Origin of the sequence: secondary endosymbiont of Heteropsylla cubana, from assembly GCF_000287355.1 — a bacterium.
Classification (GTDB): Bacteria; Pseudomonadota; Gammaproteobacteria; order Enterobacterales; family Enterobacteriaceae.
The window spans coordinates 519,042-576,712 of the sequence record NC_018420.1 but is presented as its reverse complement, the minus strand read 5'-3'; the positions used below and the strand labels follow the sequence as shown (position 1 = coordinate 576,712).

The 57,671-nt window shown below is 31.6% G+C and carries 50 protein-coding genes, 1 tRNA gene and 1 pseudogene (1 of these 52 only partly in view); 33 read left to right on the top strand and 19 right to left on the bottom strand.

Going from position 1 to position 57,671, the window contains the following annotated elements; genetic code table 11:
* Window positions 1-159 precede the first annotated feature (159 nt).
* The 3 genes from lysS to gloB all read left to right on the top strand — a co-directional run bounded on the left by lysS (window position 160) and on the right by gloB (window position 4,047).
* The gene (lysS, locus tag A35E_RS01510) at window positions 160-1,680 is read left to right on the top strand and encodes a lysine--tRNA ligase (RefSeq protein WP_014888917.1); all 1,521 of its coding nucleotides are present in this window, start codon (window positions 160-162) and stop codon (window positions 1,678-1,680) included.
* 766 nt (window positions 1,681-2,446) lie between these two features.
* On the top strand, window positions 2,447-2,800 hold the full coding sequence (gene folB / locus A35E_RS01505; RefSeq protein WP_014888916.1) for a dihydroneopterin aldolase: 354 nt from the start codon (window positions 2,447-2,449) through the stop codon (window positions 2,798-2,800).
* A gap of 491 nt (window positions 2,801-3,291) precedes the next feature.
* Window positions 3,292-4,047: a hydroxyacylglutathione hydrolase gene (gene gloB / locus A35E_RS01500; protein WP_014888915.1), complete on the top strand. Its 756-nt coding sequence runs from the start codon at window positions 3,292-3,294 to the stop codon at window positions 4,045-4,047.
* A gap of 357 nt (window positions 4,048-4,404) precedes the next feature.
* On the opposite strand, the gene mnmE is transcribed toward gloB, so the two are convergent.
* The 8 genes from mnmE to rho form a co-directional block, all read right to left on the bottom strand.
* Window positions 4,405-5,775, bottom strand: a complete 1,371-nt coding sequence (mnmE, locus tag A35E_RS01495; RefSeq protein ID WP_014888914.1) for a tRNA uridine-5-carboxymethylaminomethyl(34) synthesis GTPase MnmE — start codon at window positions 5,773-5,775, stop codon at window positions 4,405-4,407.
* 117 nt (window positions 5,776-5,892) lie between these two features.
* On the bottom strand, window positions 5,893-7,521 hold the full coding sequence (gene yidC, locus A35E_RS01490; RefSeq protein ID WP_014888913.1) for a membrane protein insertase YidC: 1,629 nt from the start codon (window positions 7,519-7,521) through the stop codon (window positions 5,893-5,895).
* A 24-nt stretch (window positions 7,522-7,545) separates the two neighbouring features.
* Window positions 7,546-7,788, bottom strand: a complete 243-nt coding sequence (gene yidD / locus A35E_RS03060; RefSeq protein ID WP_014888912.1) for a membrane protein insertion efficiency factor YidD — start codon at window positions 7,786-7,788, stop codon at window positions 7,546-7,548.
* A complete protein-coding gene (gene rnpA / locus A35E_RS01485) occupies window positions 7,755-8,111 on the bottom strand; it encodes a ribonuclease P protein component (RefSeq protein WP_014888911.1) in 357 nt (118 codons plus the stop codon). Before rnpA ends, yidD begins: the two co-directional genes overlap by 34 nt.
* A gap of 18 nt (window positions 8,112-8,129) precedes the next feature.
* Complete coding sequence (rpmH, locus tag A35E_RS01480; RefSeq protein WP_014888910.1) at window positions 8,130-8,273, bottom strand: 50S ribosomal protein L34; 144 nt, start codon at window positions 8,271-8,273, stop codon at window positions 8,130-8,132.
* A 734-nt stretch (window positions 8,274-9,007) separates the two neighbouring features.
* Window positions 9,008-9,892 carry a 16S rRNA (cytidine(1402)-2'-O)-methyltransferase gene (gene rsmI / locus A35E_RS01475; RefSeq protein WP_014888909.1) on the bottom strand — a complete coding sequence of 295 codons (885 nt, stop codon included), beginning with the start codon at window positions 9,890-9,892 and terminating at the stop codon, window positions 9,008-9,010.
* 1,386 nt (window positions 9,893-11,278) lie between these two features.
* Window positions 11,279-12,400: a dTDP-4-amino-4,6-dideoxygalactose transaminase gene (gene rffA / locus A35E_RS01470; RefSeq protein WP_014888908.1), complete on the bottom strand. Its 1,122-nt coding sequence runs from the start codon at window positions 12,398-12,400 to the stop codon at window positions 11,279-11,281.
* Window positions 12,401-16,177: 3,777 nt separating this feature from the next.
* A complete protein-coding gene (gene rho / locus A35E_RS01465; RefSeq protein ID WP_014888907.1) occupies window positions 16,178-17,437 on the bottom strand; it encodes a transcription termination factor Rho in 1,260 nt (419 codons plus the stop codon).
* Between the two features lie 1,404 nt (window positions 17,438-18,841).
* Here rho and rpsJ point away from each other — a divergent pair.
* From rpsJ to rplQ, 28 genes are all read left to right on the top strand, one after another.
* A complete protein-coding gene (rpsJ, locus tag A35E_RS01460; RefSeq protein WP_014888906.1) occupies window positions 18,842-19,153 on the top strand; it encodes a 30S ribosomal protein S10 in 312 nt (103 codons plus the stop codon).
* Window positions 19,154-19,188: 35 nt separating this feature from the next.
* Window positions 19,189-19,818, top strand: a complete 630-nt coding sequence (rplC, locus tag A35E_RS01455) for a 50S ribosomal protein L3 (protein WP_014888905.1) — start codon at window positions 19,189-19,191, stop codon at window positions 19,816-19,818.
* Window positions 19,819-19,834: 16 nt separating this feature from the next.
* Window positions 19,835-20,440 (top strand): 50S ribosomal protein L4, encoded by a 606-nt coding sequence (gene rplD, locus A35E_RS01450; RefSeq protein WP_014888904.1) that lies wholly within the window; start codon window positions 19,835-19,837, stop codon window positions 20,438-20,440.
* On the top strand, window positions 20,437-20,739 hold the full coding sequence (gene rplW / locus A35E_RS01445; protein ID WP_014888903.1) for a 50S ribosomal protein L23: 303 nt from the start codon (window positions 20,437-20,439) through the stop codon (window positions 20,737-20,739). The genes rplD and rplW overlap by 4 nt, the downstream gene beginning before the upstream one ends.
* A gap of 16 nt (window positions 20,740-20,755) precedes the next feature.
* Entirely contained in the window at window positions 20,756-21,580 is an 825-nt protein-coding gene (rplB, locus tag A35E_RS01440; RefSeq protein WP_014888902.1) for a 50S ribosomal protein L2, read from the top strand.
* Between the two features lie 16 nt (window positions 21,581-21,596).
* The gene (rpsS, locus tag A35E_RS01435) at window positions 21,597-21,875 is read left to right on the top strand and encodes a 30S ribosomal protein S19 (RefSeq protein WP_014888901.1); all 279 of its coding nucleotides are present in this window, start codon (window positions 21,597-21,599) and stop codon (window positions 21,873-21,875) included.
* A gap of 16 nt (window positions 21,876-21,891) precedes the next feature.
* Window positions 21,892-22,224 (top strand): 50S ribosomal protein L22, encoded by a 333-nt coding sequence (gene rplV, locus A35E_RS01430; protein ID WP_014888900.1) that lies wholly within the window; start codon window positions 21,892-21,894, stop codon window positions 22,222-22,224.
* A 17-nt stretch (window positions 22,225-22,241) separates the two neighbouring features.
* Window positions 22,242-22,940 carry a 30S ribosomal protein S3 gene (gene rpsC / locus A35E_RS01425; protein ID WP_014888899.1) on the top strand — a complete coding sequence of 233 codons (699 nt, stop codon included), beginning with the start codon at window positions 22,242-22,244 and terminating at the stop codon, window positions 22,938-22,940.
* Window positions 22,941-22,952: 12 nt separating this feature from the next.
* A complete protein-coding gene (gene rplP / locus A35E_RS01420) occupies window positions 22,953-23,363 on the top strand; it encodes a 50S ribosomal protein L16 (protein WP_014888898.1) in 411 nt (136 codons plus the stop codon).
* Window positions 23,363-23,596, top strand: coding sequence for a 50S ribosomal protein L29 (rpmC, locus tag A35E_RS01415; RefSeq protein WP_014888897.1), 234 nt, complete (start codon window positions 23,363-23,365; stop codon window positions 23,594-23,596). The genes rplP and rpmC overlap by 1 nt, the downstream gene beginning before the upstream one ends.
* Entirely contained in the window at window positions 23,553-23,807 is a 255-nt protein-coding gene (gene rpsQ, locus A35E_RS01410) for a 30S ribosomal protein S17 (RefSeq protein ID WP_014888896.1), read from the top strand. Before rpmC ends, rpsQ begins: the two co-directional genes overlap by 44 nt.
* A gap of 149 nt (window positions 23,808-23,956) precedes the next feature.
* Entirely contained in the window at window positions 23,957-24,325 is a 369-nt protein-coding gene (rplN, locus tag A35E_RS01405) for a 50S ribosomal protein L14 (protein ID WP_014888895.1), read from the top strand.
* A gap of 11 nt (window positions 24,326-24,336) precedes the next feature.
* Window positions 24,337-24,651: a 50S ribosomal protein L24 gene (gene rplX, locus A35E_RS01400; protein WP_014888894.1), complete on the top strand. Its 315-nt coding sequence runs from the start codon at window positions 24,337-24,339 to the stop codon at window positions 24,649-24,651.
* A gap of 14 nt (window positions 24,652-24,665) precedes the next feature.
* The gene (gene rplE / locus A35E_RS01395) at window positions 24,666-25,205 is read left to right on the top strand and encodes a 50S ribosomal protein L5 (RefSeq protein WP_014888893.1); all 540 of its coding nucleotides are present in this window, start codon (window positions 24,666-24,668) and stop codon (window positions 25,203-25,205) included.
* 13 nt (window positions 25,206-25,218) lie between these two features.
* Window positions 25,219-25,524: a 30S ribosomal protein S14 gene (gene rpsN / locus A35E_RS01390; protein ID WP_014888892.1), complete on the top strand. Its 306-nt coding sequence runs from the start codon at window positions 25,219-25,221 to the stop codon at window positions 25,522-25,524.
* A 34-nt stretch (window positions 25,525-25,558) separates the two neighbouring features.
* Window positions 25,559-25,951 carry a 30S ribosomal protein S8 gene (rpsH, locus tag A35E_RS01385; RefSeq protein WP_014888891.1) on the top strand — a complete coding sequence of 131 codons (393 nt, stop codon included), beginning with the start codon at window positions 25,559-25,561 and terminating at the stop codon, window positions 25,949-25,951.
* A 15-nt stretch (window positions 25,952-25,966) separates the two neighbouring features.
* The gene (gene rplF / locus A35E_RS01380) at window positions 25,967-26,500 is read left to right on the top strand and encodes a 50S ribosomal protein L6 (protein WP_014888890.1); all 534 of its coding nucleotides are present in this window, start codon (window positions 25,967-25,969) and stop codon (window positions 26,498-26,500) included.
* 9 nt (window positions 26,501-26,509) lie between these two features.
* Entirely contained in the window at window positions 26,510-26,863 is a 354-nt protein-coding gene (gene rplR / locus A35E_RS01375) for a 50S ribosomal protein L18 (protein ID WP_014888889.1), read from the top strand.
* A gap of 16 nt (window positions 26,864-26,879) precedes the next feature.
* Window positions 26,880-27,377 carry a 30S ribosomal protein S5 gene (rpsE, locus tag A35E_RS01370; protein WP_014888888.1) on the top strand — a complete coding sequence of 166 codons (498 nt, stop codon included), beginning with the start codon at window positions 26,880-26,882 and terminating at the stop codon, window positions 27,375-27,377.
* 7 nt (window positions 27,378-27,384) lie between these two features.
* Window positions 27,385-27,564, top strand: a complete 180-nt coding sequence (gene rpmD / locus A35E_RS01365; protein ID WP_014888887.1) for a 50S ribosomal protein L30 — start codon at window positions 27,385-27,387, stop codon at window positions 27,562-27,564.
* A 3-nt stretch (window positions 27,565-27,567) separates the two neighbouring features.
* Entirely contained in the window at window positions 27,568-28,017 is a 450-nt protein-coding gene (rplO, locus tag A35E_RS01360) for a 50S ribosomal protein L15 (protein WP_014888886.1), read from the top strand.
* Window positions 28,010-29,341, top strand: coding sequence for a preprotein translocase subunit SecY (gene secY / locus A35E_RS01355; RefSeq protein ID WP_014888885.1), 1,332 nt, complete (start codon window positions 28,010-28,012; stop codon window positions 29,339-29,341). The genes rplO and secY overlap by 8 nt, the downstream gene beginning before the upstream one ends.
* A gap of 33 nt (window positions 29,342-29,374) precedes the next feature.
* Window positions 29,375-29,491 carry a 50S ribosomal protein L36 gene (gene rpmJ, locus A35E_RS01350; protein WP_014888884.1) on the top strand — a complete coding sequence of 39 codons (117 nt, stop codon included), beginning with the start codon at window positions 29,375-29,377 and terminating at the stop codon, window positions 29,489-29,491.
* Between the two features lie 146 nt (window positions 29,492-29,637).
* Entirely contained in the window at window positions 29,638-29,994 is a 357-nt protein-coding gene (gene rpsM, locus A35E_RS01345) for a 30S ribosomal protein S13 (protein ID WP_044105108.1), read from the top strand.
* Between the two features lie 21 nt (window positions 29,995-30,015).
* On the top strand, window positions 30,016-30,405 hold the full coding sequence (gene rpsK, locus A35E_RS01340) for a 30S ribosomal protein S11 (protein WP_014888882.1): 390 nt from the start codon (window positions 30,016-30,018) through the stop codon (window positions 30,403-30,405).
* Between the two features lie 29 nt (window positions 30,406-30,434).
* Window positions 30,435-31,055 carry a 30S ribosomal protein S4 gene (gene rpsD / locus A35E_RS01335; protein WP_014888881.1) on the top strand — a complete coding sequence of 207 codons (621 nt, stop codon included), beginning with the start codon at window positions 30,435-30,437 and terminating at the stop codon, window positions 31,053-31,055.
* Between the two features lie 25 nt (window positions 31,056-31,080).
* Window positions 31,081-32,073 (top strand): DNA-directed RNA polymerase subunit alpha, encoded by a 993-nt coding sequence (locus A35E_RS01330; RefSeq protein ID WP_014888880.1) that lies wholly within the window; start codon window positions 31,081-31,083, stop codon window positions 32,071-32,073.
* A 34-nt stretch (window positions 32,074-32,107) separates the two neighbouring features.
* Window positions 32,108-32,485, top strand: a complete 378-nt coding sequence (rplQ, locus tag A35E_RS01325; RefSeq protein WP_014888879.1) for a 50S ribosomal protein L17 — start codon at window positions 32,108-32,110, stop codon at window positions 32,483-32,485.
* A 95-nt stretch (window positions 32,486-32,580) separates the two neighbouring features.
* Here rplQ and gyrA read toward each other — a convergent pair.
* The 7 genes and pseudogenes from gyrA to leuS all read right to left on the bottom strand — a co-directional run.
* Window positions 32,581-35,106: pseudogene (gyrA, locus tag A35E_RS01320) on the bottom strand (DNA topoisomerase (ATP-hydrolyzing) subunit A); the annotation flags it as partial.
* A 1,034-nt stretch (window positions 35,107-36,140) separates the two neighbouring features.
* Window positions 36,141-37,253, bottom strand: coding sequence for a peptidoglycan glycosyltransferase MrdB (gene mrdB, locus A35E_RS01315; protein ID WP_014888877.1), 1,113 nt, complete (start codon window positions 37,251-37,253; stop codon window positions 36,141-36,143).
* A gap of 30 nt (window positions 37,254-37,283) precedes the next feature.
* Window positions 37,284-39,164 carry a peptidoglycan DD-transpeptidase MrdA gene (gene mrdA, locus A35E_RS01310; protein WP_014888876.1) on the bottom strand — a complete coding sequence of 627 codons (1,881 nt, stop codon included), beginning with the start codon at window positions 39,162-39,164 and terminating at the stop codon, window positions 37,284-37,286.
* A 1,720-nt stretch (window positions 39,165-40,884) separates the two neighbouring features.
* Window positions 40,885-41,541 (bottom strand): nicotinate-nucleotide adenylyltransferase, encoded by a 657-nt coding sequence (gene nadD, locus A35E_RS01305; protein WP_014888875.1) that lies wholly within the window; start codon window positions 41,539-41,541, stop codon window positions 40,885-40,887.
* Window positions 41,534-42,568 (bottom strand): DNA polymerase III subunit delta, encoded by a 1,035-nt coding sequence (holA, locus tag A35E_RS01300; RefSeq protein WP_014888874.1) that lies wholly within the window; start codon window positions 42,566-42,568, stop codon window positions 41,534-41,536. The genes nadD and holA overlap by 8 nt, the downstream gene beginning before the upstream one ends.
* A 59-nt stretch (window positions 42,569-42,627) precedes the next feature.
* Window positions 42,628-43,161, bottom strand: coding sequence for an LPS assembly lipoprotein LptE (gene lptE, locus A35E_RS01295; RefSeq protein WP_014888873.1), 534 nt, complete (start codon window positions 43,159-43,161; stop codon window positions 42,628-42,630).
* A 19-nt stretch (window positions 43,162-43,180) separates the two neighbouring features.
* The gene (gene leuS, locus A35E_RS01290; protein WP_014888872.1) at window positions 43,181-45,772 is read right to left on the bottom strand and encodes a leucine--tRNA ligase; all 2,592 of its coding nucleotides are present in this window, start codon (window positions 45,770-45,772) and stop codon (window positions 43,181-43,183) included.
* A 1,624-nt stretch (window positions 45,773-47,396) separates the two neighbouring features.
* On the opposite strand from leuS, the gene pssA reads away from it, so the two are divergent.
* Complete coding sequence (pssA, locus tag A35E_RS01285; RefSeq protein WP_014888871.1) at window positions 47,397-48,752, top strand: CDP-diacylglycerol--serine O-phosphatidyltransferase; 1,356 nt, start codon at window positions 47,397-47,399, stop codon at window positions 48,750-48,752.
* A gap of 725 nt (window positions 48,753-49,477) precedes the next feature.
* Here the strand turns inward: pssA and fbaA are convergent.
* From fbaA to A35E_RS01265, 4 genes are all read right to left on the bottom strand, one after another.
* Window positions 49,478-50,554 carry a class II fructose-bisphosphate aldolase gene (fbaA, locus tag A35E_RS01280; protein ID WP_014888870.1) on the bottom strand — a complete coding sequence of 359 codons (1,077 nt, stop codon included), beginning with the start codon at window positions 50,552-50,554 and terminating at the stop codon, window positions 49,478-49,480.
* Window positions 50,555-50,657: 103 nt separating this feature from the next.
* On the bottom strand, window positions 50,658-51,824 hold the full coding sequence (locus A35E_RS01275; protein WP_014888869.1) for a phosphoglycerate kinase: 1,167 nt from the start codon (window positions 51,822-51,824) through the stop codon (window positions 50,658-50,660).
* A gap of 2,300 nt (window positions 51,825-54,124) precedes the next feature.
* A tRNA-Ile gene (locus A35E_RS01270) sits at window positions 54,125-54,197 on the bottom strand.
* 608 nt (window positions 54,198-54,805) lie between these two features.
* Window positions 54,806-55,072, bottom strand: coding sequence for a 2Fe-2S iron-sulfur cluster-binding protein (locus tag A35E_RS01265; RefSeq protein WP_014888868.1), 267 nt, complete (start codon window positions 55,070-55,072; stop codon window positions 54,806-54,808).
* A gap of 2,252 nt (window positions 55,073-57,324) precedes the next feature.
* Between A35E_RS01265 and A35E_RS01260 the strand changes: the two genes are divergently transcribed.
* Window positions 57,325-57,671: the beginning of an NAD(P)/FAD-dependent oxidoreductase gene (locus tag A35E_RS01260; protein WP_014888867.1), read on the top strand. Its footprint extends 958 nt past the window's final position; only the first 347 of its 1,305 coding nucleotides appear in the window; its start codon is at window positions 57,325-57,327; its stop codon lies beyond the right edge, outside the window.

The window sequence follows — 57,671 nt, the reverse complement described above, 5'->3', positions numbered from 1 at the left end:
TTTACGTATATTACATTATTTATTAACACTTGATTTATAAAAATATTTATAAGTTATTTGATAAAGATAAAATATCTTTAACGTAATTTGAGACAATAATCTTTATTTGAAAAGTCTATAGAAATCAAAACAAATAAGAGTGAATACAGAGAAAAGTATATGTGTAAATTACCCTCATATAACAACGCACTTCATACGGTACATATAAAACACGAATTAAATTCACGAAAAGAAAAGCTTAAACAATGGCGTCAAGAAGGTATTACTTTTCCAAACAAATTTCGACAAAATATAAATTTTGACCAACTCCACACTTACTATGATGAAAAAACTAATGAAGAATTGATGACCTTAAATATTGAAGTAAGTATTGCAGGTCGTATGACTAGTCGACGTATTATGGGAAAAGCTTCTTTCGCTACCCTACAAAACTTTAGTGGTAAAATTCAGATTTATGTTGTTTGCAATAAACTGTTAGAAGGAGAATATAACGAGAAGTTTAAAAAATGGGATCTAGGCGATATTATTGGGGTCTACGGAACATTATTTAAGACCAAAAAAGGTGAACTATCCGTTTATTGCAGTAAAATTTACCTTATAAGTAAAGCGATGCGTCCCATCCCGAGCAAGTTTTACGGACTTACTGATCAGGAACTCCGCTATCGCCAACGCTACCTAGATTTAATCGTAAACAATAAAACCAGACAAACATTTAAAATTCGTTTTAACCTTATCTCTGAAATTCGTCGATTTATGATGGATCATGATTTTATCGAAGTAGAAACACCCATGATGCAAAGCATTCCAGGCGGTGCTACAGCACGCCCATTTATTACCCATCATAATGCTCTACATGTTGATATGTACCTACGTATTTCACCAGAACTATACTTAAAACGCCTAATGGTAGGCGGCTTCGAACGAATTTTTGAAATTAACAGAAATTTTCGCAATGAAGGTTTATCTTCTTACCATAATCCCGAATTTACTATGCTAGAACTATATATGGCCTATGCGGACTACATCGACTTAATGGTATTAGTGGAAAATTTAATGCGCAAACTCACACAACAAGTACTTGGTACTAACATAGTGCAATATGGAGATCAAACTTTTGATTTCAGCAAATCATTTATCACAATGACCATGACCGAAGCTATCTATCATCATCATCCTCACATTAAATCTGAAACGCTTAATGATATCACTGCTGCAACCGCTATTGCTAAATCACTTGGTGTTCTTGTTGACAGTCGATGGGGGTTAGGACGAGTGCTAACTGAAATTTTTGAAGAAACCACTGAATCTCACCTTATTCAGCCAACTTTTATAACCCACTATCCAGTAGAAGTTTCGCCATTAGCACGACGCAATGACACCGATCCATTGTATACCGATCGATTTGAATTATTTATAGGAGGTCGAGAAATTGGAAATGGCTTTTCAGAGCTTAATGATCCAGAAGATCAAGCAAGTCGGTTTATTCAACAAGCTCAAAATAAAAATGTTGCAAAACATGAAACAATGTTTTATGATGAAGATTATGTTACTGCCTTAGAAAATGGTATGCCACCTACTGCTGGGTTAGGTATAGGTATTGATCGTTTAGTTATGCTATTAACCAACAATAAAACTATCCGTGACGTAATTTTATTTCCGATGTTGCGTCCTCATAAATAACTTTGAATCAATTTATTTAAATATCTTAATTTATTTTATTAAATAATCTAAGATTCGTAATATGTTACCCATTAAAATTGATATGTCCATATAAATATATAATTATCTCAGTTAATAAAATCGCTAGTTTTGTTTTTTCCTATATTTTATCATTCATATTTTATTATAATTTATGCATAACTTAATTATTAAATAATTACAAAATAATGGTAAATTATTTCATATAACATAATAACTTAAAGCTAAAAATTTATTTATTTTTTATAATAAACGTTATATTCAAAAAAATATTTAACAAAAAAAATAAACACTCTCTCAATCTAATGTAGCTAATTTATCAACAACATTGAAATCAAAAAAAATATTGATCTAATATCACAGTTTCAATGTAACTATAGCTACTTTACTGTACTAATAGTGCAACTCACATAAAAATATATTGATTTGCTGTTTCAATCTAAATACAGATAAATCTTAAATTGTACTTTAGAAAAAAGTGAAGTACTGCGATAGTAAATATTGTTTACATCAAACATCTATATACTATAATAATTGTAAATTATTTATTATAATAATCTTATTATTAATTTTAAAAATATTTTTTTTAAAAATTAGTATGACAAATCGCATGAAATTTAGGCAATAATGAACATAATTAAATATATCACAAAATAAAAAACTTGACATTAATAAGCGCTTATGTTTTTCTTTATTAAAAGAAAATTTAAAAAAAAAGATTATAATAGGCATATCTGCCGAGTGTAATATGGATATTATATTTATAAAAGAATTAACCATAATGACCTATGTAGGCGTCTACAATTGGGAAAAAAATAGATTACAAAAATTAGTTTTAGATTTAGAAATAAGTTGGAATAATCAACTCGCAGCAATCAGCGACAATGTTGTCAATTGTCTAAACTACGAAATCATTACCGAAGTTGTAATATCACTTGTAACTGGAAAACATTTTTCACTAATAGAAACTGTAGCTGAAAATATTTCCGATCAGCTAATTAGTCAATTTAAAATCCCTTGGATTCTTATTAAAGTAAGTAAACCTTCTGCTATACCCCAAGCATCCAACGTTGGAGTGATAATAGAGCGAGGTAAACGTTAAATATAGCCGTGCTTAATAAAAAATATTTTTTTATTAGTCTATAAGTGACTTATTGATACTGATAACAATTTCATTCTTTTTCAATACTGTTCTTATTCAACTTAAATTAATTACTATCATATATTTCTTAAAAGTTTAGACGTCTGAATATTAGTAAAATAAATAAAATATATTATTTACTATAAGAAGATAAAACAAATTTATCACAATTATTAGATTAATGTAAATCATTTAAATGTAATTATATTCTTAATATTATTATATTAAAGTATTACCTAAAAGCATTATCTTTTATATATATCATAATATGTTTTATAGAAAAACATAAATATCTAACTCTATTTTTCCTGAAATTGAAAATTTCACAGCATCAACACTAAAAAATAGTTTTTATATTACAACAAATCTAGAAAAAAGTTTCTGAAATGAATTTACCATAATAAAATACTACTATTTTATTTTTATTTTACAAACCAAAAAATAGGTAACTAATGAATTCCATTAGCATTCCTGCATTGAAAGATAATTATATTTGGTTTTTAAAACACCATAACAATAACTATTTATTAATCGATCCTGGCGATGCATTACCCATATTACATCTTATAGAAGATTATAAGCTCCTTCCCCCTATTGCTATTTTATTAACCCATCATCACCAAGATCATGTAGGGGGAGTTAGTAAACTTCTAGAATACTATTGCGTTCCAGTTTATGGTCCAAAAGAAACCCATGATAACGGAGCAACAAAAATAGTAAAAGAAGGCGATACCATAAAATTACTAGAACAAACCTTCTATGTTATAGGATTACCGGGACACACACTCGGGCATATTGGATTTTATAGTGCTCCCTGGCTCTTTTGTGGCGATACTGTTTTTTCTGCGGGTTGTGGTCGACTATTGGAAGATACATCGCAACAAATGTACAAATCTTTTCAAAAAATCAATCAACTCCCCTCAAATACTCTGATATATCCTGCACATGAGTACACAGTAAGCAACTTAAACTTTGCTTCTGCTCTATTGCCTCATGATCACCTGATATCTTCTTATCACAAGATAAGTAAAAAATTAGAACAAACAAAACAACCAACTCTTCCAACAACGCTATATTTGGAACGAAAAATTAATCCTTTTTTTCGTTGTCATGACATTTATGTACAAAAAGCGCTTGATGTTTTTCCGCTCCCTGGAGAAGAATGGCGGGTTTTTTCAGCATTGCGCAAAAAAAAAGATTATTTTTAAACACGTTAATTACAGACGTTTAAAAATATCATTATTTGATAAAAATTAACTATTATTAAATATTTTTCATGTTTTATATGCATATGTGTAGTATGCAAACTATTAATTCTATCCAAAAATAGAGATTTGTAAAAAATATACTATACTTAATAAAAGTAAATAGATTTAGATAATCTATGAAAATACTTCAATGAAATGCAGCTACTTATTTAACCATGTAATACATAATATTAAATTTCCAAGACAATCAAAATATTTCTATAAATATAGAATATGCATTAAAAAAATAAAACTACTTTTTTATAAATAATTTTGTAAGAAAATATTAATTAATATTTTAAAAAAAAATAACAAGCATTATTTTCCAATACAAAAATTAGAAAAAATCTTACTAATAAGATCATTCGAACTAACTACACCAGTAATTTCACTTAAAGAATACTGTGCTAATCGCAATTCTTCTGCAAGAATCTCAATATTTTGAATATCTATAAATATAGAATTCCCTTTTTTTAAATGTATAGTAGCGGTCTTTAATGCTTCAATATGACGGCGACGAGCCAAAAAGGTTCCTTCAGTAACACCATCAAAGCCTACACTTTTCTTTAAATGTTCACATAATAATTTCAATCCTATACCAGATTTTGCAGAAATAGTAATAAATTCATAACCGAACAGCTTGTTAAAACCAATATTTTCATTAGTCAAATCGGCTTTATTACGTATTATAGTAATAGGTATCTTATGTGGTAACCGATCGATAAATTGCGGGAAGAGTATACTCGGATCACCCATAGGAACAGAAGTAACATCTACCATAAATAACACATGATCAGCTTTTAGTATTTCACGCCAAGCACGATCGATACCAAGACACTCTATTTCATCATTGGTATCCCGCAAACCAGCCGTATCGATAACATGCAATGGCATTCCATCAATATCAATATATTCGTTCAATAGATCACGCGTCGTACCTGGAATCGGGGTTACAATTGCCGCATCATGACCAGACAAAGCATTGAGTAAACTCGATTTCCCAACATTTGGTTCACCAGCAATCACTACTCTCATCCCTTCTCGCAACAAACTACCTTGACGAGCTTCACTACGTACTTGTTTTATTTTTTCAATAATCTCTTCTAATTTTGTTGTAATGTTGCTATAAGAAAGAAAATCAATTTTTTCATCAGAAAAATCGATAGCTGCTTCTATATGTATGCGCAAATTAGTAATTACCTCTACTAATTCATGAATACGTTGCGAGAAAACACCCTTTAAAGAATTAACTGCTGAACGAGCAGCCTGAATCGAACTAGCGTCAATTAAATCAGCAATAGCTTCTGCTTGAGATAAATCTAATTTTTTATTTAAAAATGCACGTTCTAAAAATTCACCTGGGCGTGCAATACGCACCCCAGATATCCCTACAATATAAGACATTAATAAATCTAATATAAAAGGACTACCATGACCTTGCAATTCTAATACATCTTCCCCAGTAAAAGATTTAGGACCGGGAAAAAATACAGCAATTCCAAAATCTAAAGTTACACCATTTTTATTAAGAAAAGGTGTATATTCGGCTTGACGAGGATGAGGCAACTTTCCTAATACTGCGTAAGCTATTTGAGCTGCTAACGGGCCAGAGATACGTAATATACCAACTCCTCCACGTCCTGGAGGGGTAGCTAACGCAACAATAGTATCTATTATCGTCTGATTCATTTAAAAACTCATATCACACAATACAAAGGCATTGTAAAATAAAAAAAAAGAATTATATTTCTGATATCTAATTTACAACATTTAAAAAACTTAAAATTAAATTAATGTTTATCTTATTTAATGTAAACCTCGTTTTTCTAAACCACGATAAATCAACTTCTGTTGTATAATTGTCACTAAATTACTTATAGTATAGTATAAAACCAAACCTGATTGAAACCAAAGAAAAAAAACGGTAAAAACTATAGGCATCAAAGTCATAATTTTTGCCTGCATAGGATCAGTCACGGCAGTAGGCGACATTTTTTGTATAAAAAACATACTAAATCCCATTAGAACTGGAAGGATATAATAAGGATCTTGTGCCGATAAATCGTAAATCCATAATGCGAACGGAGCATGCCGTAATTCAACTACACTTGATAGCATATAATATAGCGCAAGAAAAATCGGCATCTGGATTAATACAGGTAAACAACCTCCTAATGGGTTAACTTTTTCAGTTTTATAAAGAGCCATTATTTCTTGGTTTTGACGATGCTTATCACTACTAAATCGCTTCCGCAATGTTTCTAGTTTAGGTTGCAACATCCGCATTTTAGCTATAGATACATATTGCGCTTTTGTTAGTGGATACATGATCCCCCGAACAATAAAGGTGATAATGATAATTGAAACTCCCCAGTTACCTATAAAATTATTAATTAACTTTAGTAAATTAAATAGAGGTTGGGAAATAAACCATAGCCAACCATAGTCAACTACCAGATTGAAATGCGGAGCCACTGTTGCCAACTTTTCCTGAATTTTAGGACCAAGCCATAATGTTGCTCTTATCTCACTTTGGTTACCTGGTAAAACTATGATAGGGCTCGACATAAAACCTACTGCTACAAGACCATTGTCTAAGTCTTTTGTATAGAAAGTATTTTTGATTAATCCGCTGGGGATCCAAGCGGTAGCAAAATATTGCTGGAGCATAGCAATCCATCCAGCATCCGTAGTAATATTCAGACGCTGGTTTTTAATATCTTCGAAACTACATTTTTGATATTTTTTATTATCTGTAGAATAAGCCGCACCACGATAAGGTTGAAAAGCAAAAGGAGTGTTACTAGGACTACGCAATTTCGATAATTTAATTGATTGATTTAATTCACCAAAAAAAATTAACTCAATTGATTCCCTACTAACACTAGTATTATTAATATGATACTTAACATCTACAGAAAAATCCCCAGCTTTTAAAATAAAAATTTTACTATATACTACTCCATTAGGAGCGGTATAAGTTAATGGTACGCACAATTTATTCTCATTTTTTGGTAAAAAATATGATTTTTTACTAGCAGAAAATATTGGACGCTCACCAGTGGTGATATTATCAATACCGTTTTTTCCTATTAGACCACTTTGTGCGTGATAAATAAAATCGGGAGACGTCTCTAATAAGTGGAAAGGTTTTTCTGATCCAAGTGCATCTAAGTAAGAAAGAAGGAAAGCCTCTTCAATATCACCTCCACGAGTATTAATTTTTAATGAAAGGACATCTGTTGTAATCGTAATAAATTGATCTTCTTTGTTATCACGTGTATCCGTATGTTTTTTATCTATTGTAGTGTTGTTAAGATCTTCTTTCTTGTATTTGCTAGTCAGCATAAAAGTAGAATCCGTATGCCAAGCCTGCCAGATCATTAACGATAAAAAAAGCAAAGCGATGATAAGAAGGTTGCGTTGCGAATCCATTTTAGTATTCTCTAAATTATGTAGTTAAAGGTTTTTCTTCGGCACAGCATCATCACCCCCTAAATTAAAGGGGTGACATTTTAATAATCGTTTAAATAGTAACCAACTACCTTGTAATATATTAAACCTGTATATTGCTTCAATTGCATATTGAGAACAAGTAGGCCTAAACCGACAATGAGATCCTATAATCGGACTGACAATTATCTGATAAGTCCGTATCAACCAAATTATCACCTTTGATATTGCTGACAATGGCGTCGCCATAATTTTTCTAACGCTTTTATAAGCGTACGGTTATCTAAATTAGATATGCCTTTTTTTGCAATCACAACAAAATCCATAGGAGGAAGGAGATGCTGAACAAGTCGGAAACTTTCACGTGTCAAGCGTTTTATCCGGTTACGTTCATGAGCGTATTTTACATGTTTTTTTGCAACTGTAAGACCAATCCGCGGATACCCCAACATATTCAAGCGACAAAGGATTATAATATATGTAACACTCACTCTTTGAGGATGCTTGAAGCAAAAAGCGAAATGATTGGAAGTTAACAATCGCAACTTCCGAGGAAAGGTTAACTTAGCCACCTACGTAAATAAACTTTATTATTTACAAGATACAGTCAAGCGTGTACGACTTTTTGCACGTCGACGTCCTAAAACTTGACGACCGTTTTTTGTAGACATACGAGCACGAAAACCGTGGGTACGATTACGTTTTAATACAGAAGGTTGAAAAGTCCGTTTCATTGTAATTTTACCTAAACCGTAAATGATTACCGATTAACTATTGTAGTTTTAATACAGATTTTACATGCCTGATAACTTTATCGTGTTAATGATTAAAGCTAGAGACTTTGACCATCCTCAAATTTTATCTAAATGCATCCAAACAAACGTTATCTATCAAAAAAAAATAACATCTAATTGCAAAATAAAATTATACGACCTTTAAAAGAAAGAGCAAGGATCTTGAGATTTTGTTATGATTTATAAAAAAATTAATAAAAGTTAGTTTAGCTATACTAATGTTGGTATATAATAAAATTTTTCATAATAATTTATTTTATTGTTTAAATTAATATTTAAACTTCACATTCTATTGCTATACTACAGAAGTGCTATATTACAGAAGTAATTTTTTTATAAAAACCATTTCAAGCTAAATATCTATAAGCACTAGTAATATACTACTAGTGAAGAAGTCAGTAAAATTATTTTTGTTTAACATAAAGAAATTAAAACACCAGCAATAATTAATATTATTTATTAAAATCACTTTATTAAAAATATTTTTATAAACTCTATGTTAACATATTTGATACATATTTACTTTTCCTTAAAATTCCTTGTCGAAGACAATCTAATAAACAACATAGTTTAAGATATAGTAATAATGAAATACTCAACACAACAAAAACACTAAAAAAAACTAAAATAATACCTAAATTTAATCCAAAATTATCCAGAAAACAACAAAACTATTAATCTTTATTTATAAAAGAACTTTGTTTTTTTTGATGTATCCCATAATTATATAGAACATTTTTTTTAATGCCATGGATTTCTCCAGCTAATGTTGCTGCTTGTTTTAGCGATAATTTATCCTGCAATATTCTTAAGGTACGTAAAGCTTTCTCTAACGGAATCTTGTTACATGTTTCATAACCTGAAACCACAAGTACAATTTCACCGCGACTAAGATTTTTGTCTTCTTGTGCCCAATCTAACAAATCACAAAGCGATGCTCGATAGAATCTCTCCCATACTTTTGTTAATTCGCGCGCAAGTACCACATGACGCAAAGGGCCCCACACAGTTTTCATGTCTTCTAAGCTCTCTACTAACCGATAAGGTGATTCATAGAAAATAAGTGTGCGTGTCTCATGAACTAACAGCTGAAGAGCATCAAGACGAGCTCTGCGATTTGCTGGCAAAAAACCTTCGTAGCAAAAACGACTGCAGGCTAACCCAGCTCCTGATAAAGCGGTAATAGCTGCACAAGCACCCGGTAAAGGCACAATGCGAATCTCAGCCTTACAGCAGAGATGCACTAAATGATATCCTGGATCATTTATAAGGGGCGTACCAGCATCACTTACTAAAGCCACACTTTGCCCTGTTGTTAACCTTGATAACAAAAAATTTGATTTTTTCTTTTCATTATGAGTGTGAAACGAAATAAGGCGTGCACTAATAGAGAAATGATGCAATAGTAAACCTGTATGACGGGTATCTTCAGAAGCAATAAAATCTACCCCCTTCAAGACAGAGAGCGCTCGATAAGTAATATCTCCAAAATTACCAATAGGGGTTGGTACTATATACAGAGTTGATTTTAAAATATTTGCATTTTTATATTGATTCATTATTAGTATTCAGATTATTTGTTATATAATAATGTTAAAAAACACACTAAATATAGTTTTCCTTTATCCACTGGAATACTGATGTCTAACTAAAAAATCTTCTTTTTTTTAATTGTTATAACAATAACCTTAAAATAATACTATTTTTTCTTTAACAAAAATTTATATAAATAACTAATGATCCTTGATTTTTTAAGTAAAAATACTGCTATCAACACAATGATATTATGTTTTTCTGATTAAAAAATGTTTTTATTAAATGAATTTATCATTAACGCTCTTTGAGCGCTTTGATAGAATCACTATTAATTGTTATAAACATTTGTATCGAATGTCTCTTTTTTTTAAATGAAATTCTTTAGTTGATAATTAACTATAAAAATATTTTTATATTTCGTTAGTGTATCACTAGTAATAAATTTAGCGATTAAGATTTTTATTATAACCCTGAATTAATAAAACAATTTTATTGATTTTTTTTTAAAAAATAGCAATATTATCTTTTACGATCATCTTATGATGATAACTCCGCACATTACATGCGTAAGCACCATTAACCGATATTTTTAAAATTTTTACTAAATTGAACATTAATGTACCATACTAGAAATATTAGGATTAATTAAGACAACTTAAAAATTAGTTTTTTATAAATTTATAAAAACACTAGCACTTTTTAATTTTTAAAGCAATTTTGTCTAAATCTCGATCAAAAACGAGCTCTTAAATCAAAAAAAATGTTCTTCTTATAAAAGTAGCTCTAGGTCTTCATGGAGAAAAACACTGTATACAATATAAATAAACCTTCGATTCTTCATCTATTATAATTCTATTCTGTCAAATAGAATGTAAATATATCGTAAAAAGTAACAAGCTATTTTTCATAGATATCAACTGTGCATAATCTTTCGGTTTCTTTAATATAAAGAAGTATTTTATCACATCTACAACTTAATTAACAAACGAAAAATTATCATTATTTATAACAAATTACTTGACAAGTCTACACGACGCTTAAATACTTTCTAATAAGATTTTATAAAAAAAATAAAATTAAATTTTATTTATAACTCTCTCATTATTCAAGAAAAACATACCAACTAAAGATACGCTAGATAATGTATCTTAAATACTAAATTAATCTTAAATGCTAATTGTGACTATAGCTTGTTTTGAAATTACAAGCATCATAAATTAATCCTTGCTACCATTTCCATTATGCAATGGAAAATATATCAACCTAAGCTGATCCTAAATATTTAATATAGCTTCTTATAACATAAGAAGGATGTTACTAATACTTTTATTTTAAGATGCCTTACAAATAAAAGGGTCGTAAATTACCATGTGTCACAATATCTAGAATCATTTTTTTTCATAACGATACTAAGAGTAGTAACTATGTATTCTATCAATGATCCTAAACTGATCGTCATCGCTAAGATTATAAAATAACGGTAGACGAACCAAACGTCGACTTTCACGCATCGTATAATAATCACTACCATGAAAACGGGAAAAACGACGGCCTGCTGGACTTTCATGTAAAGGAGTATAATGAAAAACAGTCAATATCTCTTCTCTTTTCATATAACGAATAAAAGCATCTCTATTCTTAATGTCCTTTAATTTTAAATAAAACATATGTGCATTATGTTGACAAGCTTGTGGTACAAATGGTAGCGTTAATTCACTTAAACCTTTTAAAGAACAAGCGTAGCGTTTCCATAAAAACTGGCGACGTAAGTTAATAGTTTCTGCTTCTTGGAGTTGTCCCCATAAATAAGCAGCCTGCAGATCAGACATCAAGTAACTCGAACCGATATCATGCCAAGTATATTTATCTACTTGACCACGAATAAACTGAGTTCGGTCGGTACCTTTTTGCCGAAGAATCTCTGCACGTTCAGTAAACGCGTTATCATTAATAAGAGTGGCACCACCTTCTCCTCCAGCAGTATAATTTTTCGTTTCATGAAAACTAAAACATCCGATATGACCAATACTACCTAAAGCACGACCTTTATAAGTCGACATTACGCCCTGAGCACTATCTTCAACTACCCATAAATGATACCGAACTGCAAGAGCCATAATGGTATCCATTTCACACGCTACACCAGCATAGTGAACTACAACAATAGCCCGCGTTTTTAAGGTAATGGCAGATTCTATAAGCATTTCGTTAATATTTAAAGTGTCTGGGCGAATATCAACAAATACAATAGTGGCACCGCGTAAAACAAACGCATTAGCTGTAGAAACAAAGGTATAACTCGGCATAATTATTTCATCTCCAGGATGAATGTTCAGGAGAAGGCTTGCCATTTCTAATGAAGCAGTACAGGAAGGAGTTAACAAAACTAAAGTGCTTCCAAAACGTTTTTGGAACCATTGCTGACATCGCTGGCTAAATTTGCCATCACCAGACAACTTGTTGCTATCCATCGCAACTTGCATAAAACTTAATTCGGTTCCAATTAGTGGTGGTTTATTAAATGGAATCATGAGCGCCTCAATATAAGCAATAGGCAAAATACACGATATGGATACTACTGTTCAGATAAAAGGAAGCTACAAAAAGACAAAAAAATTAAAACTTTTCATTACTAAAGAAACCAACTGAAATCATTGTGGAGGGTGGGGGTGAACCCCCATACTCTCAAATGTAGATAAAAACGACATACAATTTTAACACGCGGTAATTTAAAATAAAAAAAAGACCATTAGCAGATAAATACATACTTTTTATTGATCTAGAACAATTAAAACATTTTCTATCAATCGATAAATGTATGTGTTTGAAAGAAAAATCATCAAGAATTTTACAGATCAACTTTTCTTATAAATTTAGATAATAGAATTAACATTCTCTTTTTTTTGACTTATACCAACAATCATTTTTTCTGTCGCTCAACGATGACATGAAGCATATCAAGTCTATCTGAATAATATTAGGTCTATAAAAAACTCTTAACTAGAGGATATATCCCTAACAATAAAATTAATTTTTTTATAACTGATATAGTGATAAAAACATTTTTACTGCTTAAAAATATTAAAAAGTAAAGGCTATCACCTTTAGTCTGATCTAATGCAGACCATATCAGCCACAATCACGCTGAACATTAAAAACATGACAAAAATATTTTTATAAGTCGAAAAAAATAAAGATTTGTTTAAAAAGTATAAAATATTAATAATGACCTTTCTTAATACTGAGTTACAATAAAAAACTCTAATAATTATTGTAATATTAAGCAATCTATCTACATTAACTAGATACAACTAACTCATCATAAATAATGTTTAAACAAGATTGTTTATAACTTTTAAAAAAAACCATAAACAAACAGTACCAAATCTTTTCATTCTTAGTGAATTAATCTTTAAAAAAAGATAAGAGTCGTAATAAAACGTTTAAAATAAGATACATGTATCTAATCTCTTATACAACAACAAATGTGCCCTTATATCCGCTTTTAAGATATATTTCAGATTAGGCGGAAACTAACTGATCATCGTAGTTTAAATAAAAACACACAGTTGTCATGATCTCAAATTATAATTTCTTAAACATATAAGAATATAATTCTTAATGATGAATCCATCTTTTTAAACGATATGTACAACAATCATCTCAGTTAGAATTTCTTAACAATCACAAAGCGGTTGAAAAACGCTTTTCTTGAATGAGAAGTTCACATTCAATTTTATTTAATCAATATTGAGTTTATAATTAACAACTTATCGCAATTTTAGTTTTATCTAGTTGAAACTGTATATCTTAACTTTATAGATTTAATCTTAGATTACAATATTTTTCATGTGATATAACTTGCTATCAACCTATAAAACATCCTGATTCTATTGCTAAAATCAAATAATTTTCTATAAATTTAATCAACTAGAACAATTCTAGTAATTGATCTAATAAATCATACTAACAATTTTCTAATTTTTTTATAAACTTGATAAAGGTCTTATATTCAATTTTTTATTAAAACAACTTAATGACTTTTTAAATTAAAACGACATTCCCCAATTTAAATAATATGGATATATGAAATGCACGCTTTCATAAAAACTCTGTTTATATCTAATCTATTTTCTGGTTTTAATGCATACACAGAAACTCTAAAGTAATTTGTACAACACTATAACTAATAAATATATCTTTTTAATTATATTAGACGTGCTTTATTCAATAATGATCAAAATACGTTATTCAATAATCCTTAAAATCTTTTTTCATCTAATGCAAGAATAGTTAACTACAGTATTATTACTATATTTGATTTTACCTCTAAATAATTTGCTATAATTGTCATTACTTTTTTTACAAATCCATCAAATCATGATCCATTATTTAACAATTTAGTTATTACACTAGTCTCTGTTTAAGGCAGTTATAGATATATTCCTAATACTAACCAAAAAAACAACTCGAAACAGAATGACTGATAACCTCGGAATACAAAATGAATCAACGGTCTACAAATATAAATATTAAATTTAAGAAAACAAAATAGCACTTAATAAAAATACTTTTAAGAAAAAAGTAATGATATAGTGTTGTAACCAAACACTGAAATAGGAATAACAATTCCTAGTTAATTAAACTCTTCCAACATAGAACTTATTATAATGGTAATAGATAACTTTTTCGTTTGTAACTTCACTGTATTTAATCAAAAAAAGATAAAGAAAGCTCTCTAAATATTTATTTAAACATAGTGTAGAGAATTAAAAAAAATAAACAGCTGATCTTAAATCTCTATGCGCTAACCAAGTTATTCTAACACTCGAACAAGAAATAACATATTTTTAGCGATTTCTCTATTAAAATAAAAATTAAAAAAAAATAAAAATATATCTTGTGAATTTTGAATCTAAACTATCGCTAATACTTATCCATTTCTATAATCTCAATTTATGATCAGTGTAACTAAGGGTTTCATGATTTCAAAAAAAAATACACTACAATCAATCTGAGAACTCTCCCTATCAACTCCACATATTATAATAATAAAAATTATTTTAATCCTTAATATCAAGATATCTAATGTTTTGTCCTACACATATAGTATTATAACAGAAGTTGTTCTCTCTATGGAACAACCTATATAACTAAATTTTTTGTATTAACCTTCTTCACAATTATCTAAAATTTATCTACAAATGACTAAAGCGCATTATTTATCACTAACAGATCTATTTATAAAATTAATGTATAACCTTATTTAGGTTTAATTTTATATTACTTATCAAAGTAAAAGTGATTTTTATAAAATACACCCCTCTATAATACCCAATTTATATATGTAGAGAATATTCTTACGTAGTAAATAAAATATTTGTGATGAATGATTTTATCTAAAAATGGATTACTATAATTATCATATGCTTCGCTAGTTTGCTGACATTAATCTATAACCGTGATAGCAAGATGTTTTCTTGATTTAAAGAGCAATATGCCGTATTAATGTACTATTTACTTATTTATTATAGCAATGGAACTATTTATTTTCTCATACTCAATGTCTAATACTTGTAGGAAAAATAATTATATCATAGTGATAGAATGCTTTTGTTTTAAAAAAAACCAGGACTCATCTATACCATAATTTTTAATGATGGTAGATTAATCTACCGTCAGACATTGCGTTCTTTATTTCAAAGCATATTAAAATTCATACTATTCTTTTGAACTAACACGTATGATTTACCTATTAACTATAACTTAATTACATTAAATAGTAGTTTGTAATAATATCATTTAAAATGATGATTACGTGAACCTAAAATATCACAGCCTCCAGAATAAATAGGTAATGATTTTTCTATAAGAAAAATCACAAAAAAAAATACTAGATCTTGAATTAAATTTTATTTATTTTTACAAATAAACTTCTCAGAAAATTTTTATAAATTAAAAAAGTTTTCTATTACCAACATGTAGCTAAGAACTAAAAAAGAGCTATATCCTAAATACAAAACATTATTTAAAAAAAATAATATATTTATATTAATATAATTCATAAAACTAGTTGATTATATAATAATTTGCTAGCTAAAAATATACTAGTTATTCCTCATAAATGCGCAGTAATGCTAAGTTAATATGCAAATTTCATTAAATGAAAGCCTACTTATTTAGATAAGGTCGTATCTTTATGCAATAAAGAAAAACTTACCCAATATGTTTAGAATATATATAAAAACACAACTATATTAAAATTAAGAAAGTACTAGGTTTATGAGTATATTTTCAAACTTTATGATTTATGAACGCTTCATCATTTCGAAGAATTCATCATTAGTTTTAGACATTGCTAATTTATTCATTAAAAATTCCATTGCATCAATATCACCCATAGGGTGGATAATTTTACGCAATATCCACATTTTTTGCAGCTCTTCTTGCGTAGTAAGCAATTCTTCTTTTCGGGTTCCTGATCTGTTGTAATCAATCGCTGGGAAAACACGTTTTTCAGCTATTTTACGGGATAAATGAAGCTCCATATTACCTGTTCCTTTAAATTCTTCGTAAATAACTTCGTCCATCTTAGAACCCGTGTCAATAAGCGCTGTGGCAATAATCGTCAAACTACCACCCTCTTCCATGTTTCGTGCTGCTCCAAAAAAACGCTTAGGACGATGTAAAGCGTTAGCATCCACACCACCGGTTAATACCTTACCAGAAGCAGGTACTACTGTATTATAGGCGCGCGCCAAACGTGTAATTGAATCCAAAAGAATAATAACATCTTTCTTATGCTCAACTAAACGCTTCGCTTTTTCAATTACCATTTCTGCAACTTGAATATGACGAGATGCAGGCTCATCAAAAGTAGAGGTGATTACCTCCCCCTTTACCAAGCGTTGCATTTCAGTTACTTCTTCTGGACGCTCATCAATTAACAGAACTATTAATAAACAATCTGGATGATTATAGGCAATACTTTGAGCGATGTTTTGCAAAAGCATAGTCTTTCCAGCTTTTGGAGGCGCTACAATCAACCCACGCTGTCCGCGACCAATTGGTGAAGCTAAATCCAACACTCTTGCAGTAAGATCTTCAGTAGATCCGTTACCACGCCCCATGCGCAAACGCGAATTAGCATGTAGCGGTGTTAGGTTTTCAAATAAAATCTTATTGCGGGCATTTTCTGGTTTATCATAATTGACTTCATTAACTTTTAATAAAGCAAAGTAACGCTCGCCTTCTTTTGGAGGACGAATCTTACCAGAAATAGTATCACCTGTACGTAAATTAAAACGGCGAATCTGGCTAGGGGAAACATAGATATCATCAGGACCAGCAAGGTAAGAGCTGTCACTAGACCGGAGAAAACCAAATCCGTCTTGTAAGATTTCTAGTACACCATTGCCGAAAATATCTTCGCCACTCTTAGCATGCTGTTTAAGGATAGCAAAGATAATATCTTGTTTACGTATGCGGGCTAGGTTTTCCTGTCCCATATTTTCACCAAGGGTCACTAGCTCTGAAACTGGCATATTTTTTAATTCGGTAAGGTTCATAATGGTGGGTTCTTAACTTGAGGTATATCTTGAACTGATTTTGTGGATAGTATGGTAATCTAAAGCCGGCCTAATTCTATGAGATTTAATTTACATTCTATCTATTTCTATAGAATGATGATTAAAAAAAACAAATTCTAGCGCATAAAAAAAAGAAAAAATATTTAAGATCTTTTTAAAACCTTTATAGCTAAATATAAATAAATTTTTATGAGCTCAAAACTCATAGATCCCATTTAACATTTTTAAAAAAACAATTATTAAAATCGAAGTTGAATTTAAATCAAAAACCTGATTGAAAAATAAAATAAAGTAAAGTTTATCAATATAAAATTAGCATGGTTCTTGATAGGCGTCTAGCCATCGAGATAAGAAAAAAAACTTATTACTCTCCCACTAATCAACAAATGCTTATAGAATAAAGATTTGTTAGATGCTAGAAATCTATATAATAAGAATATTATACCATTAAAAATATTCTAAAACTCTCTAAAAAGTAGAGAGTTTGTATTTTTCGAAAAATGAAGAATTTCATCACTTAATTAATAGTTTCTTTATTTTAAATTCTTAACCCATTTCTGAAACACCACAATCAAGACTATAACATAGTTTTAAACAAATAAAATGAATCACATTATTCATGGGAGCACCTCGATCAACTCTAATAAATGTACAAATTAAAATTTAAGATATTGTAATAACGTTTTAATCATAAAAGTAAAAGCGTTATGAGGCTAACTGATGTATTAAATTATTAATTTAAATTATTTTTTTATATCTAACCATCACTTTCATAGTACTTTAATTCCAAGATGGAACGTAAAAAACTTTTAAAATATCTACTACAATTTTACGCAAAAAAAAACACCACTTCACTAGGAATTATGTAGATTATTAGTCTTTATTAAACTTTAGAAAATGCTTTATAAGCATAATGTAAATTATAATTAAATAATTAAAAAATTGTATTTAGATTAAGAAATTAAAAACTTTAAAAAAACACTTTAATGATATTGATCTAAACTATTTGAATAACACTTTAACATAGTTGTATACTTTAGATTATTTTTAGTATTGAAATTTTTTTCAAAATACATACTCTTACAATAAACTTTCTCTATCTAAACTAAAATTACTTTTACCAACCTTGATTCCTAATATAAATCTGCGTATAATAGCTTTTGTTTTGGTATATTCATATTCATCCAACAAAAGCTGATCTAAATTATAGAGTCAAATTTTTTATATAGCATAGATCTGCTCAAGAACAGAACAGTAGTTAAGCCAGCTTACAAGATCCCCCACTTGGGGATGCCCCCTGAACAATGACACTTCTCTGATTAACTATGCTAGAGGGGGTGGCGGTTGGTTTTTTACGTTTATCAATAATTGGAGCTCTGGCTCATGCAAAATCAAAGAATCCGTATCCGTTTGAAAGCATTTGATCATCGTCTAATTGATCAATCAACCACAGAAATAGTCGAAACTGCTAAACGTACTGGTGCTCAAGTACGTGGTCCTATCCCATTGCCTACTCACAAAGAGCGCTTTACAATACTAACTTCTCCGCATGCTAATAAAGATGCTCGTGATCAATATGAAATTCGTACTCATAAACGTCTAGTTGATATTGTTGAGCCAACCGAAAAAACCGTAGATGCGCTGATGCGTTTAGATTTAGCTGCTGGGGTAGACGTGCAAATCAGTCTGGGTTAATCAGTTCATAATACGATTGAGAGGTTGCAATAATAATGAAAGGTTTAATCGGATGTAAATTAGGCATGACTCGCATCTTCACTGAAGATGGAATTTCTATCCCTATTACTGTTATTGAAATAAACACAAATCGCATCACTCAAATAAAAAACTTGAAAAATGATGGATACCGAGCTATTCAAGTTACCGTTGGAACTAAAAAACTTAACCGGATAAAAAAATCAGAAGCAGGTCATTTTGCAAAAACTGAAGTTAAACCTGGGCGAGGTTTGTGGGAGTTTCGTCTCGAAGAAGACGAAACACTAACAGTTGGAGATAAAATTACCGTAGAACTATTTAGAAACGTAAAAAAAGTTGATGTAACTGGTATATCGAAAGGTAAGGGATTTTCCGGAACTGTAAAACGATGGAACTTTCGAACTCAAGATGCTACTCACGGAAATTCATTATCTCATCGCGTTCCAGGTTCTACTGGGCAAAATCAAACCCCAGGAAAAGTTTTTAGAGGAAAAAAAATGGCAGGTCAGTTAGGTAACGAGCGTGTAACCATTCAAAGCCTAAAAGTAATACGTATTGATCTAAAACGCAACTTACTGCTAATAAAAGGTGCTGTCCCAGGAGCAATCGGTGGTAACCTAATCGTTAAACCAGCTGTAAAGGCGTAACGTCAAGGAGATACGAATGGAATTAGCCTTAAAAGACGCTCAAAGCGCCCTAAGTGTTTCCGAAACCACCTTTAGACGTGACTTCAACGAAGCACTTATCCATCAAGTTGTTGTTGCTTATGCAGCAGGTTCGCGACAGGGGACGCGTGCTCAAAAAAACCGATCAGAAGTCACTGGTTCTGGAAAAAAACCTTGGCGTCAAAAAGGTACCGGTCGCGCCCGATCTGGAAGCGTAAAAAGTCCAATATGGCGCTCTGGCGGAGTTACCTTTGCCGCTAAATCACAAGACCATACTCAGAAAGTAAATAAAAAAATGTATCGGGGAGCAGTAAAAAGCATTTTATCTGAATTAGTACGTCAAGATCGATTAATTGCTGTTAAGCATTTTACTATTACAGCACCAAAGACTAAACTTTTAGTAACAAAATTAAAAAACATGGCATTAGAAGAGGTGTTAATCATTACTAAAAATATAGATGAAAACCTTTTCTTAGCAGCGCGTAACCTCTATAAAGTAGATGTACGCGAGGCTAATGATATCAATCCAATGTGTCTAATCGCCTTTGATAAAGTGCTTATGACAGCCGATGCTATTAAGCAAGTGGAGGAGATGCTCGCATGATTTATGAAGAACGGATTCTAAAAGTACTGCACATACCCCATGTCTCTGAAAAAGCCTCTACCGAAACAGAAAAACATAATACTATCGTATTCAAGGTAGCTAAAGATGCTAAAAAATTAGAAATTAAAACTGCTATAAATAGGTTGTTTTCTGTAGAAGTAAACAATGTACGTACTCTGATTGTGAAAGGTAAACTAAAACGTAATCGACAGCGTACAGGTCGTCGGAGTGATTGGAAAAAAGCGTATATTACGCTAAAAAAAGGCCAAACACTAGACTTGATCGGCAAAACCGACTAAGTCGGAGGAAGATAAAATGGCCGTTATAAAATGCAAGCCGACATCCCCAGGTCGCCGCCATCTTATTAAGGTGGTTAATTCTGAGTTATATAAAGGGAAACCTTACGCCCCATTATTAGAAACTCTTAGTAAATCGGGAGGACGTAACAACAATGGACGTATCACCGTTCGCCATATAGGGGGTGGACATAAACAACGATATCGTCTAGTTGATTTTAAACGCAACAAGGATAATATTCCAGCAATCGTAGAACATCTGGAATATGATCCCAACCGATCTGCTAACATCGCTCGGGTGTTATATAAAGATGGTGAACGTCGTTATATTCTAGCACCAAAAGGATTAAAATCTGGTGATGAAATCCAATCCGGAATAGATGTCGCAATAAAACCTGGTAATGCTTTACCAATGAGCAACATACCAATTGGTTCAACTATCCATAACGTTGAAATGAAACCCGGAAAAGGTGGTCAATTGGCGCGTTCCGCCGCAGCTTATGTTCAAATAATAGCCCGTGATGGCGCGTATGTTACCTTGCGTCTGCGTTCCGGGGAAATGCGAAAAATTCGATCCGAATGCCGCGCTACTTTAGGTGAAGTAGGAAATGCTGAACACCTACTACGTGCGCTGGGTAAAGCTGGTGCTAACCGTTGGCGTGGAATTCGTCCAACTGTTCGCGGTACGGCCATGAACCCGATAGATCATCCACATGGTGGTGGTGAAGGTCGTAACTTTGGCAAACATCCGGTAACCCCATGGGGTATTCAGACAAAAGGTAAGAAAACCCGTAGCAATAAGCGTACTGACAAGTTTATTCTACGTCGTCGCCGTAGCAAATAATATTAGAGGATAAACCATGCCACGTTCTCTCAAGAAAGGTCCATTTATTGACCTGCACTTGCTAAAGAAGGTAGAGAAAGCAGTGGAAAACGGTGATAAAAAACCTATTCGTACTTCATCCCGTCGTTCAACGATCTTCCCAAATATGGTCGGTTTGACCATCTCTGTCAATAATGGTCGTCATTATATACCCATTTTTGTCAGCGATGAAATGGTCGGTCACAAGTTGGGTGAATTCGCACCGACACGTACTTATCGTGGCCATGCAGCTGATAAAAAGGCTAAAAAGCGCTAAGGTTTAGGAGAAAGAGATGGAAACTATTGCTCAACATCGCCACGCTCGTTCTTCTGCTCAAAAGGTTCGCTTAGTTGCTAACCTGATTCGCGGTAAGAAAGTGTCGCAAGCCCTTGATATTCTAAACTATAATAATAAAAAAGTTGCTGGCCTAATAAAGAAGGTACTAGAATCTGCCATCGCTAACGCCGAACATAATAATGGCTCAGATATCGATGATCTGAAGGTCACGAAAATTTTCGTCGACGCTGGACCGAGCATGAAGCGTATTATGCCGCGTGCCAAAGGTCGTGCCGACCGTATCCTGAAGCGCACCAGCCACATTACTGTGGTTGTGTCTGATTGTTGAGATTCTGGAGACTAGCAATGGGTCAAAAAGTACATCCTAATGGTATGCGTCTTGGTATTGTAAAATCCTGGAATTCTACCTGGTATGCAAATAGCAAAGAATTTGCTGATAACCTTGACAGCGACTTTAAAGTTCGTCAATTATTAATAAAAAAATTATCGAAAGCTTCTCTATCTCGCGTAGTAATAGAGCGTCTAGCCAAGAGTATTCGTGTAACAATTCACACTGCTCGACCGGGAATTGTGATAGGTAGAAAGGGTGAAGATGTTGAAAAACTACGTACGCTCGTAGCAGATATCGCTGGCGTACCCGCACAAATTAATATCGTTGAAATCCGCAAGCCAGAACTAGACGCTAAATTGATTGCTGATAGCATCTCTTCACAATTAGAACGTCGCGTTATGTTCCGTCGCGCAATGAAGCGTGCTGTACAAAACGCCATGCGCCTTAACGCTAAAGGAATTAAAGTTGAAGTAAGCGGACGTCTGGGTGGTGCTGAAATTGCACGTACCGAATGGTATCGAGAAGGTCGTGTTCCGTTGCATACATTACGTGCCGACATCGACTTTAATACTTCTGAAGCACACACTACTTATGGTGTTATAGGTGTAAAAGTATGGATCTTTAAGGGTGAGATCTTAGGTGGTATAGCGCCTGTTGAATATCCAGAACCTACTGCTCAGCCAAAAAAGCAGCAACGTAAAGGCTGCAAGTAAAGAGAGGCGCTTATGTTACAACCAAAGCGTACAAAATTCCGTAAAATGCATAAAGGACGAAACCGCGGTCTTGCATCAAATGAAAATGTTAGCTTCGGTACTTTTGGTCTCAAAGCTGTTGATCGTGGTCGTTTAACTGCTCGTCAAATTGAAGCAGCGCGCCGCGCCATGACACGTGCAATTAAACGTCAAGGAAAAATTTGGATCCGAATCTTTCCAGATAAACCAATCAGTGAAAAACCCCTCGCAGTACGTATGGGTAAAGGTAAAGGTAACGTGGAATACTGGGTTGCGTTAATTCAACCCGGTAAAATCTTATACGAAATGGAAGGCATTCCTGAAGAACTTGCCCGAGAAGCTTGTAAGTTAGCATCAGCAAAGTTGCCAATAAAGACAATCTTTATAACTAAAACGGTGATGTAATGAAATCACATAAACTACGAAAAAAAAATGCAGAAGAGCTAAACATCGAATTACTTCAATTATTACATGAACAATTCAATCTACGTATGCAGACAACTAGAGATCATCTTCGCGAAACTCACCTATTAAGGCAAGCACGCAATAATATTGCTCGCATAAAAACCTTATTAACTGAGAAGGAAAAATCTAATGAACGAAAAAATGCGCACACTGCAGGGTCGAGTAATCAGTGATAAAATGGAGAAATCTATTGTGGTAGCCATTGAACGATTTGTAAAACATCCCATGTACGGTAAATTTATAAAACGTACAACTAAGCTGCACGTACATGATAAAAAAAATGAAGCTAAAATTAATGACATTATTAAAATCAAAGAATGTCGCCCAATATCTAAAACAAAATCTTGGACACTAGTTTACATAGTAGAGAAAGCGGTTTCATAAAAAAAATAAATTCAGATCATACAGCAAATACACACTGTAAATTATAACGAATTTATTTTTTCTACCCGTATCAACAGGAGCGGTGTTATAATGTTTTATAATGCGTATTACTTATATGTAAGTCATAATTAACATTGTTGGAGCACAAAATGATCCAAGAGCAAACTATATTAAAAGTGGCTGACAATTCAGGTGCAAGTCGCGTAATGTGCATTAAAGTTCTAGGCGGCTCTCACCGCCGATACGCTAGTCTCGGCGATATTATCAAAATTACTATCAAGGAAGCAATTCCTCGAGGAAAAGTAAAAAAAGGTGATGTACTAAAAGCTGTAGTAGTCCGAACTAAGAAAGGAATTCGTCGACCTGACGGTTCTGTTATTCGTTTTGATAGTAATGCTTGTGTTTTGTTAAACAATACCGAGCAACCTATCGGTACACGTATTTTTGGGCCAGTAACTCGTGAACTTCGTACAGAAAAATTCATGAAAATTATTTCTCTAGCACCTGAAGTACTATAAAGGAGCAAATCATGGCAGCGAAAATTCGTCGTAATGACGAAGTCATCGTTCTAACAGGCAAAGATAAAGGTAAGCGTGGTAAAGTAAAAATTGTTTTACCTACAGGTAAGGCGATTGTTCAAGGTATTAATGTAGTAAAAAAACATCAGAAAGCAGTACCAGCTGCAAACAAGCCGGGCAACATCTTTGAAAAAGAAGCAGGAATTCATCTTTCAAACCTTGCTATCTTTAATACAATAACTGACAGAGCAGATCGTGTAGGATTTAAGATTGAAGGAAGTAAAAAAGTGCGTGTCTTTAAATCTAACGCCCATACAATCAAGTAATCTGGAGTAGTACGATGGCAAAGCTACGTGATTATTATAAAGACATAGTAATATCTCAACTTATAAAACAATTTGGCTATTATTCTGTTATGCAAGTCCCTCAATTTACAAAAATCACTTTAAATATGGGTGTGGGTGAGGCAGTTAACGACAAAAAGCTGCTAGAAAACGCCGCAGCGAATTTAAGCGCGATTTCTGGTCAGAAAGCACTTATTATTAAAGCGCGTAAATCTGTTGCTAGCTTCAAAATTCGCCAAGGCTATCCGATTGGTTGTAAAGTAACCTTACGTAGAAAACGTATGTGGGACTTTTTAGAGAAACTAATCTGTGTTGCAATACCCCGTATCCGCGACTTCCGAGGACTGTCTACTAAATCATTCGATGGACGTGGCAATTACAGCATGGGTGTGCGTGAACAGATCATCTTTCCGGAAGTCGACTATGATAAAGTCGATCGTGTACGTGGCATGGATATTACTATTACCACAACTGCACAGTCCGACAATGAAGGCCATGCGCTATTAACCGCTTTTAACTTTCCATTTCGCAAGTAAGGTAAGATACCTCATGGCTAAACAATCCATGAAAGCACGCGAAAAAAAACGCGTGAGACTAGCTAACAAATTTTTCAACAAACGCACTGAACTTAAAAAAATTATTTCCAACACTAATGTTTCTGATGAAAATCGTTGGAATGCAGTACTCAAATTACAGACGCTTCCTCGCGATTCAAGCCCGTCTCGTCAACAGAATCGCTGTCGTCAAACAGGTCGTCCACACGCTTTTCTACGAAAGTTTGGATTAAGCCGAATTAAGGTCCGTGAAGCCGCTATGAGGGGAGAAATCCCAGGGATGAGGAAAGCTAGTTGGTAAATTTTTACTTATCACATCACGAGATTAATAACAAATGAGCATGCAAGATCCAATTGCCGACATTTTAACCCGCATTCGTAACGGTCAAATTGCAAAAAAAAATATACTTTCTATACCTTCTTCTAAGCTGAAAATAGAAATTGCTAAGTTATTAAAAGAAGAAGGCTTCATTAAAGATTATAAAGTTGAAGGCACTCTCAAGCCGAAATTGGAACTAATTCTAAAATACTTCCAAGGTAAGCCTGTAGTAGAAACTATTCAACGTGTTAGCCGTCCAGGTCTTCGCATCTATAAGAAAAAAGATGCGATCCCTAAGGTAATGGCGGGTATGGGTATCGCTGTGATTTCCACGTCTAGAGGTATCATGACCGATCGTGCAGCTCGTCAGGCTCGTCTTGGTGGCGAAATTATTTGCTACGTAGCCTAAATAGGAAGAGAACGCATGTCTCGTATAGCCAAAGCACCCATTTTCATCCCTGATGGAGTAGAAGTAATACTTAATGGACAAGTTGTTTCCATTAAAGGTAAAAACGGGAAGCTAACTCGAATTATCCATAACAATGTTGATGTTAAGTTCACTAATCAGCAACTATCATTTTGTCCTCACAAAGCTCATGCTAATGGTTGGGCGCTTGCAGGTACTACCCGTTCATTATTAAATGGCATGGTAATTGGTGTAACTGATGGATTTAGCAAAAAATTAAATTTAGTAGGAGTAGGATATAGAGCTAATGTAAAAGATAACGTAATCAATTTATCTCTCGGGTTTTCTCATCCAGTCAACTATCAACTTCCTGTTGGTATTACTGCAGAGTGCCCAAACCCAACTGAAATCATCATAAAAGGTTCAGACAAGCAACTTGTTGGACAAGTTGCAGCAGAACTGCGCGCTTATCGTCGCCCTGAACCCTACAAAGGTAAAGGAATTCGTTACGCCGACGAAGTAATTCGTATCAAAGAAAGCAAGAAAAAGTAAGGTACTATAATGAATAAAAATACAGCTCGAATCCGGCGCGCAACTCGTACCCGCCGAAAGCTCCAAGAATTAAATTCTACTCGTCTAGTTGTACATCGTACTCCTCGTCATATTTATGCGCAAATCATTTCACCGCACAATAGTGATATTCTGGCAGCCGCTTCTACAGTAGAAAAGGCTATTGCCAAACAATTAGGAAGTACTAGTAATAAATATGCTGCTATCGAAATAGGTAAACAAATCGCAGCACGGTCACTGGCAAAAGGTATTAAAAATGTATCTTTCGATCGTTCCGGGTTTAAATATCATGGTCGAGTCCAAGAATTAGCAAATGCGGCCCGTGAAGCCGGACTGCAATTCTAACGTAAAGGAACAGAAAATGCAGATTGAAAAACAACCAGGTGAACTACAGGAAAAACTAATTGCAGTAAACCGTGTATCTAAAACTGTAAAAGGTGGCCGTATTTTTAGCTTTACTGCGCTGACAGTTGTCGGTAATTCTAAAGGTCGTGTTGGATTTGGATATGGAAAAGCACGAGAAGTGCCAGCAGCAATTCAAAAAGCTATGGAAAAAGCCCGACGTAAAATGACAAATATCCCACTAAATAGCGGTACTTTACAACACTCCGTTAAAGGTGTACACACGGGTTCTCGCGTATTCATGCAACCGGCTTCCGAAGGAACCGGCATTATTGCCGGTGGCGCCATGCGCGCTGTATTAGAAGTTGCAGGAATTTACAACGTACTTGCTAAAACTTATGGTTCTACCAATCCAATCAATGTTGTTCGTGCAACTATTAATGCTCTAAGCAACATGAAGTCTCCTGAGATGCTCGCGGCTAAACGCGGAAAGCGTGTTGAAGAAATTTTAGGATGAACGCATAATGAAAAAAACCATTAAAATCACTCAGATACGAAGTTCTATTGGTCGAATACCCAAACACAAAGCAACTTTAATTGGCTTAGGTCTTCGTCGAATTTCACAAACCGTACAGCGTGAAGATACACCTGCTGTTCGAGGTATGGTTAATTTAATTTCCTACATGGTTTCAGTTGAGGAATAAAACATGCATTTAAATACTCTATCTCCAGCTAAGGGGTCCAAACATATATCCAAACGTTTAGGACGTGGTATCGGTTCTGGATTCGGAAAAACCGCTGGCCGCGGTCATAAGGGGCAAAAATCCCGATCTGGAGGTAAAATAAATCGTGGATTTGAAGGTGGACAAATGCCTCTATACCGACGTTTACCAAAGTTTGGTTTTATATCACATAAATCAATGATGAATGAAGAAATTCGCCTTTCCAATTTAGCAAATTTAAACAATGATATAATAGATTTAAAAACATTAAAAGCTGCTAAGATCATTAAAATTCAGACAGTTTCTGCAAAAATCATACTATCCGGTAAAATTAATCGTCCGATAGTCGTACGTGGTCTTCGTGTCACCCAAGGCTCACGTGAAGCAATCGAGGCTGCTGGTGGAAAAATTGAGGAAAAAGTAGTAGATGGCTAAGCAACAGGGATTAGCTTTTGAAAGCGCCAAAAGCGGACTTAGTGAACTGAAACGTAGATTTTTTTTTCTAATCAGAGCGCTTGTTGTATTACGCATCGGCTCTTTTATTCCCATTCCTGGTATTGATGCTACCGTTCTTGCCAAGTTACTTGACAAGCAGCGAGGAACCATTATTGAAATGTTTAATATGTTTTCTGGTGGCGCTCTTAGTCGGGCTTCTATTTTTGCACTAGGGATTATGCCTTATATTTCAGCATCAATTATTATTCAACTATTAACAGTAATTTCTCCTTCAATGGGAGAAATTAAAAAAGAAGGTGCAGCAGGAAGACGTAAAATCAATCAATATACTCGCTATGGAACACTTTTATTAGCAATATTTCAATCAATCGGAATTGCTACCGGTTTACCTAACATGCCTGGAATGGAAAATCTAGTCGTAAACCCTGGGGCGATATTTTACTTTACTGCTGTAATAAGCCTGGTGTGTGGAACAATGTTTCTTATGTGGCTAGGTGAACAAATTACTGACCGAGGTATTGGAAATGGGATATCTATGATTATATTTGCAGGTATCGTAGCAGGATTACCTCCTGCCATTGTTAAAACAATTGAACAATCTCGGCAGGGAGAAATTCATTTTCTAGTATTACTTTTCATTGCCATTTTAGTGTTTTCGGTTATTTTTTTTGTTATATTTGTTGAACGTGGCCAGCGCCGTATCGTAGTAAATTACGCTAAACGTCAACAAGGACGCCGAATTTACGCAACACAAAGCACACATTTACCACTGAAAGTTAACATGGCTGGAGTTATCCCAGCTATTTTCGCTTCGAGCATCATTTTATTTCCAGTCACCCTCGCATCTTGGTTTGGAGGCGGAACAGGTTGGACATGGCTCACTATGGTTTCTCTTTATTTACAACCTGGTCAGCCGCTTTATGCGTTACTATATACAATTATAATAATATTTTTCTGTTTCTTTTACACTACGCTAGTATTCAACCCACGCGAGACAGCAGACAACTTAAAGAAATCGGGAGCATTTGTATCAGGAATTCGCCCTGGAGAGCAAACTGCCAAATATATTGCTAAAGTAATGAATCGCTTGACGCTAATAGGAGCACTATATATTACGTTTATTTGCTTAATCCCGGAGTTAATGCGTGACACCATGAAAGTTCCTTTTTACTTTGGAGGCACCTCGTTGTTAATCGTGGTTGTAGTGATCATGGACTTCATATCTCAAATGCAAACTTTAATGATGTCGCGTCAATACGAATCAGTATTAAAAAAAGCAAATTTAAAAGGTTATAACAGATGATCTAATGAACATCAAGAAAGTAGGGAAAGTTAAATGAAAGTTAATGCTTCAGTTAAAACATTATGTCGACACTGCAAAATCATCCATCGTAATGGTGTCGTACGTGTAATTTGTAAAGATCAACCTAAACATAAGCAACGGCAAGGTTAATATTCTTAGCATTTTTTTCTTGCAAAGTTGAACAGAGCTAGATAAATTAGTAATCAAATATGTTATATTTCATAATAGCGTTGTTTAAGTATCCTGAAACGGGCTTTTCAGAACAATGTCAGCATTTAAAATCTTAGGAGTGCATAGTGGCCCGTATAGCAGGCATTAACATTCCTGATCATAAACATACCGTTATTGCCTTACGGTCAATTTACGGTATCGGCAAAACTCGCTCACAACAAATCTGTAGAAACGCGGGTATTGCTGAACATGTAAAGATCAGCGATCTTTCCGAGCAACAAATCGACATATTGCGTGAAGCAGTTTCTAGATTCGTTGTCGAAGGCGAATTACGCCGTGAAGTAACCCTAAGCATTAAGCGTCTAATTGATATTGGTACATATCGTGGTTTGCGTCATCGCCGAGGTCTCCCAGTGCGCTGTCAGCGTACTAAAACCAATGCTCGCACCCGAAAGGGTCCACGAAAACCGATCAAAAAATAATCGGGGATGAATAAACAAATAATGGCTAAAGCACCTATTCGTACGCGTAAGCGTGTTAAGAAACAAATTCTAGATGGTGTAGCGCATATTCATGCATCCTTCAACAACACTATTGTAACTATTACTGATCGTCAGGGTAATGTGTTAAGTTGGGCGACTTCCGCTGGTTCCGGCTTCCGTGGTTCTCGCAAGTCCACTCCTTTTGCTGCACAAGTCGCAGCTGAACGCTGCGCGGAAGCTGTAAAAGAATATGGTATTAAGAATCTGGAAGTGATGGTTAAAGGACCAGGTCCAGGTCGCGAGTCTACAGTCCGTGCTTTAAATGCGGCTGGTTTTCGGATCACGAATATTACTGACGTGACTCCTATCCCCCATAACGGTTGTCGTCCACCTAAAAAGCGCCGAGTATAACGTCGATTACAGGTTAGTTGGAGGAAAAAATGGCAAGATATTTAGGTCCTAAACTAAAAATAACCCGTCGTGAGGGAACAGACCTTTTCTTGAAGTCTGGTGTTCGAACGATCGACTCTAAATGCAAAATTGAGCAACCGCCAGGTCAGCATGGTGCACGCAAACCACGTCTATCTGATTATGGTGTGCAGTTGCGTGAAAAACAAAAAGTTCGACGTATTTACGGAATCCTAGAACGTCAATTCCGCAATTACTATAAAGAAGCAGCACGAATAAAAGGTAATACCGGCGAAAAATTATTACAATTATTAGAAGGTCGTCTCGATAATGTCGTTTATCGCATGGGATTTGGTGCGACTCGAGCTGAATCACGTCAATTAGTAAGCCATAAGTCAATCATGGTTAACAACCATGTTGTTAGCATCGCTTCTTACCAGGTAATGCCAAATGACATTATCAAGATCCGTGAAAAAGCAAAAAAACAATCTCGCGTTTATGCTTCATTAGAGCTGGCTGAGCAACGCGAGAAACCAATTTGGATTGAAGTTGATTCTATTAAAATGGAGGGGGTGTTCAAACGTATTCCAGAACGTGTCGATCTTTCTGCGGAAATTAATGAACACCTAATTGTTGAGCTTTATTCTAAGTAAAGCTTAATATAACGAGAGAGGACACATGCAGGGTTCTATAACAGAATTTTTAAAACCGCGATTAGTAGACATCAATCAAATAAGTGCTACACACGCAAAAGTGACTTTAGAGCCATTAGAGCGTGGTTTTGGCCACACACTAGGTAACGCACTACGTCGTATTTTACTCTCATCTATGCCGGGTTGCGCAGTAACAGAAGTTGAAATTGATGGCGTGCTCCATGAATATAGCACCAAAGAAGGTATACAAGAAGATATCTTAGAAATTTTACTTAACTTAAAAGGATTAGCAATCAAAATACAAGGTAAAGATAGTGTCATTTTAACCTTAAATAAATCTGGAATTGGTACTGTAACTGCAGCTGATATCACCCAAGATACAAACGTTGAAATTATAAAACCTCATCATATCTTATGCCATATAACCGATGCAAATGCCGATATAAATATGCGTATAAAGGTTCAACGTGGACGCGGTTACGTACCAGCATCAGCTCGTCTCCATGGTGAAGACGACGATCATCGACCTATCGGACGCATGTTAGTGGATGCATGCTATAGCCCAGTAGAACGCATTACATATAATGTAGAAGCAGCTCGAGTTGAACAACGCACTGATTTAGATAAATTAATTATAGAAATTGAAACCAATGGAACGATTGATCCTGAAGAAGCAATACGAAGAGCAGCAACTATTTTAGCTGAACAATTAGAAGCTTTTGTTGATCTGCATGACGTGCGTCAACCAGAAATAAAAGAAGAAAAACCAGAATTTGATCCAATCCTATTACGTCCAGTTGATGATTTAGAGTTAACTGTTCGTTCTGCTAACTGCCTTAAAGCCGAGACAATTCATTATATCGGTGATTTAGTACAACGTACTGAAGTCGAGTTGCTAAAAACCCCCAACCTTGGTAAAAAATCCCTTACCGAAATAAAAGATGTATTAGCTTCTCGGGGATTGGCTCTTGGTATTCGCCTTGAAAACTGGCCTCCAGCAAGTATTTCTGATAAATAGCTTGCCGCATATACACAATAATAAGGATAAAATAATGCGACATCGTAAAAGTGGTCGTAAATTAAATCGAAATAGCAGGCACCGCCAGGCCATGTTTCTTAATATGGCTCTCTCTTTCCTTCGATACGAAATAATACAAACCACTCTATCAAAGGCAAAAGAACTTCGCCGCATTGTTGAACCCCTAATAAACCTTTCTAAAATCGATAGTATAGCAAATCGCCGACGCGTATTTTCTAAAATTCGTGATAACGAAATCGTAGCAAAATTATTTAATAAACTTTCTCCACGCCTGACAAAACGTCCCGGTGGTTATACTCGCATTTTGAAATGTAGATCTCGTATAGGCGATAACGCTCCTATGGCATATATCGAACTCGTTGATCGCAAAAGAGAAACTTCAAAAGAATAAAATATAAAACATCCCTGCACATTGCTCTTCTGCCTATCATAGTCATGCAGACTCGGATAGGCCACTCTAATATATTTTTATCGTTTAATTAGATCATCAGCTACCCGTTGAAGACCAACCACTTTTTCTTCTTGTGCAGTACGAATAAGCGTTACACCATGAGTATTACGACCGATAATACTAATCTCAGATACACGCGTACGTACAAGTGTACCAGCATCAGTTATTAACATAATCTGATCGCTATTATTTACCTCTAACGCGCAAACTACTTTTCCATTACGTTCATTCACCTTTATAGATATTACACCTTGAGTTGATCGAGACTTGGTAGGATATTCTTTTTGTAAAGTACGCTTACCATAACCGTACTGTGTTACTGTCAAGATCGAATCATTACCACGCGGTACAATGAGCGATACCACTCTATCACCTAATGCTAAATTAATTCCACGAACACCTCTTGCTGTTCTTCCCATGCTTCTTACTTGGTTTTCTGGAAAACGCACCACTTTTCCGTAAGCAGAAAATAACATCACTTCATCATTACTACCATCAGTTAGATCTATCCCAATTAACTCGTCACCAACGTCGAGATTCATGGCGATAATGCCTGCACTGCGAGGACGACTGAACTCAACAAGAGGGGTTTTTTTAACAGTCCCACTAGAAGTTGCCATAAAAACATGACTACCCTTTTCATAGGTACGAACAGGCAATATAGCAGTGATACGTTCGTTTGACTCTAGAGGTAATAAATTGATTATAGGACGTCCACGAGCTCCTCGGCTAGCTTCCGGTAGTTGATATACCTTCATCCAATATATCCGTCCTCTACTAGAAAAAAGTAAGATAGTTTCATGGGTATTCGCAACCAATAGTTGATCTATAAAATCTTCTTCTTTGATACTAGCTGCTGATTTTCCTTTTCCACCACGCCTCTGTTCTTCATAATCCCTTAAAGGCTGATATTTTACATACCCCTGATATGAAAGAGTGACAATGACATTCTCCTGATTTATTAGATCTTCTGTATTAACATTGGAGGTATCTGCAATGATTTTAGTGCGACGAGGATCGTTATACTGCTCTTTAATACTGCAAAGCTCTTGACGAATTACTTCGGTTAATCGATTAGAATTTTTAAGAATCTCACTTAGTTCGTTGATTTTAAACAATAATTCTTTATATTCAGATAATAGTTTTCTCTGTTCTAAACTAGTTAGTTTTTGAAGTCTAAAATTTAAAATTACCTGCGCCTGCTTCTCACTTAAGTGATATGTACCATTTCTAATACCACATTCTGCCTTCAACCACTCCGGTCGTGCTATCTTGCTACCAAGATATTTTAACATAGGAGAAAAACTATTCATTTCCCAAGAATGCATTAACAATGCATTTTTTGCCTCTGCTGATGTTGGCATCTGACGAATTAAATTAATAATCTGATCTATATTTAATAAAGCTACAGCGACTGCTTCCATAAGATGCGCTTGCTCACGAGCTTTACGAACTTCGAAAATCGTGCGACGAGTAACTACTTCGCGCCGATGACGTACAAAGGCAGATAGAATTTCTTTTAATGATAAAGTTTTTGGTTGACCCTGATGTAGAGCAACCATATTTATACCAAATGATACCTGAAGCTGTGTAAGTGAATATAAATTGTTCAATACAACTGCACCCACTGCGTCTCGCTTAATTTCAATTACAATTCGCATTCCATCTTTATCAGATTCATCACGAAGACCGCTAATTCCTTCAATACCCTTGCCTTTCACTAAATCTGCAATTTTTTCAATTAATCGAGATTTATTTACCTGATAAGGAATTTCATTTATAATAAGAAATTCTCGACCTGACTTAGTATCATTTTCTATGGATGCACATGCACGAATATAGATTTTACCACGTCCAGTTCGGTAAGCTTCTTCTATGCCACCTGATCCATTAATCATCCCACAAGTCGGAAAATCCGGTCCAGTAATATGTTTCATTAAATCTTCAAGACTAATGTTTTCATCATCGATATAAGCTAAACAACCATTAATCACTTCTGTAAGATTATGCGGTGGTATATTTGTCGCCATTCCTACCGCGATTCCAGAAGATCCATTTATCAATAGATTTGGAATCCTTGTGGGCATAACATCAGGAATTGTTTCAGTCCCATCATAATTCAATACATAATCGACAGTTTCTTTCCCCATATCAACTAATAATTCATGAGCAATTTTAGCCATTCGTACTTCCGTATAACGCATTGCAGCAGCAGAATCACCGTCAACTGAACCAAAATTACCTTGCCCATCAATTAGCATATAACGAAGAGAAAAAGGCTGAGCCATTCGCACGATAGTATCATAGACAGCTGTATCACCATGTGGATGGTATTTACCGATGACATCACCCACAACACGTGCTGATTTTTTGTAAGGTTTATTCCAATCATTGCCAAGAACATTCATTGCAAACAAAATACGACGATGGACAGGTTTAAGTCCATCACGAACATCCGGCAAAGCACGTCCAACAATCACAGACATAGCATAATCTAGATAAGAACGTTTTAATTCTTCTTCTATATTAACCGGTGTAATTTCTCTAGCAAAATCACTCATAACACCCGTATCTCTATACTAAATACTAATCATACTTTTATTTGAATTTTATATTATAAAATCATACTATCTTTTCTCTAAAAATGCGGTATTTTTTTAATGAAAAATACTGCAATTATTTTAAATGGTGATAAAATAATTTAAAGCGAAATGGAAATACCCAGTCAAATCTCACTAGCTTCGTTATAAAATTGTAATTAATAGCTAATTCTAAAAAATAAATATCTCTTTAAATCTTATTGATATAGCCTAATCCGATATTGTTTTATAGTCTACTTATTTTTTTTATAAATGGTAATCTAAATATGAGTTTAGTGTTTTTTTTAAAAATGTTACTAGTTTCTTATTTACCCCTCCCCTTTTTTTCTATCGAGAGATATCTGTAACTTATGCATTTTCTAAAAATTTGCAAATTTGATTTATAGAATGTAGAGGATTTATATATCACCTAATATCTGTAAGAGTTCAAATGAACTATTACTCCAACAGCCTAAATTTTCGTATAAAACTAAACATAAAAAAATATAATTTATAATATTACTTTTATTAATTTTGTTAAATTTTATCTTCCACTCTTCCCTGTATGTCATAATTTAGTGATAATTTGTATTATAATTAAAAAAATTTTTACTTGTCCTTTGATAACATATTCTATTAAATTAAAGATTTTTTTCTTTTAAAAAAATACGCAAACTAGCTATTAATATCTAATTATTATTTAATAAGATTAAAGTTAATTTAATTTTTTAAAAAAAACACATCGACTTATTGATACAATTTGTTAAAATATAATTATTTTTTTTCTTTAAAATACGCATAGAAAATCATCTGAATCTAAATCGCCATAAATTTTTGAATAAAAACAAATTAGACTGTTATGATTGATAATCTGGAAAAATCAAATATTTTATGCTAAATATTATTTAATTTAATAGCAATTAAACTATGTTTTAATAAAAAATCACTACTTTACAAAATCTAAAGAAAATAACATAGATAAATTAATTTAATTATTGTTATGTTTAATCATTTTTTTATAAATTTTTGGATAACATTTTTCGATTAGTATCAATTGACATTACAATACCAAATCCTGCCATTAAAACAATCAGAGCTGAACCACCGTAACTAATTAATGGTAATGGTATGCCAACTACCGGTAAAATTCCACTTACCATTCCGATATTTACAAACATATAAACAAATAGAATCAACATCAAACTACCAGTCATTACTCGACAGAAAGTATTTTGTGCTCGCGCTGAAATAAGGAAACCACGAATAATTATAGAAAAATAAAGCGCTAATAGTAATAATACTCCTATTAACCCAAATTCTTCACTCAAAACTGCAAAAATAAAGTCGGTATGACGCTCTGGTAAAAATTCTAATTGCGACTGAGTTCCTTGTAACCAACCTTTTCCCAAAAGACCACCAGAACCAATAGCAATTTTAGATTGAATAATATGATAACCGGCCCCTAGAGGATCACTATCAGGGTTGAGTAACATTATCACCCGATCTCGCTGATAATCATGCATTAAAAAAAACCATAACACAGGAATAAAAACTGCTATTATCGACGCAGAAAGAACAATTACTTTCCATTTAATGCCAGAGAAAAACAAAACAAATAAACCAGAAACAGCAATCAAAATAGCAGTACCTAGATCAGGTTGTACTGCCACTAAACATGTGGGTATACAAATTAATAAAAAGGCAATAGCAGTATTTTTTACTGATAGAGGGCATACATTTCTATTAACAAAACGCGATACCATTAGTGGAACAGTAATTTTTGCAATTTCTGATGGCTGGAATCGAATGATACCTACATCTAACCAACGTTGAGCACCCTTACTAAGGTGTCCGAATGCATCGACGAGAATCAATAAAAATAAACATAAAATATATAAATACGGTGCCCAGCCTTCATAAACGCGAGGTGGAATTTGAGCCATTAAGATCATTACTAGTATCCCTATAACTATCTGGATAATCTTGCGCATCATCATACTTACATCCTGCCCACTAGCACTCCAAAAAATTACAGCACTATACATAAGCAATAATGCAATAAAAATCAATAAAATAATATCAACATGAATTGTATGCCACAAAAAAAACTTTTTTGGATTATCTATCATAATAAAATTAATTACTCTATCTTTATGGCACTAAGGAGAAGAATTAGATAACTCGATAGTTTTATCACCAAGAAAAATATAATCTAAAATCTGGCGAGTAATCATACCAACCCTCCGCCCAACCCCACCATTTTCTAAAATCACTACTATTCCTACAGTAGGTTCTTCATACGATGCAAAAGCGGTCATTAATTTATGATCACGGAGCCGCTCAGTAACTTTATAAGCGTGATAAGTTTCATTAGATTTTAAACCATATACTTGAGCAGTGCCAGATTTAGCAGCCACCTTATAAGGTGCATCTGCAAAACTCTGATATGCTGTACCATTTGGTCGATTTGCTACACCATACATACCATCTTTGGCGATTTCCCAAAAACTAGAATCCGAATCGTCGATTCGTATATTTTCTTTTTGAACATAGGGAATATAACGACCATTTTTTTTTATAACGGAAAGCAAGTGCGGCGTTCGAACAGTACCATCATTAATCAAAGTCATCAAAGCTTTAGACATCTGTAACGGTGTAGCAGTCCAGTAACCTTGACCGATCCCAACCGGGATGGTATCTCCCTGATACCATGGTTGTTTAACCCGAGAAATTTTCCACTCTCGTGTTGGCATTACACAAGCACGTTCTTCATATAAATCGACACCAGTATATTGCCCATAACCAAACTTCGTCATCCATTCAGCTAGTCGATCAATACCCATATCATAAGCTACTTGATAAAAAAAAGTATCCGAAGATTCTTCTAATGCTCTAGTAATATTTAACCACCCATGCCCACATCGCTTCCAATCACGATAACGCTTCTCGGATCCTGGTAATTTCCACCAACCAGGATCAAATAAAGAAGAATTTTTATTAATCAAACCTAATGTTAATGCTGATACTGATATATAAGGTTTAACCGTAGAAGCTGGTGGATAAACACCCTGAGTTGCACGATTGATAAGAGGGCGATTTTCATTTTCTAATAATGCATGGTATTCCTTGTTAGATATTCCATCAACAAATAAGTTAGGATCATAGCTTGGATGTGATACCAAAGCACGGATAGCACCATCTCGGGGATCTACAACTACCACAGCAGCGCGGGAACCAATTAATAGCTTCTCTATGTATTTTTGTAACCTTAAATCTAATGTTAAGGTAATGTCATTTCCTGCCTGGGGAGGGGTTTCATATAACTGACGAATCACACGTCCAAGATTGTTAACTTCTACAGCTTCGTAGCCTATCGTGCCATGTAACGTGCTTTCATAGTAACGCTCTATACCTAATTTTCCAATATCATTTGTTGCTGCATAATTTTGCAAGGTTCCAGTTTTGTCTAAATATTCTAAATCATGATTATTGATTTTTGACATATACCCTATTACATGGGTTAGTGTAGAACCATGAGGATAATAACGTCGCTGATATCCTTTTACTGTAACACCAGGAAAACGATATTGATTTATAGCAAAACGCGCCTGTTGTACATCAGTCAAACCTACTTTTAACGGAAGCGATGCAAAACGACGAGAACGTTTACGTTCTTTTTCAAAATTAAGAATATCATTATAAGTCACATCGACAATCGAACGTAAAGAAGCAATTGTATTTGATAAATCTTTTACTTTTTCGATAACTAATTCTAACTGATAAGTAGTGCGGTTAAGTGCTAATGGTATACCATTACAATCATAAACTATCCCCCGACTAGGGGCAATCGGTAGTATCTTAATGCGATTTTTGTTAGAGCGAGTTCTGTAATCTTCAAAACAAGTAACTTGCAAATGATATAAATTAACAACAAGAATGCTGCTCAACATCAACATTCCAAAAAAAGAGATAAAAACGCGACGCACAAAAAGCGCTAGTTCAGCCGCATAATCTTGAAAGGGATTACACTTTATATTCATATACTAAAATTAGTGTAAATTTATAATTATTGAAATTTTTTTTAAAAACATTAATTGTTAAGCAGTCATATACTGATGACCATATCAATACTCTAAATACATGCAGAAAATATTAAATCTAATTCAATTAATAACTCATACAACAACTTTAATTAAACGAACCAAGTGAATTAAGATTAATATATTAAAAAAAGTTAAAAAAATAAGTAAGACAAAGAAGCATTAACCAATCTTACTTGCATTATAAATAGAATCTGTTTTTTTTATTAAAAATATGATAATCTTTTAATTATCATATGAGCAATTACTATTTTTTTTAATTTTTAAGTATAAAAAATATTCTTATAATTAATAAATGATAATTGTTAATCTATTCCGAATTTAAGTTGGCATCTTATACTGATAGATCTTTTTTTTAAAGAAAAAAATTCAGAAACAAATAATTCTTATTTAGAATTGCTTCTATTTCTTAGATTTTTTAATACTTCTCTATTAAATTTAATCAATAATTATTATATACTAATCCTGGTAATCTTAAAATATTTCTAATTTTTTTTAAAAACAAAAACTAGATTTTTTTAAATTATCATTTATAAAAATTCCTATTTAGATAATATTGCTTTAATATTCAACTTATTTGTTTACTAAAAATATTTTTTAATAAATTTTTGGAAACTCCTTTCTAAAAAAAATAAAACAATTAATTAATCTTTCTACCCTTGTAAGGATAGTATAAATAATACTAGAACTGTCTATGACAAGTGTTCAACAAACCTAATTAATGTTCTTTATAATAACAGACATTTTTTTCTAACAATTTTAAATTGTATTAATATAGGTAATAAACATAATATAATTATATTAATATATAATGTTTATATATGTTTAATCCATATAAAACTCTTTAATTTAATATTGCAGTCTAACTATATGGTTCATCTATTCCAAATCAAAGATCATTAATGTCTCTTAAGTTTATAAGAAAAACAATAACCTGACTAAATGATATTCTTCTTTTTCTCAAAAAAAACCATTCGTCTTTTCATCTTAAAGATGATTTTCATTAAATTAACAATAAAACTATTAAACAAATTTTATGTTGTATTTTTTTTGTATTAAAATAAAATTTTGTTTAAATACAAAGAACTTAAAATTTAATTTACTCGAAAAGTAATAACCTATATATTCCATTAGAGCGATTTTTAATTATTTTTTTCATTAAAATAAATAATTCTTTACTTTCTATAGAAAAATCCTGTCATATATAATCTAAAAAAAAATCTAAATTTTAGTTAAAACATTTCACTCTATCGATAAATCAACCATTTTTCATAAAATGTAAAGAATCATTAAATTCATTTCGACAAGTAATCAAATACAAAAATTACCGAATACTTTGTCCTTAAAAGATAAGAAGTTGCTACATCTGTTCCACAAAAATGCTAATAGGCCTTTCTTAATATATTAATTTTTTTGTTAAAGTACAACTAGTATAAAAAAACCTTTAAATAAGTTTTAACAATAAAAATAGAAAGTAATTTATTGTCTCAGTACTTAATTTGATTGTATTAAAGGTTATATAAGTATTATAAAAACAACATCAATTATTTTATATAAAAAATATAACCCAATATATTATATTGACATAATTTAGATAAAGTGATCTTTAATTTATTTCTCTACTTTGCAAATCTGAGCATAAAAAGATACATACCCCAGATTAACGATACAACCTTTGAGAATCAATATAATCTTGAACAGAGGAAGGAAGAAGACCCCTACAGCTTCGTCCATGACGATAACGCTCACGAATCTGGCTAGAAGAAATAGGTAATTTTGGTGTAGGCGCACAATAGATAAGACCAGCGGGTTGTTTATATATTAATTGTGGATCAAAAGTTAATCGGTTGTTAAGCCAACGTTTATTGTTTACATAAGAAACCCTCCAATTATCATAACCGGGTCGAGTACATACCAATAAATGGCACAATGTTAACAATTCTAAACCTCTATGCCATTGCGGAAGTGTTAACAAAGAATCCTCTCCTAGGATAAAAGCCAACGGTATAGAAGATCCATATTTACTACGCAATAATTCAAATGTTTCTACTATGTAGGAAGGCATTTCTTCGCGACATTCGCTCTTATCAAGATAAAACAAAGAATCAGATAGTTCGCTAATAGCAAGTCTAATACTCATTAATCTCTGTTGAAATGATGCTACTGGTTGTGGACGATGAGCAGGAAATTGATTTAAGAGGAAAATTACCTTCTGTAATTTAATAAATTGCGATAATGCGATAACTGATTTCAGGTGCCCGTAATGTATGGGGTCAAAGGTCCCACCATAAAAAGCGATTAATATCTCTTCATGCATTAAACATTCCCATAGATACAGATTTTCCACATAATAATAAACTTAATGTTCTCAAGTCGAACCATACAGGATAGAAGGAATCTTGTTTGAAAGTTAACTCAATTTTTGTCATCATAGTCACTATATTAAGCAACTGCGCTAGAGAGAGCCGCTCTAGCGCAGTTGTCAATAAAATACGCCGATCACACCAAATCTTGTTCTTGTTGAATTGAGTATACAGGGACACTGATGATATTTGACGTTTCAGTGTCAACAAGAATAAAATTTCATTTTGAATGTTACGTAATAGAATTAAAGGGTGGATATCTTCACTTTGAAGATGATGCAAAATATGCAAAGCACGCTTTATTTTTCCTGATAGAAGCGCATGTACCCACTGAAATACCGTAAAATTTACAGAATTATTTAGCATATTCTCAACATGCGAAACTGTCAGCTCCTTCCCATCAGGATAGAGAAGAAATATTTGCTCTAGAACTTGAGATAAGGCTAACAAATTTCCTTCATAAGAATAACATAATAAGTTGCACGCAGCATCATCTAATCTTAAGTTGATGTTCTTAGCACGTTTTTTTAACCACAGGGATAATTTTTCTCCCTCCGGGGTAACACATGTGATCAGAACTGCATATTTACTAACCATTTTAAACCAAGCAGATTTTTTAATACACTGTGTTAATTTAGTACCTCGCAAAATTAATATAATATCTTCATGTAATAACGATACTAGCTGGAGCATTTTATTGGCTATAACTGTATTTACTCCAATATCAGGTAAAATAAGCAATAAGGTTTGCCGATTAACAAATAGACTACGTGTTTGGCATAAACTAAAGATAAATTCCCAATCAGTATTAGAATCCAATATAATATTAAAATTCTCGTTAAATTTATTAGATCGTGCTTGTTTTCGAATATAATTTTGACTTTCTTCTAATAATAGGAAATCATTTCCAAATAATAAATAACATGGACACAACCTTTGGCGCAGATGTATAGCTAACTCCTCAGCACATAAAGTGATCATGTTCTATTCTTAATAAAACCTTAGCATCCACATCAAAATTTACTTTTATTTTAATTTTTTTATTTGAAACCATTCTTTAGTGAATCCCTTTTTAAAAAATAAACACTTAGAACCTTCTTTACCAACTTATAACCAGCTTGGTTATACATCTCCTGACGAATAATATCAACTTCAACACTTTTTGCCATTCCGACCAGTGGATTATAAAAAAAAGAACGATAAACATCAACATTGACAGGGTACCAATCTTGTCCTGATATAGAAAAATCTGCTTGTACAGTGAGCTTGATCTGATATTCAGCAGTTTTACCGTTTTGAAATATCGACCTATTAATTTGCTGTTCTAATACATTGATAATACGAAGGGATGAAACTTTGTTATTTTTAATTTCTCTATCATCTATTAAAGTCATATCATGTAAACGAAGTTCTGAACACACTACCCTAGTTAATGGTCCATGTGGATCATAACTATTTAATATTATATATTTTATTTCTGCAGGAAGATAAGTTGCATTACCATATACGTGATAACCGCAACCTAGTGTAAAAAACATTGCTACTATGATTAAGATTATTGTATAGGATCGCACTACAAGTTTTCCTTAACCTTTAGTCTAGCACTAAATTCAATAGCTTTCCTGGAATATAAATCATCTTACGCACCGTAGAACCTTCAAGATGCTTTTCTACGAAAGATTCCCGAAAAGCATGTCTACGAATTAAAGCTTCATCTGCATCTTTAGGCACAATAATCTTACCACGTAATTTTCCATTAATCTGAACTATTACCACATTATGCTCTTCTACTATAGCTGCCTTGTCTGCAACCGGCCATGACGCATGATCAATATTTCCCTCACCTCCTAACACATTCCAGAGTATAAAACAAATATGCGGGGTAAAAGGATAAAGTAACCGCACAATAACCAACATTGCCTCATGAAGAAGAGCTAAATTTTGCGCTCCCTTTGAAGGAAAGCGAACCAACTGATTCATGAGTTCCATAATAGAAGCTATAGCAGTATTAAACATCCGACGACGACCGATATCCTCGGTAACTTTAACTATAGTTTTATGTATATCTCGACGTAACGATTTTTGTTCATAGTTCAGAGAAATAATATCCAATAACTGAAAGGGTCCTTTTCGATGATGATCGTAAACAAACCTCCAAATACGTTTTAGAAAACGATTCACTCCTTCTATCCCAGATTCTTGCCATTCGAGATTAAGTTCTGGAGAAGCAGCAAACATTATAAACAAGCGCACGGTATCAGCACCATATTTCTTTACCATATCTTGTGGATCAATACCATTATTTTTAGATTTCGACATTTTACTTATACCGGCATATACCAAGGCATTTCCCTTGGAGTCGATTGCTTTTATAATTTTTCCTTTCTTATCGCGTTCCACACGTACATCTGATGGTGAGATCCATACTCGCTCACCTTGATCAGTTAAATCATAGAAAGTATCGGCAAGCACCATACCCTGACACAATAAACGCTGAGCTGGTTCGCTGGACGTAACCAGACCTTGATCGCGTAAAAGTTTATGATAAAAACGAAAATACATGAGATGCAAAATGGCATGTTCAACTCCACCAATATACTGGTCCACCGGTAACCAATAATTAGCAGCTTCTGGATCTAGCATTCCGAAATTATAATCTGGGCACGTATAACGCGCGTAATACCAAGAAGATTCCATAAAAGTGTCAAAAGTATCTGTTTCACGAAATGCAATTTCACCGTTATCACTAGTTTTTATCCACTCTAAGTCATTGTTCAATGGATTAGAAATTCCATCTATCACTACATCTTCTGGCAAAATAACCGGCAATTGATCATCGGGTATCGGTTTCACGGTACCATCGATCAAAGTAATCATTGGAATAGGAGCACCCCAATAACGTTGACGAGATATACACCAATCGCGTAAACGATAATATGTTTTTTTTTCACCAACACCGCATGATGATAAAACATCGATAACGGCGTTAAAAGCCTCTTGAAAATCAAGGCCATCAAATATACCTGAATTAAATAAAATTCCTTTTTTAGTCATTGCTCGCAGACTAAGATCTGGTTCACTCCCATCATCGTTACGGATCACTGCTTTAACTGGCAAGTTATATTTTCTTGCAAATTCAAAATCACATTGATTATGTCCAGGAACTCCCATTACCGCATAGGAGAAGTCATCTTTTACCATATAGTTAGACATCCAGATAGGAAGGATTGCATTTGTTAGTGGATGCAATGCATATAATCCAGTAGCCATCCCTTGTTTTTTTAAATTGTTTTTTTGCATATCTTCGATATTGGTAAAATTGCTAAGAGAAGATTTCTGAATAAAGTTTTTAAGAGCTATATTGTCAGTCGCCGCCTGCAACGAAAGCGTATGCGATAGTGGGATTGCAAGATAGGTTATACCCATTAACGTATCCGGACGTGTAGTATAAAGAGTTAACTTTTCTTTTCTATCTAGAAGTTGAAAGGTTATTTCCGCACCTTCGGTATAACCGATCCAATTACGTTGCATGGTTTTTACTTTTTCAGGCCAATCTTCTAATGTATCTAGATCGGATAAAAGTTGATCTGCATAAGCAGTGATCTTCACAAACCACTGAGGTATTTCTTTTTTATCAACCTTAGTATCACATCGCCAACAAAAACCGTTAATTACCTGCTCGTTAGCAAGAACTGTATTATCCTGCGGACACCAATTAACCAAAGAGGTTTTTTTATAAACTAATCCTTTATTATACAAGCATGTAAAAAACCACTGTTCCCAACGATAATACTCTGGACGACAAGTTGTAATTTCACGACTCCAATCAAAAGAAAAACCTAGGCGCTTTAACTGTTTTTTCATATAGTCAATATTACTATATGTCCAACATGCTGGAGCAATTTTATTTTTTATTGCCGCTCCTTCAGCTGGTAGGCCAAACGCATCCCAACCGATAGGTTGTAAAACATTTTTTCCTAACATTCGCTGATGGCGTGCTATCACATCACCAATAGTATAATTACGCACATGACCCATATGTAACCGACCAGAAGGATAAGGAAGCATGGAAAGGCAGTAATATTTTTCCTTGTCACGCTCTTCAGTAACCTTGAAAGTATCTTGTCTATCCCAATGTTGTTGGACTTTCAATTCTATTTCTTCAGGGGAATAAGTTTCTTGCATGATAAAGATTAATCCTTAAATAAAATGCATTAACGCTTCTATAAGTTACGAACAAAGCATAAAGTTAATATCTTATTTTTTAATTAAAATAGCTGATAAGTTATTATTGACAATAACAAATGCTCTTTTCTTAAAGAAGAAGGTATTTTTTTCTATATTGTCAAGTATCAAACATAGAAAATTCCTCTATAACAAGAGATAGATTTTCGTAAGCAAATTAAGTTGAACAGATTTTTAGAATTCTTGTAAATTAAAATATATCTAATTATTAGCTATTAAAAAGTTTATGTAAATAATTTTACTTATTATTATTTATGATTGAGATTTTAATTTTTAAAAAAATTTTTACCATCCTAAAATCAATTTATGAAACATTATAAGCGTCTATAATAAAAACAATATTTTCTTGACCTTTATTTTTGATTCAAACAAATCAATTATATAAGTTCAAGATAAGTTAGTATAAAAAATTTTATCTATCGCACTATTTAGATCTATATTTCACTAACATCACAATATCATTATATGGTATGATATTTTATGTTTTTATTTGTTTTTGATATAAGTAAAAATTAATTATGTTAAAAAGTCGGAAAGAATTCTTTAAAGAAAAATCTCGGATTTTCTTATAAAGAATAAGACTGACGACAATATTTTGTTAAGAATAAAAAAAACAATTAAGATGATCGAAACAATGTTTTTATGTATTTTGACCATGGTTTATGCTATGTCGATAAGATGTTTACTAGATAAAATAAGTACATTATAAATAAATATAGTCGTTGAGATATAACTTTACTATTGTTAATTTAAGAGCTCTTAACTGGATCAATAAAGGATTTTTTAAAAGAAATGTATAAATTTTTATAAACAATTTAGTCATCTAAAAACTTGAATAAGATTGATAAGATTTTTTGTTTTATAAAAAATTACATAAAATGTGATAACATCTTTTATGAAAAATTTTGTCCCTAAAAAAACTATATACTTGACAATAATAATATAATACATGCGATTTTTTTATATAAACCACGAAATAATACAATTAACACTAAAAAAATTTTCTACTTACTTATATAACAAGTCAGGTATTATGTTTTATCTATCCTAATTTATAATACTTATAACAATAATTAATACAATTAATAAATAATTAAAAATATCATTATTTCCTTAAATACGTTAATAATCTAGTTATCTGCTACTACAATAAAACCATTTAAAATCAGATTATTGACTACAATAATAACTACCTAAAATAAAATCGATTATAACAGATGTTAATTAAAAGAATTATTGTTTGATCTTTTTATAGTTAAAAACTAGATTTATTATCTCATTTAAATAATTGATACTAAGAAACTTTTAAAAGAACTTAATAAAATTAGGTTGTTGAAATGCATAAAGATCCAATTTTTATAATTAAAACAGTTCAAATATGTATAATTTTGAATAACTAGATTATCAAAACAATAAACAAATAAAACTTTAAACTAACATGTAATGTTATAAGTGAAAAATTAACTAAAGTCAATATCAATAATGTTGTTATAGTTTTATACTATAAATGCTTTTCAAACAAAGTCATTATAATTTTTATTGATAAGAGAATAATTTTACTATAATGTTATTACCTTTAAACTACAATAATCACCAAAAATATTTAACACAATTACCAAAGATCCCTCAAACAATTACTGATATTAAAACACTTTATACTCCTCGAGATTTTTATCTTTCAATGATAAAATCAATTGCTGATGCTCAACAACGAATTTATCTAGTTGCCTTGTATGTTGAACAAGATCAAGGTGGTCAGCGAATCCTTGAAGCTCTGTATACTGCTAAACGTAACGTTCCCTCACTAGATATAGTTGTTTTAGTTGATTGGCATCGGGCACAACGCGGACGTATTGGAGTTATTTCTGATCACACTAACGCTAAATGGTACCGACAAATGGCACAAATGCATTCGGATGTAGACCTACCAATTTTTGGTGTACCAGTCAACACTCGCGAAGCACTTGGAGTATTACATTTAAAAGGGTTTATTATCGACAATACGGTAATTTATACAGGGGCGAGCTTAAACGATGTTTATCTGCATCAAAAAAACAATTATCGATACGATCGATACCACTTCATCTATAATCCACTTTTAGCAGAAACACTGCTAACTTATATTAAACAAAAATTGCTTAGCGCACAGGCAGTTACCTGTCTAAATAATTTTTCTTGTTCAAAAATTCTTAAGATAAAAAACAATGCCCGTTTACTTCGACAAGCTCTACGTAATTCCTATTATCATCATCAAGGTAAAGCAACTCAAAACGAGCTGAGTGTTACTCCTTTAGTTGGATTAGGAAAAAAAAACCCACTTAATCAAACAATACATCATCTACTAAATTCCACTTGCGATACATTAATACTATGCACTCCTTATTTTAATTTACCTAGATTATTAGTTCGTGATTTAATCAAATTACTTCGTCTTGGTAAAAAAATAGAAATTATCGTTGGGGATAAAACTGCTAATGACTTTTATATCCCCACAGATCAACCATTTAAGATTATCGGTTCACTCCCTTATTTTTATGAAATAAATTTACGTAATTTTCTTTATCGTCTCCAACAATATATAGACAATGGACAAATGATAATTCGTCTTTGGAAAAATGAAAGAAACAGTTACCATGTAAAAGGGATTTGGATAGACGAAAAGTGGCAATTACTTACCGGAAATAATTTTAATCCACGTTCCTGGCGACTTGATTTAGAAAATGCATTACTTATCCATGATCCTAATCAGGATTTGCTCTTACAGCGTGAGCAAGAACTGAAACATATCCGAACTTACACCAAGGTAATTCAACATTTTACCGAACTTGAAAAAATAGCTGATTATCCAGTTAAAGTACGTAAACTTATTCGTCGATTACGAAGAATTCGTGTCGACCGTCTAATTAATCATCTTCTCTAAATCACGATCAATATTTTAATTTAATATAAAGAACATAATTTATTCTTAATATTATATAGCCAATACCGTAAAGAATTAACTTATATCTATATAAATAGATATATTATAAACTATAAATAATTATTTAAATAAAGTTTTTTTTATTAAAAAAATCTGAAAATTTAATATTTACAATACTAGCTTTATTTTTAAGTCAAAAAATTGATAAAATAAAAAAAATAATTTATTAGTTTTTATAAGAGATCACTTATTAAAAATTCAACAATCAAAGTATATCGTAGATACATAAAAATACTTTAATAGCATTTTTAGATTTCGTATTACTACACATATCATTATCAACTAAGTTTTTCTGATCAATATCAATATTGATTCTTATCTTTAGTTTTTAATAACATTTATTTTCATCTGGAGAAATAGATAAAAAACTTTTAAAAATAAAATAATGCCACTAATCTACACTAAGCTATTATTATTTTTTATAAAACATATATTGTAGTTCTATTTATTAATAATACATAAATTACAATTTTTATTATTTATATTAAAATAATATATTTATTTAATAAATCAATAAAATAATTTATTAAAACTGATAGTTTTCTAGAATTAAGCTTCTTCGAAAAGAAGCATACTTATTATGTATAATTTAAAAAATATTTTCTCAAGAAATTTGAATTCGTCTATATGCATACCGAATTCATGCTTTATGAACACACTCAGAATTATAGTAAATTAACAGCATTTAATGTTTTAAAAACTTGCTCTAGCGAAGTTATTGTGGAAATTTGCGCAGCTCGAATCCAAGCCCGTGGATCATAAAATTGCTTGTTAGGTTTATTAGCACCTTCAGGATTTCCTATTTGTGCCTGCATATAACTTTCATTCATTTTATAGTATTCCATTATACCTTTCCAAGTTGCCCATTGAATATCAGTATCAATATTCATCTTAATCACTCCACACTTAATAGCCTCTTGAATATCTTTTAAACTAGAACCGGATCCTCCGTGAAAAACTAAATTTAAAGGTTTTTCTTGTAAATTAAACTTTTTTGCAACATATTTTTGCGAATTATCTAAAATTGTTGGAATTAATTCTACATTACCCTTTTTATAAACACCATGGACGTTGCCAAACGCAGCAGCAATAATAAAATTAGAACTAATAAGACTTAATTTTTCATAAGCATAAGCAACATCCTCAGGTTTCGTATAAAGAGTTGATTTATCTAGGTAGCTATTATCTACCCCATCTTCCTCACCTCCTGTGCAGCCTAATTCAACTTCTAGAGTCATTCCCAATTTAACCATGCGCGTTAAATATTTTACACTTATTTCAATGTTCTGTTCTAGTGGTTCTTCAGATAAATCAATCATGTGGGATGAAAATAATGTTGTTCCTGTCCTGGCATAGTGTTTCTCTCCAGCATCCAAGAGTCCATCTATCCAAGATAAATTTTTTTTAACACAATGGTCTGTATGGAGAATAACAGAGGCATTATAATATTTAGCCATATGATGTACATGCAACGCACCTGATATTCCACCTAAAACAGCTGCAGTCTGATTCGTGGACTTTATACCTTTCCCAGCAATAAAATTAGCACCACCATTGGAAAATTGGATGATTATGGGTGAACGTACCTTAGCAGCCACTTCCAGTGCACTGTTGATAGAATCAGTCCCTATACAGTTAACAGCAGGAAGAGCAAAATTATTTTGTCTTGCAATTTTAAAGACTTTCTGAACGTCATCACCAGTGATTACCCCTGGCTTTAAGAAATCTAAAATTTTAGACATGTTACTTTTCTCCTCTGGAATCAATCATAGAAAAATGATCTTTCATTAAACTTCATACCCCTCTTAATGGTCGTAATAACAACAAATATCATTCATATATTTGTCAAAATAAATTTCTACGATTTTCTAACATCATCACTGTAGGAAGTTTCTTTCCTTCTACGAATTCGAGAAAAGCGCCACCACCTGTGGAAATATAACTAATGCGATCTGCAATACCAAATAGATCAATAGCCGCCAGAGTATCCCCGCCCCCAGCAATAGAAAATGCCGTACTATCAGCAATAGTTCGAGCTATAATTTCAGTTCCTCTTCGAAAATTAGGAAATTCGAACACACCTATTGGACCGTTCCATAAAATTGTTTTAGCGTTTTTTAAAATTGTTACTAACTGAGTAATAGAATTATTCCCTAAATCTAAAATATAATCATTATCTTGAATTTCGCTAATAGATTTTAAAGTTGAAGAAGCATTTTCAGAAAATTCATTAGCTACCCACACATCAGTCGGTAGAGGAATTGCACTATTATCTAATAAGCGTTTAGCTTCTGGTATTAGATTTATTTCATATAGTGATTTACCGACATTACATCCATTTGCGGCAAGAAAAGTATTAGCAATTCCTCCACCGACAATGATATAATCAGCAACCTTTGCAATCGAGTTTAAAACACTTAGCTTAGTAGATATTTTTGAACCACCTACGATAGCTACCATCGGTCTAGCTGGTTTATTTAAAACTTTTCTTAATGAATGTAATTCGCGATATAATAGCGGGCCAGCACAAGCAATAGGTGAAAATTTAGCCAATAGGTGGGTAGATGCTTGAGCACGATGTGCACTACCAAATGCATCCATTACAAACACGTCGCATAATGCAGCATACTTTCTTGCTAAAGTTTTATCATTTTTCTTTTCACCTTTATTAAAACGAACATTTTCTAGAACAACTAACTCACCTGCAGCAATATCGACACCATCAAGATAATCTTTAAAAAAAACAACTGGAATAGAAAGATTTTTTTTAAGATAATCTACTACTGGTTCTAATGAAAATTCAGGATTATATTTTCCTTCTATTGGACGACCAAGATGCGAGGTTACCATCACACGTCCTCCCTTTTGTAAGGCAGATTCGATAGTAGGCAGGGAGGCGCGTATCCTCCAGTCAGACATAATTTTTCCATTTTTGATCGGCACATTTAGATCCGAACGAATAAAGACACGTTTATCAACCAAGTCTAAATCCATCATCTTAATAATATCCATGATAATACCTCTTATTTTAAGCTTTTCACATTGAGAGTTCGAAGAAGAAAAAGATTTTCATGAAGAATGAATCAATATTTTATATATATCGTTTTATAAAAAACCTATGCCTATTTTTTTATATTACTAGATAAGATTAAAATTATACATTATGTTATTTAACAGTAACTATATTTATTGGTTTTCAAAAAAATATAAAAAAACTAATTACTTATAAAAGGATGTTAGATCAATTTTTTTTATTTTATCTAGCCATTCTTCTTTTCTTTTGTCGATTTTAAATATAGCATAATGTTATTAAATATATAAAAATAATTAAACCAATCAGTCCTCAATCTTATTGATTTCTTTAGAGTCAAGATTTTTGGCTTTCTAATATGATTAATAAAATTATTTACTTTAAATTCTTATGTTTTATTTGTTGTATTGTATATTTAATGTAACTAAAATTGATTGATACAATATAAATAAGTTTGTTCAACTAGAACATAACAGTTCTATCACTAGTAAAAAATGATCACAATAGATAATGTTGTTGTATTAGACTTAATTATTTTACCTTAATAAAATTTTAACTCTAACTATATTATTAATACATAGATAATTATAATGTTTTATTTAGAAATTTGATTACTCATTTATCATTAACGCATCTTATATGTATTAAGAAGCATTATTAAGTTTTTTATTAAAAAACCCACTTTAAAAGTTATTTTAACAATAAATAATACGTCATCTCCACAACACGCATCATCGAGAATCAACAAACTAAAACAAAACTTACCATATGATCTGCTTTTCTAGATACAACGACACATCCTCCCAATTTTTATTGCTCTCTCACATGTTTTTAATTTTTTTTATAACCACACAATTCATATCACTACAATTAAAATTATTTTGGTCAAAAAAACTATTTTTTTTAAAAAACAATTTAAATAAACTTATCAGATTATTTTTATTTTTAAATAAGATTAAATTATATAAAACTTAAATTAAACTCTTTTTCGTTGGTTTCTAATTGGAATATCACTAAATACTTAAATGAGTTAAAAACTAGATTACGTATTAGTTAGTTTTTGTTAAAAAAAATACATATTTATTGATTATAAGATGTTTTAAAAATCTTTTAAATTCAAAAAACAATATTACATTAAGGTTATTTATCCTATTTAAACTTTTATCGTTTATAAAAAAGTATTTTTTTAAAATATTCTTATAAAAAAACTAATTATTTAAATGTTAAGTTAATAACAATTAACATTTATTTAAGTTATTTTGACTAGATAAGCATTTTTGTATTTTTTTTAGATACTTTTAAAAAAAATAAAAGTAATAAAATCGATTAAGTCTAATAAAATATCTCTTTTAAGTAGACAATGAATTTTAACAAAAAAAAATAAATTTTTTTAAAATAAAAAAGATAAACGAAAATGACGTCACTGGATAAGGCACTAGTATTAAGGAAGAATAAAATTTGTTGAATGTGTGGGATGTTTTTATTTATTAATGTACAACTCAGTTAGTTTATTTTAAATAAAATCTGACCTAGTTTTAATTAAAGTACTTTTAGCAAGAAACAAATAAATAATTCTGTAAGCGTTTAAGTTGTTAGTATATAATTGCAATATTTAAAATCTATATTTCAAAAAAAAATACATAAAACTATTTTTTTTGAAAATAAAAAATAAAAAACGTTCGTAAAATATAATTAAATTATTAATTTAATTTTTTATAAAGAGATAGATATAAATAAAATGTAATAAGTTAAAATGACTATTTTAATTTAAATCATATAAAACGATATCATCGTAATAGTTTGTCAATAGAACTTATAAAATATTTAAATATTTTATTTAAAAAATATTTAATGAAATCAGTTTTTAAACTGCTTGTCAGTCACATTTTTGAAAAAAATAAAGAAATTATAATACTTGAAGTTGATTATTTTATTGTAGTGAAGAATTATATTTTCTTTCTCACTATTTTTTAAATGAAAATAACTTCAGTTTGTGAAGTAAAAAAAATTACTTAACTTTTATTGTTCATTAATAAAATACTATTATATATTTAAAATATATACTAATAAGTTATTATCTCATATTGAGTTCTTTAAATAAGTTCTCAAAAAAAATAAATTAATAAATAGTTTATACATAACATACTAGTATGAAACCAATATTACTAAAATTTTAATAAGTAGATTTGACCATCTTTCTTAATAAACGCTATAAGCTATAAAATCATTTTTTTAGTCTCTTTTAGATACATTTTCAATCAATTTATTTTTTTTAATATGCTGGCCCCTGCTGGACTTGAACCAGCGACCAAACGATTATGAGTCGCTTGCTCTAACCACTGAGCTAAGGGGCCAATTGAAATAAATTTTAACTCAAATTATTATTTAAATCTATAAAGATTTTCTTTCATTTTTTTTAAAATTAAGTGAAGAAAGTTGTTCTAAATTGTATTTATATCATATGAATTTAACTAAATTAAAAATTTATTCTAATTTTAATTACATTATTTTATAGATATCGTTTTTTTTGCACAATGTAATTTTGCGCATTTACATTTTCTTCCTTATTTTATTAAAACTTTTTTAATTTAATTAGTTGATTCATTAAATTTATAATATCACTATAAGCATTTTCTGATATTAAAGATCTTTTCTGTTATGCTTTAAAATAAATTTTTAAAATTTTTTTTATTGAACGCAACTTTTAACTATTGTAACAAATTATAAAATTTAATAAAATTAATATTAATTTTTTATAAAAAATTACATTGTGTAATATACAGCATTAAATATATATAAAAAACATTTTACATTTACTGATGGAAAATTATGAGATATAAAATCTAATGTAATTATTAAAGATAATTAAAAATGTTTCTTACAAAGCATATATTCGTTGTATTAATTGATGTTCTTAATAAAATCTTACCGTTTTGAATTAAACTCCAAACGTATCCTCTAGTTATTCTAATTGCACATTACCACATGGAATAGAAGTACACGTCAAGATCGATGCAGGAGCAATAACAGTGATTTTCCCTGTTAACGATACTGCACTTCCGGATAATATTTTAACTTTACAGGTAGCACAAAATCCAGAACGACAAGAGTAAGGAATACAAATACCTTCCATCTCAAACTGTTCTAAAAAAACATCTTTTTGATTTCCGGTAAAAATATAACCTCGATATTCAATACTAATTGGTATATTAACGCACTGTAATATCATTTATAATAAACTAGATTTAGTGATAGGGGTTAATAGAGCTATTCTTTCTGAGTCGAAGTATTGATTGTCAAGTATATGTTGAACTCTTATGTTTAAATATAGAAATAAATTTAATAAAAAATATTTTTATAAACACTAATAATAAAAGTCAATTTGTATTTTTACAAAATTATGCTCCTCTTAGCTAAAAAATTTTAACTAACAATACAAAGCAACTTGCATATTAACTAACCTGATAATAACCTTAAAATTAAATAAACAACAAAATTATTTTTAAGGTATACGTTTTTATTAAAAATAACAGCATTAATAATATTAACAATATTACACAATTAAAATAAAACTAAATAATAAAATATAAATAAAAATTTTGTAATATCAAGTTAAAAAAAATATCTTAACCATTATTCAATAATAATATCTAAAAACAACGCTAGTTATACTTCAGTAAGAAATTATCTTTTAGTTTTCTCAAATAACATGCTATATTTCTAGGTAAAAGACTGAATTTATTTACAAAGCTCTATTAATTTTTGAGAAAAATCATCACCGTCATAAAAACATAATTTTTATTTTTGATTAAAAATTTTTAATTACAACAATTAAATAACTTAAATTATTTCTTGTATTTCATATCTTAATAAAAATCTTATATACTGTTTTTTCATTTGAAATTTAATAATAAAATATTTTTTTATATTCATGATAAATTTACTTGGTCGAATAACCTGATCACGTCAATAATATTGATTATATAAATATAAATAGAACTATATCTAGTAACTATCACAAACATATTAGAAACTTAATATAATATTTAAATCAACATAAATTATTAATCTATAATGAATTTAGTTAAAATAACCACCCGATTTTTATTAACCTTAGTTAACTGTCATTACAAACTATCAAATCTGCAGATCAATAGTATATCTTAAGAAATAATTTAAAAAAAAGATTTAATACATTAATATATAGACTATATTATAAATCCTATTTTTCAACTAAAATAAACGATCTGCTAATTCAATGCTCTGTTTTATTTAAAATATTTTTTCTTAAGTTTTAAATTTCATCATGCATTTGAATATTCGACTTGTTCTTAATTAGACTAACATCACGAATAAAATTAATGTTTTATATACATTAATAACAAGTTAATACGGCATTTTATTATCAAATGACACATGGTATTAGTTATATGTAATTTCAAAAATAAGATATAAATAGAATATATATATTTTTGTTAAAACATTAACTCTTTATAATCAATATATAATTTTATATTATAAAAATTTAAGTACACTATATTTGCTTAATATAAAATCTAATTTTGTAGAATTTAATCGTTAATTATTTAAGATTAAATCTTAGAAATTTAAAATTTTAAATTTCTAATAATAAATCATTAATCTTAATTTTTTATAAAATTATTATTTTTATAATATCTGATTTCTTTTTAGAAGTTCTTATTTATATTTCGTAAAATTTTTAAAAAAAAATAAAAACATTGCAATAACAGGGAGTAATTGATTACTCCTGTATAATTTTTTAACAATTTTAACAACATAACAAGTCTTTTATTTCTTCATCTTAAGCAAACTACATTAATCGTCACTACTTAATTCATATAGATTTTATCTACAATATTTAACTTCATTTTTAATCAAAAAGAAATAATTTAAATAAGAATAATTCTTCTTAATTTTTCTCAATATTACATCTCTTGTCATTAATAACCTAAAACGTAAATATTTTTTTAAAACTTTAAAATATAATTTTATTAAAAATTGCTTTAAAGCATATTAGTTTCACTTAATTTTTTATACATATAAAATATGTAAATTTTTTGAATTAATTCCTTATTATTAAAATTAATGCTAAAAAATTAGTTTCTATAATTAATTATAGCCCGTTTAAAAATTTTAGACGAGTCTATAACTAATAAAAACTTTATTTATATAAATACACAATTAATTAAACAGTATTATCGGGAATATTACACCAGATTAAAAGCTAAGCTTTTAATCATTTAATTTAGGATTACATAAATTAATATTTATAAAATTTTTTAAAAATTTTTACAATCATTTTAATGTAAAGCTTATAATATAAGTTATAATTACCATTTAACTAGTATAGTTTATGATTTTATACTCTTACATAAGAGACATTACTATATAAACCTATTATAGGTGACAATATATTGTTTTTTTTAAAAACCAGAGAATTTAAAAAGCAAGGGGGGTATTTTGACAAAATCACTCAAAAATATTGTTATTATTGGTGGTGGTGCAGGTGGTTTAGAATTAGCAACTAATTTAGGAAATCGTCTTAAACGACGACATAAAGCAATAGTAACATTGGTGGATTGCAACCATAATCACTTATGGAAACCTTGCCTGCATCAACTAGCCTCCGGTACATTAGATGAAGCAACAGAATCTATTAGCTATATGGCTCACGCTCAAAATCATAATTTTCAATTTAAAATTGGTTATATGAAGGATGTGAATCGTAAAACTAAACAAGTCTTCTTGAAGGAAGTTCTTGACGAAAAAGGTAGAATATTAATACCAGCTCGACATCTAGATTATGA

Excerpts from the sequence above, each read along its gene's own strand:
- leuS (WP_014888872.1), bottom strand. The coding sequence starts at position 45,772 with ATGCAAGAAACTTATTCCCCTGAAGAAATAGAATTGAAAGTCCAACAA.
- rplV (WP_014888900.1), top strand. The coding sequence starts at position 21,892 with ATGGAAACTATTGCTCAACATCGCCACGCTCGTTCTTCTGCTCAAAAG.
- mnmE (WP_014888914.1), bottom strand. The coding sequence starts at position 5,775 with ATGAATCAGACGATAATAGATACTATTGTTGCGTTAGCTACCCCTCCA.
- rho (WP_014888907.1), bottom strand. The coding sequence starts at position 17,437 with ATGAACCTTACCGAATTAAAAAATATGCCAGTTTCAGAGCTAGTGACC.
- rpsH (WP_014888891.1), top strand. The coding sequence starts at position 25,559 with ATGAGCATGCAAGATCCAATTGCCGACATTTTAACCCGCATTCGTAAC.
- rpsC (WP_014888899.1), top strand. The coding sequence starts at position 22,242 with ATGGGTCAAAAAGTACATCCTAATGGTATGCGTCTTGGTATTGTAAAA.
- nadD (WP_014888875.1), bottom strand. The coding sequence starts at position 41,541 with ATGCATGAAGAGATATTAATCGCTTTTTATGGTGGGACCTTTGACCCC.
- pssA (WP_014888871.1), top strand. The coding sequence starts at position 47,397 with ATGTTATTACCTTTAAACTACAATAATCACCAAAAATATTTAACACAA.
- A35E_RS01330 (WP_014888880.1), top strand. The coding sequence starts at position 31,081 with ATGCAGGGTTCTATAACAGAATTTTTAAAACCGCGATTAGTAGACATC.
- rplF (WP_014888890.1), top strand. The coding sequence starts at position 25,967 with ATGTCTCGTATAGCCAAAGCACCCATTTTCATCCCTGATGGAGTAGAA.
- rpsD (WP_014888881.1), top strand. The coding sequence starts at position 30,435 with ATGGCAAGATATTTAGGTCCTAAACTAAAAATAACCCGTCGTGAGGGA.
- rpsN (WP_014888892.1), top strand. The coding sequence starts at position 25,219 with ATGGCTAAACAATCCATGAAAGCACGCGAAAAAAAACGCGTGAGACTA.
- rplN (WP_014888895.1), top strand. The coding sequence starts at position 23,957 with ATGATCCAAGAGCAAACTATATTAAAAGTGGCTGACAATTCAGGTGCA.
- rpsQ (WP_014888896.1), top strand. The coding sequence starts at position 23,553 with ATGAACGAAAAAATGCGCACACTGCAGGGTCGAGTAATCAGTGATAAA.
- rplO (WP_014888886.1), top strand. The coding sequence starts at position 27,568 with ATGCATTTAAATACTCTATCTCCAGCTAAGGGGTCCAAACATATATCC.
- yidC (WP_014888913.1), bottom strand. The coding sequence starts at position 7,521 with ATGGATTCGCAACGCAACCTTCTTATCATCGCTTTGCTTTTTTTATCG.
- fbaA (WP_014888870.1), bottom strand. The coding sequence starts at position 50,554 with ATGTCTAAAATTTTAGATTTCTTAAAGCCAGGGGTAATCACTGGTGAT.
- rplQ (WP_014888879.1), top strand. The coding sequence starts at position 32,108 with ATGCGACATCGTAAAAGTGGTCGTAAATTAAATCGAAATAGCAGGCAC.
- rpsS (WP_014888901.1), top strand. The coding sequence starts at position 21,597 with ATGCCACGTTCTCTCAAGAAAGGTCCATTTATTGACCTGCACTTGCTA.
- mrdA (WP_014888876.1), bottom strand. The coding sequence starts at position 39,164 with ATGAATATAAAGTGTAATCCCTTTCAAGATTATGCGGCTGAACTAGCG.
- rsmI (WP_014888909.1), bottom strand. The coding sequence starts at position 9,892 with ATGAATCAATATAAAAATGCAAATATTTTAAAATCAACTCTGTATATA.
- rplP (WP_014888898.1), top strand. The coding sequence starts at position 22,953 with ATGTTACAACCAAAGCGTACAAAATTCCGTAAAATGCATAAAGGACGA.
- rpmH (WP_014888910.1), bottom strand. The coding sequence starts at position 8,273 with ATGAAACGGACTTTTCAACCTTCTGTATTAAAACGTAATCGTACCCAC.
- lysS (WP_014888917.1), top strand. The coding sequence starts at position 160 with ATGTGTAAATTACCCTCATATAACAACGCACTTCATACGGTACATATA.
- A35E_RS01275 (WP_014888869.1), bottom strand. The coding sequence starts at position 51,824 with ATGGATATTATTAAGATGATGGATTTAGACTTGGTTGATAAACGTGTC.
- secY (WP_014888885.1), top strand. The coding sequence starts at position 28,010 with ATGGCTAAGCAACAGGGATTAGCTTTTGAAAGCGCCAAAAGCGGACTT.
- rplB (WP_014888902.1), top strand. The coding sequence starts at position 20,756 with ATGGCCGTTATAAAATGCAAGCCGACATCCCCAGGTCGCCGCCATCTT.
- rplX (WP_014888894.1), top strand. The coding sequence starts at position 24,337 with ATGGCAGCGAAAATTCGTCGTAATGACGAAGTCATCGTTCTAACAGGC.
- rffA (WP_014888908.1), bottom strand. The coding sequence starts at position 12,400 with ATGATTCCATTTAATAAACCACCACTAATTGGAACCGAATTAAGTTTT.
- rpsK (WP_014888882.1), top strand. The coding sequence starts at position 30,016 with ATGGCTAAAGCACCTATTCGTACGCGTAAGCGTGTTAAGAAACAAATT.
- yidD (WP_014888912.1), bottom strand. The coding sequence starts at position 7,788 with ATGGCGACGCCATTGTCAGCAATATCAAAGGTGATAATTTGGTTGATA.
- rplD (WP_014888904.1), top strand. The coding sequence starts at position 19,835 with ATGGAATTAGCCTTAAAAGACGCTCAAAGCGCCCTAAGTGTTTCCGAA.
- mrdB (WP_014888877.1), bottom strand. The coding sequence starts at position 37,253 with ATGATAGATAATCCAAAAAAGTTTTTTTTGTGGCATACAATTCATGTT.
- gloB (WP_014888915.1), top strand. The coding sequence starts at position 3,292 with ATGAATTCCATTAGCATTCCTGCATTGAAAGATAATTATATTTGGTTT.
- rpsJ (WP_014888906.1), top strand. The coding sequence starts at position 18,842 with ATGCAAAATCAAAGAATCCGTATCCGTTTGAAAGCATTTGATCATCGT.
- rpsE (WP_014888888.1), top strand. The coding sequence starts at position 26,880 with ATGCAGATTGAAAAACAACCAGGTGAACTACAGGAAAAACTAATTGCA.
- rplE (WP_014888893.1), top strand. The coding sequence starts at position 24,666 with ATGGCAAAGCTACGTGATTATTATAAAGACATAGTAATATCTCAACTT.
- folB (WP_014888916.1), top strand. The coding sequence starts at position 2,447 with ATGGATATTATATTTATAAAAGAATTAACCATAATGACCTATGTAGGC.
- rplC (WP_014888905.1), top strand. The coding sequence starts at position 19,189 with ATGAAAGGTTTAATCGGATGTAAATTAGGCATGACTCGCATCTTCACT.
- rpmC (WP_014888897.1), top strand. The coding sequence starts at position 23,363 with ATGAAATCACATAAACTACGAAAAAAAAATGCAGAAGAGCTAAACATC.
- rpmJ (WP_014888884.1), top strand. The coding sequence starts at position 29,375 with ATGAAAGTTAATGCTTCAGTTAAAACATTATGTCGACACTGCAAAATC.
- holA (WP_014888874.1), bottom strand. The coding sequence starts at position 42,568 with ATGATCACTTTATGTGCTGAGGAGTTAGCTATACATCTGCGCCAAAGG.
- rplR (WP_014888889.1), top strand. The coding sequence starts at position 26,510 with ATGAATAAAAATACAGCTCGAATCCGGCGCGCAACTCGTACCCGCCGA.
- A35E_RS01265 (WP_014888868.1), bottom strand. The coding sequence starts at position 55,072 with ATGATATTACAGTGCGTTAATATACCAATTAGTATTGAATATCGAGGT.
- rplW (WP_014888903.1), top strand. The coding sequence starts at position 20,437 with ATGATTTATGAAGAACGGATTCTAAAAGTACTGCACATACCCCATGTC.
- rpmD (WP_014888887.1), top strand. The coding sequence starts at position 27,385 with ATGAAAAAAACCATTAAAATCACTCAGATACGAAGTTCTATTGGTCGA.